The sequence below is a fragment of the Achromobacter sp. NPDC058515 genome, assembly GCF_042721735.1.
Lineage (GTDB): Bacteria > Pseudomonadota > Gammaproteobacteria > Burkholderiales > Burkholderiaceae_B > Achromobacter.
In genome coordinates, this window is record NZ_JBHXNI010000009.1 from 1 (window position 1) to 56039 (window position 56039).

A 56039-nucleotide genomic window follows, 5' to 3' on the forward strand; every position below is an offset into this window, starting at 1 on the left:
AAGGCTTGCTTTTAGATGCGCCCGTAGCTCAGCTGGATAGAGTACCTGGCTACGAACCAGGGGGTCGTAGGTTCGAATCCTGCCGGGCGCACCAAAACCGCAAAGAAAATGAAAAGGCCTTTGATCTCGCATCGAAGGCCTTTTTGTTTTGCGCAAGCGACCCGGGTTACGGGCGGTCCCATGCTCAGGTGTTCGATGGCCTCAAGCAGGCAGACCTGCTGGCGCCATTGGGCAAAACTCACGCGCAGTCTGCGCACGGCATATTCGATGGCCACTACCCGATGAACGAGGCGCCGCTCGCGCTTGCGGGGGCTATCGAGTCTTTTTTCTCGACCTTTTCCTCGCCGTCTTCAAACCCCCAATCGCCCACCATGTACCAATCGTCTCCCAGCGATTCCGCGGGATGCATGGTGCGCCCGGAGCCGTTGCCGCAGGCCATCGAATCGGTGGGGCAATAGCGGTCGCAGCCCCAGCAGATGCGCTCGGGGTGCTTGGGATGCAGGGGAAACTTCTTGGCCATGGCGATGCCCGGTTAGGATGCGATGCGAAGCGTCAAGCCTCTGCATTCAGCGTACTGCGCGGTGTGCGGGCGATCATTGACATGGCGCAAACGCGGGCGGCGGCGGCGCGGGAAATCGCGGCATTTTCCCTGCCTGATTTGCATGGCGCGATTCTTTCGTGTTATAAACACGCCTCTTTCGGGGCGCCCGTAGCTCAGCTGGATAGAGTACCTGGCTACGAACCAGGGGGTCGTAGGTTCGAATCCTGCCGGGCGCACCAACTTATTCGAAATCACGCAACAGCAGCGCGATTTTTCGCAGGAAAAAAGGCGGCTTGATGGTTTTCCATCAAGCCGCTTTTCTTTTGTCTTGCCAACCCCTGTCTTGCCAACCCCGCCCTACCAGACCCGGAACACGCGTCCGGTCTGCGCGCCTTCGACGCTGCGGCGGTAGGCCAGGGCCACGCGGCTGGCGGGCGCCGCCTCGAAGCCCGGGAAATAGGGACCGTAGCTGCCCAGCGATTCCGTCAGCACCGTGGGGCTGACGGCGTTGATGCGGATGCCTTGCAGTTCCACCGACGCGCCGCGCACGAAGCCGTCGATGGCGGCGTTGACCGCGGACGCATTGGCGCCGTAGCGGATGGGCTCGTCGCTGAGGATGCCGCTGGTCAGCGTGATGGAGCCGCCGGCGTTGAGGTAGTGCTGGCCGATCAGCGCCAGGTCCACCTGGCCGAGCAGCTTGTCGTGCAGGCCGATCTTGAATTGCTCGGCCGTCATTTCGTTCAGGGGGCCGAAGTGCAGGCTGCCCGTGGTGGAGACGATGGCGTCGACCTTGCCCACGTGTTCGAACAGCTCGCGGATGCTGTCGCTGCGGGTCACGTCCACCTGATATTGGCCGCGGGTCTTGCCCACGGCGATGACGTCATGGCGCTGGCCCAGTTCTGCGGCGACCGCGCTGCCGACGGTGCCGCTGGCGCCGATGAGGATGATTTTCATAAGGGAACTCCGAGGGGGCGCGCTGGCTGATCGCCAGCGCATGAGTGCATTCTGCCCGTTGGATTTCGGTGGAAAAATCCTAGAATGGTGGGATCACTTCACACTCAGGGTGCGTAATTCGTGGATCGCCTGCTCAGCATGGAAGTCTTCGTGGCGGTCGTGGAGCTGGGCAGCCTGACTGCCGCGGCTGCTCGCCACGACATGTCGCCGGCCATGGCGGCCAAGCACATCAAGGGGCTGGAATCGCGGCTGGGCTTAAGGCTGATGAACCGCACGACGCGCCGGCAGAGCCTGACCGAGGCGGGGCAGGCCTACTTCGCGCGCTGCAAGACCATCCTGGCGGATATCCGCGACGCGGAGCAGGGCGCCGAGGCGCTGCGCTCGGCGCCGCGCGGGCATCTGCGCATCACATCGTCGGTGTCCTTCGGATCGTTCGCGCTGGCGCCGGCGATTGCCGATTACCTGACCATTTATCCCGATGTCAGCGTGGACCTGGCGCTGAGCGACATGGTGGAGGACGTCGTGGCCTCGCGATTCGACCTGGCGCTGCGCATTGGCGAGCCGGCGGATTCGGGGCTGGTGGCGCGCCGGATAGGGCTTTACCAGATGATCATCTGCGCGGCGCCGGCCTATCTGGAACGCTACGGCACGCCGGCGTCGCCAAGCGACCTGGCCGGCCATCAATGCCTGGATTTTTCGCATTGGAGCCGCCGCACCGGCTGGCGCCTCGCCGCGGGCGAGGGCGAGGGCGAAGGCGACGAGACGGGCTACCCCACGGGCCGCTTCGTGTCGAACAATGGCCAGGCGCTCCGACAGGCGGCGCTGGCCGGCTTCGGCATCGTGCTGCAGCCGGAACTGCTGCTGGCCGACGACGTGCGCGCCGGCCGGCTGATCCCGATACTGCAGCCCTACTGGCCCGCGCCAAGGCCGATCACGCTGCTGTACCCGAAGGACAGGCAGGCCTTGCCCAAGCTCACGACCTTCGTGGACTTCGTGGTGGCGCGCTTTACTCGATAGGGGAATGGGGTCAGCCGCGCCGTCGGTCCACCGCCGTCAGCGACGTGCCGCTCTTGAGCAACTGGTAGGTCTGTCCGCCCAGCCAGGCGACCTTCTCGCCTGAACTCGTGCGGCAGACGCAGTGGGCCTTGGGATCGAAGCGGGAGGTCCCCAGCGCGGAGTACGCGTCGGGATCGGAAACGAACCGCTCAATGCGGTACAGCGTGCCATCCGGGGAGGTGGCCAGCACGTCGGTCAATCGTCTTGCGGTGCCGAGCATATTCAGTATCTCCATGCGCGGGCCGTATGTGTCGGCGCCAAAGTCGTGTGAACGTTTTCATAGTGCCTGGCGGAAGCGCGATGCTTCCGCGCGCTGCGCTAGTGAACCGGTCCTCCTAACAGTGATTCATCGAGCTGTTCCGGGGAAACGCCCAAGGCCGCCGATACGCGGTCCAGGATGACCTGCCGGGGCTGCGGGCGTGGCCGTTCCAGTTCAATATAGATGGAGTGGTCCACGCCTAGCCGGGCAGCCATGTCCGCAGTGCTGATATTCAGGTGCTCGCGCCATGCGCGTATCAGGCTCCAGTCGTTGCCGGTTTTCAGATTGACTACAGCCGGCGGCAGCGGGGCGCGCCCCGCGACACGCTTCTTGCGCGAGGCAGGCGCCGCGCCCGAGGCCTTTTCGCGGCTTCGGACGGCGCCGCTCTTGCGGGGCTCGGCGCGAGGCGCCGTGGCCGTGGATTCGGCCAGGAAGATGGCCCCGCCGTTCAACTGGCGGTACTGATTATCGCCTATCCAGCACAGGGTTTCGCCGTTATCCAGCTTGCATTCGCAATCCAGATGGTAGTTGCTGGGCATGCTCTCAAGCTTGGCGATGGTTTCCGTGGTCGTGGCATGACGCACCACACGGTGCAGGATACCGTCTGGCGAACGTACGAAGACATCGGGAAGTCTCCAGGAAAACGGAATGATCATCTCCACGGTCGAAACCTATTTCAACACTGTATCTCTCTGTTGCAGCAATGAGATTTGGGGTTTCCCCTCGCCCGTTGCGCGCGGCCTCATCCGGCGGCGCGCACGCGCTCCACATCTTCACGAATCTTCACTGGCGGGCGGGCGATGGCGCGGCGCCGGGCATGCCGTTTTTGCCGGCCGCGACGATTATGGATCCGGGGTCAAACGGCGAGACCGAAGCCCGCGGCGGCCAGCAGCCTGGGCATCACGTCGGCGGCCGCGCCGCGCAGATTGTGGTGGGCGTGCGCATCCAGCGGTGTGGCAGCGGGGTTGATTTGCACCACGGTGGCGCCCGAGGCCAGCGCGCGCTGAGGCAGTTCCGCGGCGGGGTAGACCAGGGCCGAGGTGCCGATGCTGAACAGCAGGTCGCACGCTTGGACCGCGCGCCAGGCGCTGTTCCAGGCCTCGGCAGGCAGGCTTTCGCCGAACCATACGACGCCTGGCCTTACCGGCGCGCGGCAACGGGCGCAGGCGGGCGGCGCGATGCGCCGGCCGCCGTCGGGCTCGTCGGGGTGTTCGGCGGCAAAGGCCTGCGGCGCTGCACAGGCCGAGCAGCGCGGGGCATGCAGGCTTCCATGCAGATGCGTGACGCGGGCGCTGCCCGCGCGTTCGTGCAGGTCGTCCACATTCTGCGTGACGACGGCGAGTTCGGGCACATGCCGCGCCAGTTCCGCGATGGCCCGGTGCGCGGCGTTGGGCTTGGCGCGCAAGGCCTGCGCGCGCCGCCATTCATACCAGCCCCACACGACATCGGGATGCTCCCGGAACGCTTCGGGCGTCGCCAGCGCCTGCGCGTCGAAGCGGGACCACAGGCCCGTCAGCGCATCGCGGAAGGTGGCGATGCCGCTTTCGGCGGATACGCCGGCCCCCGTGAAGACGACGACGCGCCGCGCCTGATGCAGCGCCTGCAGCAGCGCGGGCGGAATATCGTGATGCGTGTTTTTCATTTCCAACCTTGAGGACAGTCCGATACGCTGCACGCGCGGGCACGGACCTGTCAAGCGGACGGCACGGAGCGTGGCAGGGGCTTGAGTGCGTTTGTGTCCCGAATGGTGGATACTGTTTTTTCGATCTGGGATTTCAATACGCCTTGGAGACACGCAATGCCTGAATCGCACGCCGGACTGGACCGGCTTCGCCGTTTTATCGCCACCGCGACGCGGCTGGCGTCGCCCCAGGCGCTGGAACAGACGCCCGCCCTGGAGGCGGCGTTCAAGGAACTGGTGGCCCATGACGACTGGCTGCCCGAGGCCTGTACCGCGCCGCATCCGCAGTACTACCAGCAGTATCTGCTGCACTGCGACCCGCTGGAGCGGTTCTCGCTGGTGAGCTTTGTCTGGGGGCCCGGCCAGTTCACGCCGGTGCACGATCACGAGGTCTGGGGCTATGTGGGCATGCTGCGCGGCGCCGAGGTCAACCAGCGCTATGTCCGGGACGCGGGCGGCAGCCTGGCGACGGCGGGCGAGGCCACCACCTTGCGGCCCGGCGACGTGGAGCGCCTGTCGCCCGCCGAAGGGGACATCCATCGCGTGTCCAATGCCTACCCGGACCGCGTCTCCATCAGCGTGCATCTCTATGGCGGCAATATCGGCGCCGTCTCGCGCCACGTCTATGACCCCGCCACCGGCCAGGCCAAGCCTTTCGTGTCGGGTTATTCGTCGCCCAGCCTGCCGAATCTCTGGGACCGTTCCGAAGCCGTGCGCGCCGCGATTTCCTAGTTCCGGTCCGACTTCGCCGGCGTATGGAAAGCGCTGTTCCCGCGCCGCGTCTCGTGCTATGTTCCCGTCCTAAATATTGGGAAAAATGAATAATGGACAAGACGCTGCTCAAAGGGCTGATGGTGCTGGAGGCGGTGACCGACGTGGACAATCCGCCGCGCACGATCGACGCGCTGGCCGCCCGCGTCGGGCTGACCCGCAGCAATACGCACCGCACCCTGCAGACGCTGATACACGCCGGCTATGTCATCAAGGACGACGACGGCGGCGGATATCGGGGCGCGGTGCGCCTGTTCGAGCTGGCGGCCCGGCAGCTCGCGCAACTGGACGTGCGCAAGCTGGCCGCGCCCTTCATGCGCACGCTGGCGGACCAGACGGGCGAGACCGTGCATCTTTCCGTGCTGGACGGGTTTGACGTGGTCTATGTGGACAAGATCGACAGCCCGCAGCCCATACGCGCCTATTCCATGGTGGGCGGCCGCGCGCCCGCCTATGCCGTGGCTACGGGCAAGGCCTTGCTGGCGTATCAGGCCGAAGGCTATGTCGAACGCTATGCGGAACAGCTGGTGCGCCACACGCCGTCCACCATCGTGTCCATGCCGCTCCTCAAGGACGAACTGCGCAAGATCGCGCGCGCCGGCTATGCCGTGAACCGCGGCGAATGGCGCGAAGGCGTGGGCGGGCTGGCCGTGACCGTGTTCAACAGCCTGGACCAGCCCGTGGCCGCGGTGGGCATTTCCGGCCCGCTGGACCGCCTGAGCGCCGCCAGGATGAAGCAGCTGGCGCCGGACGTGGCGGCCTGTGCGCAGTCCATCTCGCAAGGGATGGGGTATCGCCGGGGTTTCCTGGATCAGTAGGCGCCTGTCCCGCGGGACAGGCGGCTGGCTCACTTGGCTTGCGACAGGCGCACGACGTCCGCCCAGCGCGAGACTTCCTGCTTGAGCACGCGGCTGGTGTCGGCCGGCGACGTGGCCACGGCGTCCGCGCCCAGCTTCAGCGCCGCCTGCTGCACGGACGCCGTCGCGGCGGCCTTCTGCATGCTGGCCGACAGCTTGTCGACCACCGCGGGCGGCGTGCCGGCCGGCGCCAGCAAAGCGTAGGTGGTGGCGACCGAATAGTCTTTCACGCCCTGTTCCATCAGGGTCGGCAGGTCGGGCAGCGCCGTGGCGCGCGTGGCGGTCGTGACGCCCAGCAGCCGGATCTTGCCGCTGGCCACTTGCGGCAGCAGCGCGGGCAGCGTTTCGATGACCATGTCGATCTGGCCGCCAAGCAGGTCGGTGATGGCCGGGCCGCTGCCGCGATAGGGCACATGCATGAGCTTGGCGCCCGTGACGACCTGGAAGAGTTCGCCCGCCATGTGCTGCGACGTGCCGGGGCCGGCCGACCCGAAGGTGATGGATCCCGGCTTGCTCTTGGCCAGCGCGATCAGTTCCTGCACGTTCTTGGCCGGGATCTTGCTGCTGTTCACGGCCACCGCCATCGGCATGCTGGTGGCCATGGAGACGCCGACAAACGCGGTGCCGAAGTCGTAGCCGGGCTTGTCCGGCATGGCGGCGTGGATCGCATGGCTGCCCACTGCGCCCATCAGCAGCGTATAGCCGTCCGCCGGCGATTTGGCGACGAACTCCGCGCCGATCTCGCCGCCCGCGCCGGCCTTGTTTTCCACCACCACGCTTTGTCCCAGGTAGTCGCCCAGGTGCTGCGCATAGATGCGCGCGGCGGCATCCGTCGCGCCGCCCGGCGGGAACGGCACCACCATGCGCACGGGTTTCGCGGGCCAGGCGTCGGCGGCCGCCGGGTTGGCCGCCAGCGCCAGCACCGCGCTGGCCAGGGCAATGCGCCACAACTGTCTCATGCAAGTCTCCTTGGGGGATAGGCGGGCCTGCATGCGAGGCGCGGCCCGCTTTCGCGGACGGCGGGATACGCTGCGGTCCCTTATATAAATCCTAAAATATAGGATTGATATTTCAATAAATGATTTACGTAGAATTCCACACGGTGATATGCTGGTCAACAATTAAGCAGGTCATCTAGGGAATCCACTAGGATTCATGCTTTTCGTATCCCAAATATTGAATTTTCATAACGAGAGGTCAGACATGACACCCAGTTCGGCGCTAGCCGGCATTACGGTGCTGGAGATTTGCAACGTCGCGGCGGGACCCTTTTGCGGCATGTTGTTGGCGGATATGGGCGCCGACGTGATCAAGGTGGAAAACCCGGAAGGCGGCGACACGCTGCGCAGCTGGCCGCCCATTTCCGACGGCTATAGCGAGAACTTCGCCTCGCTCAACCGCAACAAGCGCTCGGTGACGCTGAACCTGAAAGACCCGGGCGACCTGGCCTTGGCGCGCGAGCTGGCGCTGACCGCCGACGTGCTGATCGAGAACAACCGGCCGGGCGTGATGGACCGCCTGGGCCTGGGCTACGCGCAGTTGCGCGAGGCCAATCCCAAGCTGGTGTATTGCTCGATTTCCGCCTACGGCCAGTCGGGTCCGCGCTCCCAGGAAGGCGGCTTCGACCTGACCATCCAGGCCATGAGCGGCATCATGAGCGTCACGGGCGAGGCCGGCGGCGAACCCGTCAAATGCGGCGTGCCGGTGGCGGACTTCTCGGCGGGCCTGTATGGCGCCTTCGCCATCGCTTCCGCGCTGCGCGCGGCCCAGGCCAGCGGGCAGGGCACGCATATCGACGTGCCGATGCTGGGCGCCACGCTGGGCATCGCGGCCCTGCAGACCTCGGAGTTCTTCGGCAGCGGCAAAGACCCCGTCAAGCTGGGTTCCGCGCATCCGCGCAATGCGCCGTACCAGGCCTTCCGCTGCAAGGGCGGCTACTTCGGCATGGCGGCGGGCAACCAGGCCTTGTGGAAGAGCGTTTGCGAGACCGTGGGGCGCGCGGACCTGCTGGGCGACCCGCGCTTCACGGACACCAGCGCCCGCGCGCGCAACCAGGCCGCGCTGCGCGACATCCTGGAAGCGGTCTTCGCCGACGACGACGCGCAGGCCTGGCTGGCGCGCTTTCGCGCGGCGGGCGTGCCGTGCGCGCCGATCAACACCTATTCCGAGGTGCTGTCCGACCCGCAGGTGGAACACATGGGCTGGGTGCAGCCGGTGGAGCTGCCCAACGGCGTGCAGACGCGCACCTTCGGCCTGCCGGTGCGCTTTGACGGCGCCGCCACCGCGCTGCGCCGCCGGCCTCCCGCGCTGGGCGAGCACAACGACGAAGTGCTGGGCGCGCTGCGCGCGGCCAGGAAGGGAGCAGCGGCATGAGCGCGGTCCTGCATATCGACAAGCAAGGGGCGCGCCATGTGCTGACCCTTGCGCGCCCCGAGAAGATGAATGCGCTGTCGGCCGACCTGGTCGAGGCGCTGCTCGCGGCGCTGGACGACGCCGAGGCGCAAGGCGCCAAGGCGATCGTCCTGAAGGGCGAAGGCAAGAATTTCAGCGCCGGCTTTGATTTTGGAGACTGGCAGGCGCAGAGCGAAGGCGACCTGCTGCTGCGCTTCGTGCGCATCGAGACGCTGCTCCAGCGCCTGGCGGCCTCTCCTTGCCTGACGGTGGCGCTGGCGCATGGCCGCAACTTCGGCGCGGGCGTGGACGTGTTCGGCGCCTGCAAGTGGCGCGTCGCCGCGCCGGACGCCACGTTCCGCATGCCGGGCCTGAAGTTCGGCCTGGTGCTGGGCACGCGCCGCTTTGCCGCGCTGGTGGGCGCGGAGCGCGCGCGCACGGTTCTTGAGCAGGCCGCGACCTTCAACGCCGAGGATGCCTTGCGCGACGGATTCGCCTGCCGGCTGGCCGCGCAGGAGGAATGGCCGCAGATCGGGCAGCAGGCGCTGGACACGGCGTCCGCCCTGACGGACGCCAGCCGGGCGCAGCTGTATGCGGCCTTGTCGCAGGAAGCGCCGGATGCCGACATGGCCCGCCTGGTGCGCTCGGCGGCGCAACCGGGCCTGAAAGACCGCGTGGCCGCTTATCTGCAAGCGCGCTAGCCGCAACGGAACAAGCAGGGAGGAAGACAATGGCTTCGGGATTCAATCAAAAAAACAAGCAATGCACGCTGGCGGAACTGGCGGCGCTGGTGCCCGATGGGGCATCGATCGCGCTGGGCGGCAGTTTTCTGCATCGCGGGCCCTTTGCGTTCGTGCGCGAACTGATCCGCCAGCAAAAGCGCGGCCTGGAACTGGTCAAGCAATCGCCCGGGTATGACGTGGACATCCTGTGCCGGGCCGGCGTGCTGCGCCGCGTGCGAGCGGGCATCGTTGCGATGGAAGGCAACTTCGGCCTGGCGCCCTGGTATCGGCGCGCGGTGGAGCGCCGCGAGATCGAACTGGAAGAACACGCCTGCGCCAGCCTGACCGCGGGACTGCGGGCGGCGGCCTTTGGCGTGCCGTTCCAGCCTTGCGGCGGCCTGCAAGGCAGCGGCCTGCCCGAGCTCAACGGATGGAAGTGCCTGGACGACCCCTACGGCAGCGGCCAGAAGACCTGGGTAGTGCCCGCCATCCGGCCCGACTTCGCCGTGATCCAGGCGTCCGAAGTGGACGCGCTGGGCAATGTGCGCGTGCATGGCACGGCGCACTGGGACCGCATTATGTCGCGCGCCGCGGGCAGCGTGCTGGTGGTGGCCGAGAAAGTCGTGGACAGCGCCGTGTTCGAAGCGCAGCCGGAGTCCACGCTGGTGCCGTACTTCATGGTGCAGGCCTTTGCCGTCGCGCCGCGCGGCGCGTGGCCGGGATCATGCTGGCCGGACTACGCCATCGACTACCCGGCGGTGGAGGCATACATGGACAAGAACAGCGATCTGCAGGCGCACATGGCCGCGGCGCCCGAAGCGCGGGAGGGAAATCATGGCTGAGCAATGGTCTGGCTTTTCGTACATCGTGACCAATCTGGCGCGCTTCATCCGTCCGGACGAAATCACCTTCAGCGGCGTGAACTCCACCATGCCGATGCTGGCCTGCCTGCTGGCCAAGCGCGCCTACGACTGGGACTTCGTCTACATCAACGTGGCCGGCGGCGTGAACCCGCGGCCATCGCATATCCCGATCTCCAGCTCCGATCCGGTGCTGGCAGAGCGCACGGCGTCGATCTTCTCCAACGAAGACTTCTACGACCTGTGCACGCGCGGCCGCATGGACCTGACCTTCCTGGGCGCCGCGCAGATCGACGGCGCGGGCTGCGCGAACAATTCCGTCATCGGCGACTGGCATGAACCCAAGGTGCGCCTGCCGGGCGGCGGCGGCGGGGCGGTGATGCTGCCCACGGCCAGGCGGGCGTGCACCTGGCGCACGGAACACTCGCGCCGCACCCTCGTGCCCAAGCTGGACTTCGTGACGTCCTGGGGCGGCTTTCATGGCGTGGTGACGCCGGTCGCCGTGTTCGTCAAGCGGGACGGGCGTCTGGCCCTGCAGTCCTGGCATCCGGAGTCCAGTCTGTCGGAGGTGCGTGAGCGTACGGGCTTCGAGTTCGACGCCACGGGCGCCGAGCCGACCGAGCCGCCCACGGCAAACGAAGCTCGCGCCCTGCGCGAGCTGGACGCGGACGGGCAGTTCGAACGCGACGCGGCCGTCGCGCTGCGCTAGGGGAAACCGCCATGACGATTGCCGATGCCACCTTGGTGGCGGCGTTTGCGCGCTTGTGGAGCCAGCCCGAATGGGCGGCGCGGCCCGCCATCGCGACCGCGCGGGAAACGCTGAGCTATGCGCAGCTGCACCGCCGCGTCGGCCAGGTGGCGGGCGGCCTGCGCGCCGCCGGCGTCGGGCCGGGCGACTACGTGGCCGTGGCAATGGAGCGTTCGCTGGCGCAGGTTCTTGCCATCCTGGGCGCGATGGCGGCGGGGGCCTGCCCATGCCCGCTGGAGCCGCGCCTGTCGGTCGAGGAAACCGCGCGCCGCGTGGCGGCGGTGGGCCTGACCTGGATGCTGTACGACGAGGCCAACGCCGGCGGCGCCCAGGCCTGCGGGCTGGCGGCGGCCCGCCTGCTGAGGGCGGAGCAGGCGGCGCAAGGGCCGATGGACTGGTCGGGCAGCGGCATCGCGCCCCGGGCGCCGGGCCTGTTGCTGTTCACCTCCGGCAGCACGGGCAATCCCAAGGGCGTGCTGCTGAGCCACCAGGGCCTGGCGAACAACGCGCGCGGCGTGCTGGCGCACACGGGCCTCACGCCCGCCGACCGCCTGCTGCACGTCATGCCCCTGCACCACACCAACGCGCTGAACAACCAGATATTCACGCCGCTGCTGGCCGGCGCCAGCGTGGCGCTGGCGGGCCGCTTCCGCGCCGAGGACATGCCTGGCCTGCTGACGGCGTTCCGGCCCACCATCATCACCGGCGTGCCCACCATGTACGCCCGCATGCTGGAGCTGCCGTTCGATCCGGACAGCCTGGCCCGCTTGCGCTTTGCGCGCTGCGGCTCGGCGCCGATCACCGAAGCGCTGCACCGGCGCATCGAAGCCTTCCTGGGCTGCCCGCTGGTGGTGTCCTACGGATTGTCGGAAGCGACCTGCACGTCCACGATGAACCCGCCCGCCGCCCGGCGCGTGGGATCGGTGGGCACGGTGCTGGCGGGGCAGGACGTCGCCTTGCGCCTGCCGGACGGCGCCGAGGCCGCGCCGGGCGGCGAGGGCGAGATCTGCATCGCGGGCGCGAGCCTGATGCTGGGCTACCTGGGCGTGGAAAGCGCGGATGCCGGCGCGCCGCCGCTGTTGCGCACGGGCGACCTGGGGCGCTTCGACGCGGACGGATACCTGACCATCACCGGCCGCATCAAGGACGTGATCATCCGGGGCGGCGAGAACATCTCGCCCGCGCTGATCGAGGGCGTCGTGACGGGCTTGCCTGGCGTGGCGGCCTGCTGCGTGGTCGGCGCGCCCGACGAGGACCTGGGGGAAGTGCCGGTGATCTTCGTGCAGCGCAACGGCGGGCCGGCGCCGGACGCGCCGCGCATACAGGCCGAGGTGCTGGCGCGGCTGGGCCGGATCTACGTGCCGCGCGAGGTGCGGTGGATAGCGCGCCTGCCGGAGAACGCGGTGGGCAAGGTCGACCGCAAGGCCTTGGCGCGCCAGGCGGCGGCGGTATCGAAGTAACTTTTTATGTCTCTTCCGGGCAGCTGCCGGCCGATTCGTTACAAGCCCTCCCAACTTTCAATAAATAAAACAGTTTCCTGTCCCCATCTGATTTAGTTGTAGTCCTTGCTTACGGCAGTGTCCGGCGGCACGATGTCCCGGGACCCGAAGGCAGAAACAAGAGCAATAAACCGGAGGAGGAGCCAATGCGTACTTTTTATCGCAGGGTCGCCACATTGCTGGCGAGCGGGCTGATCGTGTTGCTGGCCGGCTGCGCCGGGCCGGGCGGCAAGAAGGACACGATAGACATGGCGGGGCTGTCACAGCCCGTGGAGATCGTGAGGGACAAGCACGGCGTATCGCACATTTACGCGCAAAACCAGAATGACCTGTTCTTTGCCCAGGGCTTCAGCGCCGCGCGCGACCGGCTGTGGCAACTGGACCTGTGGCGCCGCCAGGGCGAAGGCAAGATGGCCGAGCAGTTCGGCCCGCGCTTCATCGAGCAGGACCGGGCCGCGCGCCTGTTCCTCTATCGCGGCGACATGCAAGCCGAATTCGCCAGCTATCACCCCGAAGGCAAGGCCATCCTGACCTCCTTCGCGGCCGGCATCAACGCCTACGTGAATTGGGTCAAGGCGAATCCCGACCAATTGCCGCCGGAATTCAAGCTGACGGGCACCGAGCCCGGCTACTGGAGCCCGGAGACCTCGCTCATCCGCATCTACGGGCTGACCCGCAACCTCAACGAGGAAGTCAGGATTGCGCAGCAGGTCGCCGCCCTGGGGCTCAATACCGTGCAGGGACTGGCCACGTTCGAGCCGCCCCTGGCTTTGCAGGTGCCGGCGGGCCTGGACGTGCGCCAGATCGACAAGGCGGTCCTGGACAATTACAAGCTGGCGCGCGACGGCCAGAAATTCGTCGCGGCCGACTTCCCGCGCAGTCCGCTCGCGGCCGATCAGCGCGCGGCGCTTGCCAGTGCGCTGTCCGAGGGCAGGCTGGCGTCGCTGGACCCGGACTTCGACCCCATGGCGACCCGCTATGAAAGCAACAACTGGACGCTGGCCGGGCAGCTCACCTCCACCGGCAAGCCCATCCTGGCGGGCGATCCGCACCGGTCCATCACCATGCCCTCGCTGCGCTACATGGTTCACCTGAATGCGCCGGGCTGGAACGTGATCGGCGCCGGAGAACCCGCGCTGCCCGGCGTCTCCATGGGCCACAACGACCGCATCGCCTTCGGGTTGACGATCTTTGCGTTCGGCGACGAGGAAGACCTCTATGTCTACGACACCAACCCGGCCAACCCCAACGAATACCGCTATCGGGGCGGCTGGGAAAAAATGCGCCAGGCCGACGAATCCATACCCGTGCGCGGCCAGGCGGCAACCGTCCGCCAGCTGAAGTTCACGCGCCACGGCCCGGTGATCCACGAAGATCCGGTGCGGCACAAGGCGTACGCCCTGCGCGCGGCCTACCTGGAGTATCCGGGCACGGCAGCCTATCTGGCCAGCCTGCGCCTGAACCAGGCGCAGAACTGGAACGAGTTCGTCGCCGGCATGGAAAAGCACTACACGCCCAGCGAGAACATGGTGTATGCCGACGTGGACGGCAACATCGGCTGGTTTGGCGGCAGCATCGCGCCGATACGCCCGCGCGGCGACTGGTCGGGCATGCTGCCCGTGCCCGGCAACGGCGACTTCGAATGGCGCGGCGTGCTGCCGGGCAGCTCGCTGCCCCGGGCCTACAACCCGCCCGAAGGCTATATCGCCACCGCCAACGAGTACAACCTGCCCGCCGACTTCCCCTACAAGGACATGTCCGCGCGCACCTGGGCCGAGCCTTTCCGCGTCCAGCGCATACGGGAGGTGGTGGCCGAGGGCAAGGGGCTGACCGTGCAGCAATCCCAGGATCTGCAGTTCGACAACCTGTCGATTCCCGCCCGCGCCCTGGGCGGCTACGCCAAGTCCCTGAACTCGGCGGACGCCGGGCTGGCCGATGCCCTGGGCCTGCTGAAGGACTGGGACTACCGCATGGACACCGAGTCGCGCGCCGCGACGGTCTACGCGTTCTGGCTGCCCGAAGTCGTCAAGCGCGTGTCGGATCTCTATGTGCCCGCAAGCGGGCGCGCGGTATTCGGCGACCTGTCCACCCGCAAGACGCTGGAGAAACTGGCCGCGCCCGACGCCGCCTTCGGCCCAAGGCCGGAGCAGGGCCGCAATACGCTGTTGCTCCAGGCGCTGGCCGATGGCGTGAAGAACCTGCGCGCCAAGCTGGGGCCGGATTCGACCCAGTGGCAATGGGGCAAGCTGCATCACATCCAGTTCGAGCACAGCCTGGCGAGCCTGCTGCCGCCCGATACCGCCAAGGCCTACGGCACGCCGCGCTATCCGGTCGGCGGCGATAACGACACGGTGCATCGCGCCACGTTCCGCAAGAGTGATTTCCGCCAGATCAGCGGCGCGTCGTACCGCCAGGTGATAGACGTGGCGGACTGGGACAATTCGCGCGTCCAGAACGTGCCGGGACAATCCGCCGATCCGCGCAGCCCGCACTACCAGGACCTGCTCAAGGGCTGGGCCACCGGGGAGTACTTCCCCATGGCGTTCAGCCGGGCCAAGGTGGACAGCCAGCGATCGGATACGCTGACGCTGCGTCCGTCCGGGAAGTGAAGAGACGGCGGGCCGGTTCCGGCCCGCCGCCTTGAACCGCTTACTTCGCGGTCGGCATCGCAAACTCCGCGCCGTGGGCCGTATCGTTCGGCCAACGCTGCATGATGCTCTTCTGGCGGGTATAGAAGCGCACGCCTTCCTCGCCGTAGGCGTGCATGTCGCCGAACAGCGAGCGCTTCCAGCCGCCGAAGCCGTGCCACGCCATCGGCACGGGGATGGGCACGTTGATGCCGACCATGCCTACCTCGATGCGGCGGGAAAATTCGCGCGCGATCTGGCCGTCGCGCGTGTAGCAGGCCACGCCGTTGCCGAATTCATGGCCGTTGACCAGCTTCACGGCCTGGGCGAAGTCGTCCACGCGCACGCACGCCAGCACCGGGCCGAAGATCTCTTCCTTGTAGATGCGCATCTCGGGGGTGACGTTGTCGAACAGCGTGCCGCCGGTGAAGAAGCCCCGTTCGTGGCCGGGCACCTTGTAGTTGCGGCCGTCGACCAGCAGCCGGGCGCCTTCCTGCACTCCGAGCGCGATGTAGTTCTCGATGCGTTCGAGCGCCTGGCCGGTGACGACCGGGCCCATTTCCGCGTCGGGTTCCATGCCGTTCTTGATGACCAGTTCCCGGGCGCGGGCTTCGAGCTTGGGCATGATCTTGTCGGCGGCGTCGCCTACCAGCACGGCTACCGAGATCGCCATGCAGCGCTCGCCGGCCGAGCCATAGGCGGCGCCGATCAGGCCATCCACCGCCTGGTCGATGTCGGCGTCCGGCATCACGACCATGTGGTTCTTGGCGCCGCCCAGCGCCTGCACGCGCTTGCCCAGCCTGGCGCCGGTTTCGTAGATGTAGTTCGCGATCGGGGTCGAGCCCACGAAGCTCACCGCCCTCACGTCGTCGTGGTGGAGCAGGGCGTCGACCACGGCCTTGTCGCCCTGGACGACGTTGAACACGCCGTCGGGCAGGCCCGCCTGCTTGAGGAGGCCGGCCATGAACAGCGAGGCCGACGGATCGCGTTCGCTGGGCTTGAGGATGAAGCAGTTGCCGGCCGCAATGGCCACCGGGAACATCCAGCACGGCACCATGCAGGGAAAGTTGAAGGGCGTGATGCCGGCCACGACGCCTAGCGGCTGGCGCAGGGTCCAGTTGTCCATGCCCGTGGACACCTGATCGGTGTAGTCGCCCTTGAGCAGTTGGGGAATGCCGCAGGCGAACTCGATGATGTCGATGCCGCGGCTCACTTCGCCGGCCGCATCGCTGAGCACCTTGCCGTGTTCGGCGGTAATGATGGCGGCCAGTTCGTCCTTGTGCTGGTTCATCAGCTCCAGGAACTTCAGCATGATGCGGGCGCGGCGGATGGGAGGCGTGTCCGCCCACTTCGGGAAGGCCGCCTGCGCGCTGGCCACCGCCGCGTCCACGTCTTCAGGCGCGCCCAGGCGGACCTGGCGCGCCACGGCGCCCGTGGCCGGGTTGAAAACGGACTGGGAGCGGGTTCCGGCGCCGGCGTAGGGGGCGCCGGACACATAGTGGATGACGTCTGCGGAATCGGTGTAGGCCTGGACTTGGGCTGCGGTCATGCGTGTCTCCTGGTGGCATTGCGTGACCTCAGTGTAGGAAGCGGCCCGTCTGCCGGGTAGCCGCCAGTTGCTGAATTGATTGTTCAGGATTCTGCACTACCATCCATGCCATAAACTCGAAATATCGAATCGCCAGGGCGATAGAGGGCAAGCCATGAAACCGGGAAATGTCGAACATCTCTGGAAGCATCTGCACTGGCTGACCGTGCTGCACCAGCAGGGCAGCTTCAGCAAGGCGGCGGCGCGGCTGGGTGTGAGCAAGGCGTCGATGAGCCAGCACATTGCCGACCTGGAGAAGTCCGTGGGCATCATGCTGGTGCAGCGCACCACGCGCAGCGCCACCCTCACCGACGCGGGGCGGCAGCTGGTGGACTCGCTGGACGGCGCATTCGAGCAGATCGCCAGCGGGTTTTCCAACGTGCGCGACCTGGCCGGCGCGCCGCGCGGGTTTTTGCGGGTGACGGCCCCGGTGGCGTTTTCCAGGCAGCAACTGGTTCCCCGGCTGCCCGGCTTCCTGCGGCAGTACCCGCAGATCCAGATCGAACTCGACATGTCGGACCGCATCCGACCCTTGGCGCAGGAGGGCTTCGACATTGCCGTGCGGCATACGTCCGCCCCGCCCGACACTCATGTGGCGTGGACCCTGGCGGATACGCGCACCGTGCTGGTCGCCAGCCGGTCATATCTGCGCAAGCGCGGCAGTCCGGCGTCGCCGCAGGAGTTGGCCGGCCATGCGTGCCTGCCCTACCCGCGCGTGCAAGGGCAGTCCACCTGGACGTTCGTTCCGGCAGGCGTGAACAAAGCGCCCGGACATCCCGATCCGATCACGGTGCCTGTCGCCGGCCCCCTGGCGGTCAACAACAGCGAGGCCCTGCGAGACGCCGCGATGGAGGGGCTGGGCATTGCGCTGCTGCCGGACTTCAGCGCGCAATCGGCGCTCGAAGCCGGACGGCTGGTCGAAGTGCTGCCCGGCTGGCGGTCCGCCGGCGCGTTCGGCGAATGGCTCTATGCGATCCGCCCTTATTCGGCGCATGCGTCGCGGGTATCGACGGTCTTCGTCGAATACCTCCGGGAGGCCTTCTCGCAAGGCTTTGCGTCCGCGCCGTCCCGGCGCTAGCCGCGCTGGCTCAGGGCGCGGCTGATGCGGTTGCGCGCCACCGTGGTGCGCGGCACCTTGAAGGGAAACCAGCTGCGCACGTCCTCGTCCAGGCCGATGCCGTGCATGTAGTTGTAGATGGCCTTCTTCAGGCCCTTGCCCAGCGCGTCGTGATCCACGCCCGTGGGGTCGTGGAAGCCGATGTCGTTCTTGGCAAACGTGACCTCGGGCAGCGGCCGCAGCGTCACGCCATATTCCTCGGGGTTCTTGCCCACGGGAGAATGGACCGTACAGGCGAAGCGATGGAAGAAGCCGCTCTGGATGCAGTCATTCTCAAACAGCTGCCGCACGTACTCCAGCGCATCCACGGTGTCCTGCACCGTCTGCGTGGGAAAGCCGTACATCAGGTACGCATGCACCAGGACGCCCGCATCGGTGAAGGCGCGCGTCACCCGCGCCACCTGGTCGACCGACACGCCTTTCTTCATCAGGTTCAGCAGCCGGTCCGACGCGACTTCCAGTCCGCCCGACACGGCGATGCAGCCGCTATCGGCCAGAAGCTCGCACAACTCGGGCGTAAAGGTCTTTTCGAAGCGGATGTTTCCCCACCACGAGATCCCGGTGTTGCGGTCGATCAGTTCGGTCGCCAGCGCCTTGAGCGACTTGGGCGGCGCGGCCTCGTCGACGAAATGAAAGCCGGTCTGCCCGGTTTCGCGCACGATGGCGTCGATGCGATCGGCCAGCACCGTGGCCGACGCGCCCTCGTAGCGGCCGATGTAGTCCAGGCTGACATCGCAGAAACTGCATTTCTTCCAATAGCAACCATGCGCCACGGTCAGCTTGTTCCAGCGCCCGTCGCTCCACAGCCGGTGCATCGGGTTCAGCATGTCCAGCAGCGACAGGTAGCGGTCCAGGGGCAGGCCGTCCCAGGTGGGCGTGCCCACTTCCGCGAACGCCACATCCGGCTCGACCATGTTCACATAGCGCACCGCGCCGGTGTCGCTCTCGCGCAGGAAGGTCCGCACCAGGCGCTGGCGCGAACGCTTGCCTTGCACATGCTCCATCAGGGCCTGCAGGGGGCGCTCGCCGGCATCCAGCGTGACGTAGTCGAAGTAGTCGAACACGCGCGGGTCTTTCAGTTCGCGCAGTTCCGTGTTGACGAAGCCGCCGCCCAGCACCGTGACGATGCCCGGGTCCTGCGCCTTGATGGCCTGGGCGATCCGGAAGGCCGCATAAACGGCGCCGGGAAACGGCACCGACACCAGCACCATCGTCGGCGCATGGCGCGCCAGCGCTTCCGTTGTCAGGTCGCGCAGCGTGTCGTCCACCAGGTTCAGGGGGGCGGCGAGCGCCTGGGCCAGCGGGTCGAAGGTAGGCTGGCTGCCCGCCAGCGATTCGGCGTAGCGCACGAACTCGAAGCGCGAGTCGACGGCGTCCCGCAGCACGTCGGCCAGGTCGTTCAGATACAGGGTGGCCAAGTGCTTGGCGCGGTCGTGCAGGCCCAGCGCGCCGAATGCCCAACCCAGGGGATCGCCGCCGTCTTCGTCCATGTACACGTCCAGCGTGCTGAAACGCGGTCCCTCGGGCAGGAAATTGCGGCCCACGATGCGGTGCGCCAGGGTGGGGTCGCGGCCTTGCAGGAACGCGATTGCCGGCTCGATCGTGGCCAGGTAGCGCGGCTGCAGCGCCACGAAGGCCTGGATCGCGGGCGTGTGCTTCTCAAGCGGCAGCGCGTCGACCCGCTCGGCCACGGCGCGCAGGCCGCCGGCCGACAGCAGCCGCAGCACCAGCGCAAGCGCAAGGTCTTCCTGGAACGACGCCACCCCGCGCGACCGTAAAAAGCCGGTCAGGTAGGCGGTGGACGGATAAGGGGTATTGAGCTGCGTCATCGGCGGAATGACGGACAGCACGCGTAAAGGCAAGGTGGACATGGGGCGCGGCAAGGCTGCCGCCGAAAGCAGGGATCGAGGCAATTATAGGCAGCCCGCCGGCGGCGCCCGGTTTTTTGGGTGCCGGATCAACAATCCGATCCGGCGTCCGGGCTCCGTGGAACGCCGCCGGGCGTATGATTCCACGTAGGGGTTCAAGCCCAGCCTGGCTCTGGCCGGCATGCCATTGCCAACCTCATCATATGGTTGCTTAACATCGGTCGTCCCAGCCAATCCGCGGGTGGCCGTGAAGGCGTTGCGCCATGGATCACTTTCTGTTTGCCGTCCGCATGGATGGCCGGGACGTTCGGGGGACTTGGATCAAAGTCCGTTCACCGGCGGGCGACCACGACCTCCAGATACTCGCTGGGCACCACCATCGCCGCATCCCCCGATCGATTGAACCGCTCGATCTGCGCCATGAGATCGCCGGTCAGCGCCGTTTGCGCCGCAGGCTCCAGGGCGCCAAACGCCTTGAGCAGCGGGCCGTAGTAGGTCTTGAAGGTCTGCAGCCAGTGCTCCGGCGAGCGATAGCGGAACACGAAGTTGCGCGATTCGGTCTTGATCGACGACGCCTGCCCCCCGAACATTTCTTCGATGCGCGCGCGGGTGCCCCACAGCGCGGGCGACTTGACGCCGGCAGGCGGCGGCAGATGCTTGCCGATGGTCTTGAACACCTGGCCGATGAAGCCGTCCGGCGTCCAGTTGGCCATGCCGATCTTGCCCCCGGGCCGGCACACGCGCATCAGTTCGGCAGCCGCCTTGTCCTGGTCGGGCGTGAACATCACCCCGAAGGTCGAGACGACGGCGTCGAAGCTGGCGTCCGGGAACGGCAGGGCTTCGGCGTCGGCCTCCTGGAACTCGATCTTCAGCCGTTCGGCCGCAGCGCGCTCGCGGGCGCGCCCGAGCAGGGCCGGCACGTAGTCGGTCGAGACGACGTCGCACCAGCGGCGCGCGGCCGCCAACGAGGCATTGCCGTTGCCGGCGGCGACATCGAGCACCTTTTGTCCGGCGCGGATATCGAGGGATTCGCACAGCTGTTCTCCTACGATCTGCAGCGTCGTGCCGACAACGGCATAGTCCCCGGAAGACCAGGTGCCTTGCTGGCGGGTCTTCAAGGCGGCCAGGTCGGGCTGTGCGGTATCACGCACTGGACTGGTGGCGAGGGTGGAAGTGGACATGGTGTGTCTCCATTAAGGCGGTGGGGGTGCGACAGCGCTTGTCGCCGGCGCAAGAGGGAATCGCAATCGGCGTCGCGTAGGCCTACGCGCGCCGTGCTTCCCGAGGTCCAAGTTAAGAGCCGACCGTGGAGGCGAGCGTGGTAGCGCGCGTGGAATCTGCGGTGGAATCCGGTGGCTCGGGTTATCCCGAACGCGCGGCCGCCGTCGATGTGCGCATGCTCGGACCTCTGTCGATCAGCCGGGCGGGGGCGGCATTGGCGCTGCCGCCATCGCGCAAGCTGCGCGCGCTCATCGCCTACCTGGCGCTGGCCCCGCATGCCGTCATGCGCGCGCATCTCTGCGAACTGCTGTGGGACATCCCGAACGACCCGCGCGGCGAGCTACGTTGGTGCCTCAGCAAGGCAAGAACCTTGCTCGACGAGCCCGGCCGCCGCAGGATCGAGACCGCGCAAGACACGGTGAGGCTCGACCTGGGCGACTGCTATGTCGATGTCGTCGATATCGGCCAGGCGATGCAGCAGGGCATCGACAAGCAGGCCACCGAGCGGCTGCGCGCACTCTCGGCGCTGTTTGCCGGCGACTTTCTCGAAGGGCTGGAGATCGGCCGCAGCCCGTTCTTCAATAACTGGCTGATAGCGCAGCGGCGGCGCCTGAGAGCCTGCCATGCCGCAGTCCTGGAGCACCTGGTCGGCCGGCTCCCGGCCGGCTCCGCAGAGAGCTTCGCCTGCCTGGACAAATGGCTCCAGCTCGCCCCGTTTGACCGCCATGCGCACGAGCTGGTGCTGGACGCCCTGGGATCCCGCGGCCGTTGGCGCGAAGGCGAAGAGCACCTTGCCGCGGCCGTCCGGGCCTTCGAGGCCGAAGGGCTGGACTGGCGGCCCCTGCGCGACGCGTGGCGGGAGGCGAGGGCGCGCCGGGCGGCGCACCCGCCGGGCCCGCAAGCGCCGGCTGCAGGGCGGGCGCTGCTGGTCGGCGCGCCCGAGGGCGCCGCGCCGGGCAATGGCGAGGACAGGGCTTGCCGCGCCTCGATCGCGGTCATGCCGTTTGCCGACCGGTCAGCCCAGAGCGGTGTCCGGGGAGGACTGGCGGACGGCCTCGCCCACGACATCATCACCCGGCTGGCGAAGCTGCGCAGCCTGTTCGTCATCGCGCAAGGCACCGTTTTTGCGCTGGATCAGCGCAGCGTGGGGCCCGAGGAGGCGGGCCGGACGCTCAACGTGGACTATGTCGTCAGCGGATCGCTGCGCCGCCAGGAAAAGCGCATCGTCGTGCAAGTTGAACTCGTCGAGTCCAGGACGGCCCGCATCGTGTGGGCGGACGTCTTCGATCACACGTTGGACGATGCCTTTCTTGCGCTCGACGAGATCGGCAACCGGATCGTCGCGTCGATTGAGATCGAGGTCGAGTCCGCCGAACGCAACCGGGCCATCCTGCGGCCGCCGAACTCGCTGGATGCGTGGGAGGCCCATCACCGCGGCCTCTGGCACATGTACCGGTTCAACCGCGCCGACAATGAGCAGGCGCGGCGCTTCTTCGAAATGGCGGTGCGGCTCGACCCGACATTTTCACGGGCCTATGCAGGCCTGTCCTTCACGCATTGGCAGACCGCGTTTCAATGCTGGGGCGACCAGGAGCAGGCGATCGGCCTTGCGTTCGAGACAGCCGGGCAGGGCCTGATCGTCGACGACCGCGACCCGGCCGCGCATTGGGCAATGGGTCGGGCGCTGTGGCTGCGCGGCGACCCGGACCAGTCGCTGACCGAATTGCAGAGCGCCGTGGACCTGAGTCCGAACTTCGCCCTTGGGCACTACACGCTCGGGTTCGTCAACTGCCAGACGGGCGATGCCGAAGCGGCTATCGGGTCGTCCGATTATTCGCGCCATCTGAGTCCATTCGACCCGCTGCTGTTCGGCATGCTGGCCGTCCGCGCGATTGCGCTGGTTCGCCTGGGCCGGCCCGAGGAAGCCGCTGACTGGGCCGTCAAGGCGGCGGCGCGCCCCAACGCCCACGTGCACATCCTGGCCATCGCGGCCCACTGTCTTGCGATGGCCGGCAGGATCGACGAGGCGCGCGGCTTCCTGGCCGCGCTCCACAAGGTGCTCCCCTCCTATCGCGTCGACGATCTGCTGGCGACGTTCCGGTTCACCGCGGACGCGCAAGCCTTGTTCCGGGAGGGGGCCAGGCGCATAGGGACCGGCTGACGCAAGGCGATCCGCCCGCAGGACGATTGTTGTCATTGAGGCAACATCGTGATCCCCTGGCCGGGTCTACTGCCGCGTTCCGCCGGGACCTACGATTTGGGTGTCGTTCAAGCATGCGCCGCGCCCGGTCCAGCCGGGCAGCGCCAACCTATCTAGGAGTCACCCCATGAGTCAACGTCTCAACGCTTTCGGTCAATCGCCCGAGCTGTTCAAGAAATTCGTCGAATTCGGCATGCTCCTGAAGTCGGGCGCCATCGAGCAGCCGATCCTGGACCTGATCGAGATCCGCGCTTCGCAATTGAACGGCTGCGGCTTCTGCCTGGACATGCACGTCAAAGAGGCCAAGATCCACGGCGAACGCGAACTGCGCCTGCACCACGTGGCGATCTGGCGCGAGTCCACCCTGTTCTCGCCGCGCGAGCGCGCCGCCCTGGCCTGGACCGAGGCGCTTACCAATCTGCCGGCCACCGGCGTGCCCGATGAAATCTACGAGCGCGTGCGCACCCAGCTGTCCGAAAAGGAAATCTCGGACCTCAGCTTCGCGGTCATGGCGATCAATGGCTGGAACCGCCTGAATGTGGGGTTCCAGACCGTGCCCGGCTCGGCCGACAAGGCCTACGGCCTGGACAAGGCTCAACTGAACTAAGGAGTTCATCATGAAAATCCTGGTTATCGGCGGCACCGGCCTGATCGGTTCCAAGCTCGTCAAAATCCTCAGCGACCGCGGCCATGAAGCCATCGCCGCATCGCCCGCCACCGGCGTGAACACGATCACCGGCGAAGGCCTGGACGACGCGCTGGCCGGCGTCGACATTGTGGTCGACGTGGCGAACTCGCCCTCGTTCGAAGACAAGGCCGTGCTGGAGTTCTTCCAGACCTCGGGGCGCAACCTGCTGGCGGCCGAAACCCGGGCCGGCGTGCGCCACCACGTTGCGCTGTCGGTGGTGGGCACGCGCCGCCTGGCCGAAAGCGGCTACTTCCGCGGCAAGATCGCCCAGGAAGAACTGATCGAGGCGGCCGGCATTCCCTACACCATCGTCCACAGCACGCAGTTCTTCGAGTTCCTGGGCGGCATCGTGCAATCGGGCGCCCAGGGCGACGAGGTGCGCCTGTCGCCCGCCTTTGTCCAGCCCATCGCTTCGGACGACGTGGCCCTGGCGATGGCCGACGCCACGCTGGGCGAGCCGGTCAACGGCATTGTCGAGATCGCGGGGCCCGAGCGCGTGAGCCTGGCGGCGCTGGCGCAGCGGTACATGGGTAAAATCGGCGATACTCGCTCCGTGCAGGCGGACCGAGGCGCGCGCTATTTCGGCGCATTGCTCGACGACGATACGCTGGTGCCGGGAGCCGCCCCGCGTCTGGGCAAGGTCGACTTCGAAACCTGGTTCAGCCGTTCCGGCGCAAGAAAATAAACGGCAGGAACGAGAACCTTCATGAGCAAACTTCGGCCTCCTCCCCAGACCTTGCTGGACAAATACCGGGGTGGGGATTTTCACCCCCTGTATACGACCAGCGTCACGGTGCGCGGCGGGGAGGCCGCGCACGGCCGCGCATCCGGCATCGCCATTTCCGATGACGGCGAACTGCTGGTGGAACTGCGATTGCCGGTCGAACTGGGCGGCTCGGGCGGCGGAACAAATCCCGAACAGCTGTTTGCCGCCGGCTACGCGGCCTGCTTTCACGGCGCGCTGAGCATGCTGGCCGAGCGCGCGGGCGTGGCCATCCCGGAGGCCTCCGTGACGGCCACCGTCTCGTTCGGACGCGACCCGGTCGATGGCCTGTATGCCCTGACCGCGGAGATCAACATCCACCTGCCGGGCGTGGACAAGGCAGTGGCCGAGGAGCTGGTGCGCAATACCGAGCGCCTCTGCCCGTATTCCAAGATGGCCCAGGACGGAATCGAAAGCGTCGTGGCGCTGACTCAGTAGCGATTCACGGCTGCTTGACCAGCAGGCTTTCCAGAATCTGCAGGTCCAGCGCGCGGATGCGTTCGGTCATGTAGTCGATGAACACGCGCATGCGCGCGGGCAGGTGCTGGCGGCTGAGGAAGCACAGGTAATGGCCGCGGTCGTCCGGCGCATGCTGCGGCAGGCAGGCCACCAGCGTGCCGGCGCGCAGGTGTTCGCAGACCTGGTAGCCGGCCATTTGCGCGATGCCATGGCCGTCCAGCACCGACTGCAGGACGAGGTCGGCGTCGTTGAAGGTCAGCATGGCGGGCGGCGCGACCTTGCGCAGGTGGCCGCCCACCTTGAACTCCCATTCGTACACGCGCCCCGACGCCAGCCGGAAATTCACGCAGCCATGGTCGGCGAGCTCGTCGATGCCGGCCGGCAGGCCGTGCCTGGCGGCATAGCCGGGCGAGGCGCACAGCAGCATCTGCATGGGTATCACTTTCTTGGCAATCACCTGGCTGTCTTCCATGCGGCCATTGCGGAACGACACGTCGATGCGGTCCGTGGTGAAGTCCGTGGGGCCGTCATCGAGCAGCAGCTCCACCGAGATCCCCGGGTTGGCCTCGCGAAAGCCCTGGAGCAGCGGCGCGACGACCTTGCGGCCAAAGCCCACGGTGGAGCACACGCGCAATTGCCCGGAAGGCGGGCCCTGGCGCAGTTCGCGCATCTCGTCCAGGGCCTGGACGATGCGCTCCACGCCCGGATGGCAGTTTTCATAGAAGCGTTCGCCCTCGGTGGTCAGCGTGGTGCTGCGCGTGGTGCGCACGAATAGCCGGGTGCCCAGTTGGTCTTCCAGCTTTTGCACGCTGCGGCTGACCGCCGAGCGGCCGATGCCCAGCCGGTCGCCGGCCTTGGCGAAGTTGCCTTCCGCGGCGACGGCGATGAACGCCACGACGCCCGCATAGCTGGTGGCGAAGCTGTCGGCCAGGGAATCCGCTTCGGTGGAGGGCGTGGTGACCGGGGGAGCTGATAAGGGTGTCGACATGGGGAGGCAGCGCCGCGAATTGGTTGATCCTACCGCTAAGACGTCGCGCCGGGCCATTTTGTGACATGGGCCGCCAAAAAAAACGCTGGCTTTCCCCAAACGGGGAAGGCCAGCGGCGGACAGGCGCCCGCCCCGGCATGGCGTGCCGGGGCCGGGCTTGTGGTGTCCCTTATTTAATGGGAATCAGGGCGGGCGCGCCCTGCTTCTTGATCAGCACGACCAGAAACTTGGCCGGCTCGGTCTGGCTGGCGTTGCGGCCGACGGTGTGGATATCGTCCGGGCCTTCGTAGAACGTCTGGCCGGGAGTCAGCAGCGTTTCCTTGCCGCCTTTTACCTGCATGATGATGCTGCCTTCCAGCACGTAGACGAAGCTGTAGGCGTCGTGGCGATGGATGGGGTCGGCCGCGCCGGGCGGATAGTCGACGATGATCATCAGTGCGTCCTTGCCGGGGATGTCCGGCAGGTCCTTGTTCATCAGCGCCGTCACGATGGGGTCGGCCGGCGTGGCGGCATGCGCGGCGTGCTGCGGCGCGGCGTGGGCAAGCTGGCCCAGCAGCGCGCCGGCGGCGATGAAGGGCAATCCGATTTTCGCGATCTTGGACATGGCAGTTCCTTGGCGGTAGTGACAGCCCCATCGTAGAAGCCCCGGCGGCGCGGCGGTAGATCCGCGCAGGGGACCACAATGTTGCCCGCCACGCACCAAAGCGGGGGCGCGATGCCGGGCGTCAGCCTTGCGCCAGCGCGGCGGCGATGCGCGCCAGCTTGTCCGGATTGCGCTGCACCAGGACCCTGGTCAGGCGCTGGCCATCCGTTTCGTAGGATTGCACGGACTCGAGGTTGCCGTCGATGAAGCGCAGCAGCGTCCATTGACCGTTCACCTGGATCACCTCGGTGTGAAGCGCATCGCGGAAACGCCGCTTGCCCGCGTAGAACAGCTGCGCCAGCCGCTTGCCGCCCACCAGGCTGGCAAAGCTGCTTGCCTTGCCGCCGCCGTCGCCGATGAGCTCCGCGTCGTCGCTCAGCAAGGCGTGCAGGCCGTGGAAGTCGCTGCGCTGCATCGCGTCGGCAAAGGCCAGCAGCAGGCGCTGCAGCGTGGCGCGCGGCACCGTCTCGCGGGGGGCGCCCTGGCGCAACTGCTGCTTGGCCCGCCGCACGAGCTGGCGGCACGCGGCCTCGGTCTTGCCCAGGGTGAGCGCAACGTCTTCATAGTCGGCGTCGAACACCTCGCGCATCAGGAAAGCCGCGCGGGCGTCGGGCGACAGCCGTTCCAGCATGAACAGGAACGCCACCGAGACATCGTCGGCGAACTCGCGGATCTGCTCCGGCGTGGGCGGCGCGGCCATCAGCATCGGTTCCGGCAGCCAGACGCCTACGTAGCTGGCCCGCTCGGCCTTGGCCGCGCGCAGGCGGTCGATGGACAGGCGGGTGGCGACGGTGACGAGCCAGGCCTCGGCGTTCTCGATGACGGAGCGGTCGGCGTCGTGCCAGCGCAGCCACGCGTCCTGCACCACATCTTCGGCCTCGGCGACCGCGCCCAGCATGCGGTAGGCGATCGCGTACAGGCGAGGCCGGTGACAATCGAACAAGAGGACCGAGTCGGTCATGGGAAAGGCTGACGCCAAGGGAAGGGGGGCGGGAGGCGGAGGCTATTTTGCCGTACCCGTCCGAGGACGGCAAGCGCGGGCGCGGCCGGCTCCGCGGCCTACAGCACGATGTCCTCGCCGCAGAGCGCCGGCAGGTCGCCGCGGCCATGCATCTGTTTCAGGCCGCGTTCCATCATCGTGCTCAGCAGGCTGATCGGCACATCGCTGGCGCTGCCCTCGAACGGGTTTTCCGTGCTTTCGCCCACCTGCGTGCGCGTGTAGGTCTGCACATTCTTGAAGCCGACCACGAAGGTGGTCGCCGTGCCCAGCAGTGAAACCACCGACAGGGGCAGGGTCAGCCATTTCATGCCGGCCACCTGGTACAGCAGCACGGGCGCCAGGCTCAGCGCCAGCAAGCCGCCGCGATGACGCGCCGCCCGTAGCGGTACGCGAGATAAAGGCCCATGGCGACCGCCAGCCCGATCAACGCCTGTTCTCCCAGCGCGGACAGGGTCGACAGAACGTCCTGGATCCGGGCCGCGAACGCCGCGCCCACGATCAGCCCCGCCGAGGCCCAAAGCGCCACCCCCGCGCAGTCGTGCCAGATGAAAGACCGCAGCCGGACGCCCATGGCGCCGCAAAGCGGCACGGCAACCAGCGACAGGCCCGGCATGAAGCGCGCAACGATCAGCAGGCGCACGCCCCAGCGCTCGAAAACGCGCTCGGTCCTGCTGACGCAGGCCTCGCGCGAGAGCGACAGGGTGCAGACCGTGCGCAGCGTGCGCGCTCCATAGCGCATGCCGCCCCTGAACCACAGCAGGTCGGCCAGCACGCCGGCCAGCACGGCCGCGGCCAGCATGAGGGAAAGCGGCAAGGCGATGGCCCATGAGCCGGGCGAGCCGATGGCATGGCTGGCCCCCACGGCGATCAGCGTCGGCATGACGGGCAGCGGCAGCCCTAGCGATGCGCCCAGCACATTCAGGAACACCACCAGCGCGCCATACTGCGCGATCCATTCATGCGGCAACATGGGCTGCTCCTGTTGAGGTTTTACGTCCGGGGTCCGCCGGCATGCCATGCCGCCGTCAGGACAAATGCTAGAGGCGGGGCTGGGGCGGCGGTAGGCCCGCGCAAGGATGCATGGTGTTGTCGGGGCGGCAACAATCGGTACCTGATTGACGGTGCTCCTGGGCGGGAGCAACAGCGTCACGCAAGCCCCTGGCGCGCCCGGGGAAGATTCGGCAGCGGCGACATGGTGCGCCAGCTGCTCGCGGCGGGCCTGGTGGACGAGCTTCGGCTGGTGGTCTACCCCGTCATGCTCGGGCGCGGCAAGCGCCTGTTCGGCGACGACGCGCAGGCGTCCGCCTACACGCTGGCGCACTCGATCAGCACGCCGGGCGGCGTGCTGATCAACCGTTACCTGCGCGACGGCGAGGTGCGCACGGGGACGTTCGGCGAGGCCGATTGACGGGGGGCTATTCGACCTTCCCTATCTTTTCCACCGCCACCGCCAGGGAAGCGGAGTCCTTTTTCCAGTAGGCGTCAAACGCCGGCGCGTCCAGGTATTGCAGGGGGCTGCCGGTAGCGGCGATGCGGGATTGGACGCCGGGATCGTCGGCGACCGACTTGACGGCCTGGCGCAGCTTTTCAATGACGGCGGGCGGCGTGCCGGCCAGCGCAAAAACGCCTGACCATTGCACGAAGCTGATGGCGTAGCCCTGCGATTTGAATGACGGCACTTGCGGCAGGCTGTCGAGCTTTTCGTCGCCCCAATGCGCCAGCGCCTTGACGCGCCCCGCCTGGATCAGCTGCATCACGCTGGAGGGGCCGGTGGCCAAGGCATCGACCTGGCCGCCCACCAGCGCCTGCACCGCCGGCCCGGCGCCGGTGAAAGGCACATGCATCATCTTGATCCCGGCCGCGCTCTGCAGCATTTCCATCGGCACATGCATCGTGCCGTAGATGCCGGAGCTGCCGTAGCTGAGCTTGCTCCCTTGGGATTTGGCCGCGTCGATGAACTCCTGCAGCGTCTTGTAAGGAGCGTCCGCGCGCACCACCAGCACCGTGGGATCGGCCGTGATCCGCGCGATCGGCACGAACTGCTCCAGCTGATAGGCCGGCTTGCGTTCCAGCAGGCGATCCGCGGCGGGCAGGATGGAAATGGACGACAGGCTCATCAAGAGCGTGTAGCCATCCGGCTTGGCGCGTCCCGCCTGGCCAATGCCGATGGCGCCGCCGGCGCCGCCCTTGTTCTCGATGACGACAGGCTGGCCCAGCTTGTCGCCCATGGCCTGGGCCAGCGGCCGCGCGATGGTGTCGGCGACCCCTCCGGGCGGAAAGGGCACCAGCATGGTCACGGGACGGTCGGGATAGCCGGCAGCCATCGACTTGGCCGCCCCGAGCAATAGCAAAGCAGCGGCAGTTCCCCGCTTGCAGCGCAGATTCATGTCTCACTCCTTTATGTTTTATGTGCCGCGTCGCGCCGTGTTCACGTCCGGCGCCGCCCTTCAGACGAACCGGTTTTCAATCCTCCCGATGCCGTCGATCTCGATCCGCACCGTGTCCCCGCTCTTGAGGAACCGCGGCGGATTGAGGCCCTGGCCCACGCCGGCGGGCGTGCCGGTGGCGATGACGTCGCCCGGATACAGCGTGATGCCGCGCGAGCAGGTTTCGATCAGGGTGGGAATGTCGAAGATCAGGTCTTCGGTGTCGCCATCCTGGCGCAGCTCGCCGTTCACCCAGCAGCGCACCCGGGTCTTCTGCCCGTTCAGTTCGTCGGCCGTCACCAGCCAGGGGCCCATGGGGCAGAAGGTGTCGAAGGATTTGCCGAGGTCCCATTGCTGATGGCGCATCTGCACATCGCGCGCGGTGACGTCATTGACCACGGTGTAGCCAAACACATGGTTCATGGCGTCGGCGCGGGCAATGTTGCTGCCGCCTTTGCCGATCACCACCGCCAGCTCGGCTTCGTAGTCGATCTTTTCGGAGATGCCCTGCGGCAGCCGCACGTCGGCCCACGGACCCACCACCGTTTGCGGCACCTTGGTGAACACGATGGGCCAGGATTCCGGGTTGGCGTCGTTGTCCTTGAACACGGAGTCGCGCAACTCCTTGGCATGGGCGTGATAGTTGCGCCCCACGCAGAACAGATTGCGACGCTGCGCAGGCAAAGGCGCCTCATGCTCCACCTGGTCCCAGCGGTATGACGGACCGGTCTTGCCCGGCAAGGCCCGGCCCTCGGCCAGCCATTCCACCGCCGTCAGCGCGCCGGCCGCCGCGAGTTCCCGAGGAAAGTCCAGGGCCGTCACCGCGCTGCCGTCTCCCGAGACCACGCCTACCCGGCGCTCGCCATCGATTCGAAATACTGCGATCTTCATTCTTGCTCCTTGGGCGGCCCAGGCCGTCCCTTGATTTAGTACCAATAAATACCAATCAGGCGCTTTTTCCGGCCCAATTTGGGGAAAAGAATATACCAATAGAGGAAGGCCGCCTATATGGGTTTAGCCGATCCTTCGCCTTTTATTGGACTGATTTGGTATCATCACGCCGCTAGCCATTCCGAGAGAGTCCATGGACAAAGCCTCCGCCATGCGCGCGGTCATCATCGAGAACCTGCAATCCGGCGCCTGGCCCGCCGGCCATCGCCTGCCCACCGAACGCGCCCTGAGCGAGCAATTCGCCATCAGCCGTTCCACGGTGCGCCGCACCCTGTCCGCCTTGAAGGACGAAGGCCTGATCTCGCAGCGCGTGGGCAGCGGCACTTACGCCAACCCGCCCTCCACGCTGGCGCAGGCGGAAGTCCTGCTGCGCAGCGAAGTGCTGTCCACCAGCCCGGCCGAGCTCATGGCCGCAAGGCTGGTTCTGGAGCCGGCCATCGCGGCGCTGGTGGTGCAACATGGCACGCCCGCCGACTTCGCGGCCATGCAGGACGCCTGCGCGCAGGCCGAGGCCGCGGCCAGCTTTGAAGCGTTCGAAGTGTGGGACGCCAGGCTGCACGAACTGATGGCCACGGCCACCCACAATCTCTTCATCGAGAAAGTGTTTGCGCTGATGACGGCGGCGCGCTCGCAAGCCACATGGGGTGCTCTCAAACGAAAAAGCCTGACGCCGGAACGGCGCGAGGCGTATCAGGCCGAGCATCGCGAGATCGTCGCCGCGCTGCATGACCGCGACGCCGCGCGAGCCATGGAGGCCGTGCGGCGGCACTTGCTGCATGTGAGGGATAACTTGCTGGGCTAAGAAGGGCGCTGCCCGGATCGCCCCGTCCCTTGGGGCTGCCTCATTCCATCCAGCCATCCGCCGCGCCACGCCGGCCGGGCTGAATTTCCATACGCAAATCCGTGATGCGCTGCGCGCCGCCAAGGGCGGCGCGCACGACAGCGCACGCCTGCGCATTGGTGCGCGCGGCACAACATTGTGCTTCCCGCTGCGGGCCTACCGCGCGCCAGGGGCCAGACCTACGATGGCCTCCATCATCTCCCCCGACGCAAGGATCCTCATGAACGAGACCCACAACCCCGCCCGCCGCAGTCTTCTTGCCGGTAGCGCCGTCCTGGCGGCCGGCGCCTTCTCCCTGCGCGCCGAAGCATCCGCGCAACGCAGTCCCCAACCCAACCGGAGCACACCCATGGCCAACAACACCATCATTACCAAGGACGGCACGCAGATCTACTACAAGGACTGGGGCGACGGCCCGGTTGTCACGTTTTCGCACGGCTGGCCGCTTAACGCGGACGCCTGGGACGGGCAGATGCACTTCCTGGCGCGCAAGGGCTTTCGCGTCATCGCGCACGACCGCCGCGGACACGGCCGCTCGTCGCAGCCCTCGTCGGGCAATGACATGAATGGCTACGCCGATGACCTGGCGCAACTGATCGAGGCGCTGGACCTGAAGCGCATCACGATGGTCGGCCACTCCACCGGCGGCGGCGAAGTGGCGCGCTACATCGGCCGCCACGGCAACAGGCGCGTGGCCAGGGCGGTGCTCATCGGGGCGGTGCCGCCGGTGATGCTGAAGTCGGCCGCGAATCCCGAAGGCCTGCCGATCGAAGTCTTCGACGGCATCCGCGAAGGCGTGGCCGGCGACCGCTCGCAGTTCTACAAGGAACTGGCCATTCCCTTCTATGGCGCCAACCGCGAGGGCGCCAAGGTCTCGCAGGGCATGCTGGACCAGTTCTGGCTGTGGAGCATGCAAAGCGGCCAGAAGAATGCCTACGAATGCGTCAAGGCCTTCTCCGAGACGGACTTCACCGAAGACCTGAAGAAGATCGACGTGCCGACATTGTTCATGCACGGCGAGGACGACCAGATCGTGCCCGTGCACGATTCGGCGAAGAAGGCCGCGCGGCTGGTGAAGAACGCCAAGGAGATCTACTACCCCGGCGCACCGCACGGCCTCACCGCCACCATGCAGGACCGCATCAACGCCGACCTGCTCGCCTTCATCCGCGCCTCGGCCTGACGCGCTCTACTTTCCACGGCGGCGCCAGGCGCCGCCCTTCAGGAGATATCGCCATGCTTTCCGTAGACAACACCTTGCATGCCGCCAGCCAGACGCCCATCGATCTGGTTCCGTCCCGCTACGCGCTGCGGGTCGGCGAGATAGACGCGCTGGTCATCAGCGATGGCGTGCTGCCGCTGCCGACCGCGACGATGGCCACCAATGCCGACCCGGCCGATCTGGCGGATTGGCTGGACCACATGTTCATGCCGGCGGACGCGTTCGACTGGCCGCTGAACGTGATGGTGGCGCGCAGCGCAGACCAGACCATCCTTATCGATGCGGGTCTGGGCGGGCAGTTCTCGGGCTTCCCGCGCGCCGGGCAATTCCCTCAGCGGCTGGAGGCCGCCGGCATCCCGCTGGAGTCCGTGACGGATGTGATCATTACCCATATGCACATGGACCACGTGGGCGGGCTGCTGGTCGAAGGGGTGAAGGAGCGCCTGCGTCCGGACGTGCGCATCCACGTGTGCGCCACCGAGGTCGAGTTCTGGACCTCGCCCGATTTCACGCACACCGTGATGCCGAAGCCGGTGCCCGGCGTGCTCCGGTCGACCGCCACAAGCTTCTACAACGAATACCGCGACCGGCTGCGGATCTTCAAGGACACGCACGAGGTTGCGCCGGGCGTGGTCGTTCGTCTCACGGGCGGCCATACCCCAGGGCACAGCGTGGTCGACCTGGTGTCGGGCGGCGAACGGCTGACCTTTGCCGGCGACGCCGTGTTCCCGGTCGGCTTCGACCACCCCGAGTGGCACAACGGCTTCGAGCACGATCCCGAGGAGTCGGCCCGCGTTCGCATCAGCCTGTTCCGGGAATTGGCGGAGAACCGCGGGCTGCTGGTGGCCGCTCATCTGCCGTTCCCGTCCATCGGCCGGGTAGCGGTCGACGGCGACGCCTTTCGCTGGGTGCCGATCCTCTGGGATTACTGATCGCCGCGCCACCCGCGCGGCGGCCGGGCGAGAAAGAACGTCTGCAACGCCGGGGACGCGCAGTCCCCGGCGCCCGCAATGGCCCATGCCGATGAAGGAACACACATGAAAAAACTCTCAGGAAAGACCGCGGTCATCACCGGCGGCAACAGCGGTATCGGCCTGGCCGCGGCCCAGGCATTCGTGGCCGAAGGCGCGCGGGTCGCGATCCTCGGGCGGCGGCGCAAGGCCGTCGACGATGCGGTGGCGCAGCTCGGCGCATCGGCTTTCGGCGTGGTGGGCGACGTCGGCGAGCTGTCGACGCACGATCGCCTGATGGCCGAAGTCCGTGAACGCTACGGCGCCATCGACATCTACATGGCCAACGCGGGCATGAACAACATCGAGCCCTCGTCCGCGGTAAGCGTCGACAGCTACGACACCCAGTTCGACACCAACACACGCGCCGTGTTCTTCGGCGTCGCCAAGGCCTTGCCGCTGATGCGCGACGGCGCCTCCATCATCCTTACCGGCTCCATCGCGAGCGCGAAGGTGCTGGAAAACCATGCCGTCTACGCGGGCTCAAAGGCGGCCATCGGCGCTTTCGCGCGCGCCTGGGCGCTGGAATTCAAGGCCAGGAAGATCCGCGTCAACGTCTTGAGCCCGGGCCCCACCGACACCCCCATCCTCGAAAAGCTGGGCGTGTCCGAATCGGACCGGCCCGCGTTCGAGCAAGGCATGGCCTCGGCCATTCCTCTGGGACGGCTCGCGCAATCTGAGGAACTGGCCCGCGCCGCGTTGTTCCTGGCGTCGGACGACAGCAGTTTCATTACGGGCGTCGACCTGCGCGTCGACGGCGGCATCGCGCTGACCTGATTGGACGGGTTAGCCGTTAGGGAAGAGGAGCGGGTCCGGCCGGCAATGAGGCCGGCTGGGGGCATTCACTTGCTTCGTCTGACCATGCCCAGGATGGTCTGAAAGAGTTCGTCCCGCGCCTGGGCTTCGGTGATTTCGCCGGCCACGGCCGCATTCGAAAGAGCGTCGGCCGCCCCGAGCATCGCCCACAGGCTGGCCTGAGAAACGCCCTGAGGCCCGGCGAACGGCGCAAGGATCTTCTGGCACTTTTCGAGGAAGGCCTGTTGATACTGGCTTTTTACCGCGGAGAGTTCCGGGGATCCGTTAAGCGCCGCAAGAACGCCGGGGATCTCGCGTCCTTGCGTCGACACGCATTCGATATACCTTGATGCAATCGCGCCGGCCTTGTCCTTCAAGGTCGGTTTGCTGGCGGCGATGGCGGCGTCGATGATCGCGGTCTGGCGCAGGTCGAAGTCCTGGTAGAGCACCGCAAGCAGTCCGTTGCGTGTACCGAAATGATCGTAGACGACGGGCTTGGAGACGCCGGCTTCTTCGGCAAGCCGGCCCAAGGTCAAGGCATCGGCGCCTTCGTCGTTGATCAGTTTCCAGGAAACATCCAGAAGCTGGCGCAGCCGCTCTTCTTTCGACAGGCGACGGCGCGGCGGGGAGGGCGCGGGGGCAGGCATCGTTCTCTTTCTCTCTGGTTTCAGATCACGGTTGCGGGGTAAAGACCCTGCTGCCTATGGCGTGCGCCGCATCGAGAAGAGAAGCCGGGAATCCGGCGTCCGAGGCGAGCAGCAATTCCGATGTCGCAACGCGTGCGCCGCAGTAGCCGAAGATCCCGTGGTCGATCTGCGTTTTCATCGCGCCGAAGTAGCCATGCCGGGCGTAGGTTCGCATATCGGCGCCGCCGCTGGCAATCAAATGCACGTCAAGCCGCTGCAGCTTCTTGACCAGCTTTCCGTCCGGGCTTGCGTCGTAGGCCCAGCCATTGGTGAACACCCGGTCGATCCACCCCTTCAACAAGGCCGGAAACGACCACCAGTGAACGGGATAGACCAGCACCAGGGCGTCCGCCCGGTCGATGCGGGCATGCTCGGCGGCAACGTCGGGCGAGGGCGCGGCTTGTTTCAGGTGCAGGGCCACATCGGCCTGGGTGAATCTTGGATCGAAGGCCTCCGAGGCCAGGTCGGCGACCTCGAAAGAATGCTGTGGGCCGGCAGCGGCGATCCCTTGGGTCACCTGGGCGGCGATCGCGTGGGTGAGGGACGCCTGATCGGGATGGGCGACAACGATGAGTGCATGCATGTCGGTGTGACCTGAAGTTGCTATGTACTTATCGTAGCCTACTTTTAGTAGGTTGTGTGCGAAACGCTCTCGCTCCGGGCAAGCGCGCGTCCATGACCCTTCCACAGAACGCCTCGGTCGAGGATGTCTTTGCATGCATCGACCAGGAAACCAATGCAGCACTCCCAACGTGGCCGGGTTTCGCCTGAGAGCCGAGGCTTCAGAGCCGCCTCTCGCCCGGACCTTCCCACTGATTGCCACAAAGCGGCCCCTGCCGCCGCTAAACTGAGCGCAGCATCCATTTCAATCGGAGGGCAGACTGATGGAACCAGCCGTAAGAAAGCTATTCGAACGATACGAGCGATTTTTCAACCAGTCCCTGCACGGGGTCGTGAACATGGACGAGATGGCATCGCTGTATGCCTCGGCGTTCGTCGCGGCGTCTCCCGCCGGGGTAATGGCTGGGAAGAACGACGATCAGCTAAAGCAGGCCATGGCGCAGGGGTATGCGCGCTATCGCGCGATGGGGACCAAGGAGATGCGGATCCGGGATGTCCGGATCTCGCCGGTCGATGAGCTGCATTGCATGGCGCATGTTGCCTGGACGGCGGTCTATGCGCGCAAGGATCAGCCGGACACGATCATCGATTTCGATGTTCACTATCTTGTCCAGACGCGGGACGGCGCAGCCAAGGTCTTCGGCTGGATGTCAGGCGATGAGCAAGCGCTTTTGAAGAAGCATGGGATCGTCTGACGGCAGCGTGGGGTGATCTTCCAGCGTCCGGCTCGAAGCGCGTGCGCGCCTTCAGGACTGTCCGCGCAGCCTGGCCAGTTCGGCGGAAAGCTCGGCCACCAGGGCCTGGGCGCGCGCCAGCGGATCGTGTTCGCCGGATGCGGATTCCGGCTGGACCGCGGCGTCCTGCAGCCGGGGCTGCACGCTTTCGTGGCCTATGCTGACGTCCACGTCGAACACCAGCTGTTCGGCCCGATGCCAGGTCGTGAACCATTCCAGCGGCTGGCCGTGCTGGTCCATGCCCTGGCCTTGCAGCATCAGGAGCGGAATGCCAGCCTGGGTGTCCAGCAGTTCAGCCAGTTTCGCGTCGGCGGCCACCGCCCGGATCTGATTGCGCCCCGCGCCGGGGCGCAGGCCGAATTGCCGGGTCAGCACGCCATGCAGGGACGCGTCGACCAGGTGTTCGGCGCGCAGGCCCGGCACGGCGTCGGCGGGCAGCCAGGTGCGCACATAGGCCAGGGGGGCGCCGGCCACGTGGCGCAGGCGTTCCAGCATCAAGAGGCGGGTCGTGCCGAAGAATTCGGCCACATCGGCGGGCGGTTCGGCGCGGCCGAAGGCCAGCACCCGGGTCTGCAAGGCCACGCCCGATTGGGCGAATTGCTCGTAGAGCCCGGTGGACCGCTGCACCAGCCGCCGGTGTTCCTGCGGCGCCGCCACGGTGGCGGGACGCCCGGTCTCGCGCTGGATCAGGCCTTCGGCGGCCAGGGCCGCCAGCGCCTGGCGCACGACGCTGCGCGCCACGCCGAAGCGTTCGCACAGCGCGGCCTCGCTGGGCAGCACGGCGCCCGCCGCGAGTTTGTTCGTGCGGATGTAGCCGCGCAGCAAGGTCGCCACCTGGGCGTGCAGCGGGACATCGCCAGCGCGGTCAAGAACGGGTAATGCGTCGTGGGTGGCGGGCGCCATGGGAATCAACCTCCGGTTTGTGCCCGCGCAGTTTCCCATACATGCGTCCAGCCCGGGGCCAGGTGCGCGGCGCGCTCGGCGGCCAGGATCAGGCTGTCTTCGCGGGCGATGCCCTTGCCCGCGATGTCGAAGGCGGTGCCGTGGTCCACGGACACGCGCACGACGGGCAGGCCCACCGTGATGTTCACCCCGTCGTCGCCGTAGACCGCCTTGAAGGGCGCGTGGCCCTGGTCGTGGTAACAGGCGATCACGAACTTCCACTTGCCGCGCACGGCTTGCGGGAACAGCGCGTCGGCCGGGATGGGGCCGGCGGCGAGAATGCCCGCGGCGTTGGCTTCGGCCACGGCGGGGGCCAGGATGTCGGCGTCTTCGCTGCCGAAGATGCCGTTCTCGCCGGCATGCGGGTTCAGGCCCGACACGGCGACCGGCTCGTCGCCGCGGCCCAGCGCCTTGGCAAACGATCCGGCCAGGCGCAGCACCGCGCGCATGCGCGCTGGGGTCAGGTCTTCAATGGCCTGGCGCAGCGACACGTGGGTGGTGGCGTGGAAGATGTAGAGTTCGCCGGCCGACAGCACCAGCGAGAAGGTCTTGACGCCGAACTCGTGGGCCAGCAGTTCGGTGTGGCCGGGCCACTTGTGGCCGGCGGCGTGCATGGCGGCCTTGTTCAGCGGCGCGGTGACGATGCCGTCGACTTCGCCGGCACGCGCCAGGGCGCAGGCCGTGGTGACAAAGCGCACCGAGCCGTCGCCGGCGTCCGCGCTGATTTCGCCCAGCTTCACGTGGGCCAGCGACGGACCGGCCTGCAGCACCTCGATCGTGCCCGGCGTGTTGCTCGCGTCGGCCGCGCGGTCCAGCTTGCGCACGATGGCGGGATCGCCGCCCAGGTTGCGCACGGCGTTGACCATGACGTCCACGTCGCCGACCACCAGCAGGCGGGCCTTCTGGCGCAGTTCGTCGTGGCCCATCAGCATCTTGGCCGTGATTTCCGGCCCGATGCCCGCTACATCGCCCAATGTCACGGCCAGCAGGGGCAGCTTCGCGGATAGGGTTTGTGTCATCGCTTGAATCTCCTGTCGCGGATCGCGCGCACCGCGCGAACCAATACGTCTTCGGCGCCAAAGCCGCCGGCCTTGGTCACCACGGGCAGGCCAGCGGCCGTGCCCCCGGTCAGCGTGCCCAAGGGCACGCCGCCCATGACTTCGTCCACCAGGGCAATGCCGCTGGCGCCAAGGGCCACCAGCACGCTGCGCGCGCCGTCGCCGCCCGTGGCGACGACGCCGGCCGCGTTTGAGGCGGCAATCAACTGCGCGGCCAGGCTGCCCAGGCGGTCGGCGACCGTCTCGGAATCCAGGCCGTCCTGCTGTCCTTCGGGAGCCAGCAGCAGCACGGTGCCGGCGTCGGCCGGGGCTTGCGCATGCGCTTGCAGCAGGGGCCGGGTCCAGGCCTGCCACGCGGCGTCGTCGGCCAGCTGCGCAAGCGTGGGCGTCCAGGTGTCGGCGCCCGAGGCTTGCAGCGCGGCGGCTTGCGCGCGCGCGGCGCTGTGTTGCGAGGTTACGACCACCACGACGGGCGCGGTCTGGTCGGCGCCTGCCCACACGCGGGCCAGCGGCACGGCCAGGCCGCCCGCGCCCACGGGCAGGGCGCGTTCGCCCAGGAGCCCGATGGCGCGCGCGAGCCGGTCCAGGTCGGCATCGGTGGCGGCGTCGACCACCACCGTGTTGCCGGCCTGCGCGATGCGCGCCGCCAGCGAGTCCGGCGTGTCGCCGTCGTCTGGCGCGACGTGGGCGCAGCCCAGCAGGGTGGGGATGTGGCTTTCGGTGACCGGCGTGACGGGGTCGGTGGCCGCCGAGGTCTCGGTGACGGGCTTGCCGTTCACGAACAGGATGCCCTGTTCGACGGTGCGGCCGGTGGCCGGGAAGGCGGGGCAGATCACCGCCACGGTGTCCGGGCCCCAGGCTTCGCGCGCCGCGTCGATCTCTGCCTTGAACGCGCCGCGCAAGGTGGAGTCCACCTTCTTGTAAAGACGCGATACGCCGGCCGCGCGCAGTTGCCGCACGTTCAGGCGGATGAGCTCGGCGGCGTCGGCGGCGCCCAGGGCGCGGCTGTTGGTCGTCACGGCCAGCACCTCGACGCCGGCGGTGGCCGGCCCCGACAGGGCCTCTTCGGCGCCGCCGATCGACAGATGCGTGCTCCAGCCGGCGCGCACGAACTGCACGGCGGTGTCGCCGGACCCGGTCAGGTCATCCGCGACGATGGCGATGGCGGGTTTCAAAGGGCTTCTCCGCGCGCTTCGGCAAGAGGGGGCGCGATGCCGGTGTCGGCGTCTTCGGACTTGAGCTCACCGGCCCGCTTGAGGAAGTATGAGGCCAGGATCGGCGCCAGGATGGAACTGATCAGCACGCAGGCCGCGACCTGCGCGGTGGCGGTCGACACGTATTGCTGGAAGTTGGGATCGGCCGCCGCGACCACGGCGGGCGTGGCGATGGCGTTGCCGGCCGTGGTTCCCGCCGCAAAGCCCAGGCCGCTCTTGCCGCCGCGGCGCAGGATCATGCGATAGCCCAGGTAGACCAGGCCGCCGGTGATGGGGCTGATGATCAGGCCCAGGATCAGGCCGCTGACGCCGCCGCTGACCACCGCGCCCAGGTCGATGCCGGTGCCCAGCGCGAAGGCGAAGAACGGGATGACGATGTTGGGCACGGGCTTGAGCACGTCGCGCCACTTGGGGTCCAGGTTGCCCACGACCACGCCCAGCAGGAACGGCACCAGGGCCGCCACCAGGGCGATCATCGGAATGTCGGCCAGGCCCGAGGCGCCCAGGAACAGCAGGCTGAAGAAGGGACCGTCGTTGACCGCGCTGGCCACATAGGCGCCGCGGTCGCGCGCATCGCCGTACTGGCCGGTGTAGGCCAGCCACAGACCGCCGTTGCTGTTGTCGAACGCGGCCAGCATCGCCAGGATGGAGATGCCGAACACGCCGTCCAGGCCCACATAGCTGCCCAGGATGATGATCAGGGTGGCGGGCACCAGGGTCTTCATCAGCAGGATGGTGCCGGCGGTGGCCAGGATGGGGCCGCCCGTGCGGGTGTTGACCTGCGTGCCGGTCGCGAAGATCAGCAGCGCGATCAGCGGCATGGCGCTGTTTTTGAACAAGGCGGTGGTGAAGCCGCCGATGGCCAGCGCATCGGGGGCGAAGGTGCCGATCAGGGAACCCAGGATCAGCGGCACCAGCATCAATCCACCAGGGATTTTCTGCATCGTGCCAAAAAAGGGCGAGCGGGAAGTTGCGGTTGACACTAGCGGGGTCTCCAAGACGATTTTTCTGGGTTGCAGACGTTCATGCGTGCGTCTGTCGTACGGTGGAAAAATCGTAGTGTACACCTGTACGTACAGCATGTACGTACAGGTGTGGTTCCCGCTGGGGGCCGTCCCTATCCAGGGACGGATAGTCCGGTCAGAAGCGGTAGGCGCCGCTGAGCATCACCGTGCGGCGCGCGCCGTAGAAGCAGTCGCCGCGGTCCAGGCAGACCACTTCATAGGTGCGGTCCGCGATGTTGTTGACGTTCAGCGCATAGCGCCACGGCCCGTTGTCGTAGCTGACCATGGCGTCGAACAGCGTGACCGAAGGCGTCTCCGGCGCGCCGCCGTCGCGGAACGACGACAGGTAGCGCACCCCCGCGCCCACGGCGAAGCCCGGCTGGTTGGCGATGGCGAAGCGGTACTTGCCCCACAGCGACGCCATGTGCTTGGGCATGCCTTCAAGCTGCGGATCGATATCGGTGTAGATGTAGTTGGCGATCACGTCCACTTCCTTCGTGACGCGGCCGCGCATCTCCAGTTCCACGCCGCGCGTGCGCGTCTTGCCCGCCTGGATCTGGTTGTTGGGATTTTCCGGATCGTTGGTCTGGCGGTTGCTTTCGCGCAGATCGTAGGCGGCCGCGGTGAATTCCATGTCGGCGCCCGCGGGCATGTACTTGACGCCGGCCTCCCATTGCTTGCCGCGCATGGGCTTCCAGCGCTGGTTGAAGAAGTCGGCGCCCGCGATCGGGGTGAACGATTCGCTGTAGCTCACGTAGGGCGACCAGCCGTTGTCGGCCGCGTACATCAGGCCGAAGCGCTTGGTGGTGGCAAGGTCGGTTTCCTTGTCCTGGCCGTCCGTCGTGCTTTCCGCGCGGTCGCGGCGGATGCCGGCGAGGAAGATCCAGTTCTTGTCGAACTTGATCTGGTCCTGCGCATAGAAGCCCAGCTGCTGCTGCCTTTGCTTGGGCTTGTCGGACAGCTCGTAGTCCGGCGCGTTGCCGTAGACCGGGTGGTACAGGTTCAGCGGCGCGCCCAGGCCGCTGGCCGTCTGGCCGGTTTCGCGGTAGCGCGAATAGTCCATGCCCACGATGACGGTGTGTTCGGTGCGGCCCCAGTTCAGCTTGCCTTCCAGGTTCTGGTCGGCCAGCAGGGTGCGCATGCGCGGCTTGTTGATGTAGTAGAAGCGGTCGGTGGTGGTCTGCTCGGGGTCGATGTAGGAATCGCCGCGCCGGTCGCCGTACACATTGGGATAGAGCGACTTGTAGTCCACGCGGCTGACGGTGTTGCGGAAGTTCTGGCGGAACTTCCAGGTGTCGTTGAACTTGTGCTCGAACAGCCAGCCCACGTTGAACTGCTCGGTGTCGTAGGCGTCGAAGCCGGGCTCGCTGACGAAGCGGCGCGTCGGGATACGGCCGTTCGGATTGTGCGATACGGTCCCGCTCCAGGGCAGGAACGACTGCGTCGTCCCGGACCTGTCCTTCTGCCAGGAGGCCTGCAGCGTGAGCGAGGTGGCCGCGCTGGGCTGCCACGTGAGCGAGGGCGCCAGGAACAGGCGGTCGTCCTGGGCATACTGCATCTGGGTATCGCTGTCGCGCCCGACCGCGACCACGCGGTACAGCCACTGGCCGTCCTCGGTCAGGGGGCCGGTCAGGTCGGCCTGGATCTCGCGGCGGTTGTAGTTGCCCAGCAATACGCCGATCTCGCCCTGCTGTTCGGCCTGCGGGCGCTTGCTGACCAGGTTGACGATGCCGCCGGTGCTGCCCTGGCCATAAAGCATGGACGAGGGCCCGCGCAGCACTTCCACGCGCTCCATCCCGTACACCTCGGTGCGCGGGTTGTTGAAGTTGAAGAACTGGCGCAGGCCGTCCAGGTACTGCACCGGCTCCACGCCGCGGATCCGCACATAGTCGCCGCGGTTGTCGACGCCATACGCGTTGGGCCGGACGCCGGCCGCGTAGTTCATGGTGTCCTGCACATTCTGCGCGCCCTGGTCGATGATCTGCTGGCGCGGAATGATGGTGATGGCCTGCGGTGTTTCGGACAGCGGCGTATCGGTCTTGGTGCCGGTCGCGCTGCGCCTGGCCACATAGCCTTCCACCGGGCCGGTCGCGGTCTCGCCGGTGCCCGTGACCTGCACGGCAGGCAGCGTGGTGGTCTGCTCGGCGGGTTGCGCGTGCGCGGCGGCGGCGCCCAGGCAGGCTGCCAGCGCGGCGACGGCGGGCAAACGGGGGTGGAGCCGCGCGCGGAGCGCGGGCTGGGAATGGTGGCGTTTCAAGAGAGCTCCCCACTGGCCTCGGAGAGGTAGGGCCAGTTACGTATAGAAATGACAACGATAATTATTATTGATTGTGATGCCATCGGAGCCAATAGCCGCGGCGGGCCCAAGATGTAAAAAAGGCCCCTTATCCGGGGCGGATGCCGGGGCGAAGTTGGGAAAACCGAATGTTTTCAGCGGCTTGGGGGCGATTCTCGCGCGCGGGGCAAAATGGGGCGGTTGTTGGTGCGGCGCGACACTGGCGGGCCGCCGTCTTTCAAGCCTTGATCGAGGGCTGGGCTTCGGGCGGGACGGGAGCCGCCTGTTGAGCGGCCGGTTTGAGTTCGCGGCGCAGGATCTTGCCCACGTTGGTGCGCGGCAGATCGTCGCGGAACTCGACATGGCGCGGCACCTTGTAGCCCGTCAGTTGGCTGCGGCAGTGCGCGATCAGCGTTTCGGCGTCCAGCGCGGGATCCTTGCGGATCACGTACAGCTTGACCGCCTCGCCCGAGCGTTCGTCCGGCACGCCCACGGCCGCCACCTCGCGCACGCCGGGATGCAGCGCGGCGACGTCCTCGACCTCGTTCGGGTACACGTTGAACCCGGACACCAGGATCATGTCCTTCTTGCGGTCGATCAGGAACACGTAGCCGGTCTCGTCGACGTAGCCGATGTCGCCGGTGCGCAGGAAGCCGTCCGGATACATGACCAGCGCCGTTTCGTCGGGGCGGTTCCAGTAGCCCTGCGTGACCTGGGGCCCCCGCACGCAGATCTCGCCGCTTTCGCCGATGTCCAGCTCGCGGCCCTCGTCGTCGCGGATGGAGAGGTCGGTGGACGGCACGGGCAGGCCGATAGACCCCGTGAAGACCTTTACGTCCAGCGGATTGATGGTGACGGCAGGCGAGGTCTCGGTCAGCCCGTAGGCCTGCGCGATCGACCTGCCCGTCACGGCGCGCCAGCGGTCGGCGACCGAGCGCTGCACCGCCATGCCCCCGCCCATGGTCAGGCGCAGCCGGGAGAAGTCCAGGCGGGCGAAGTCCGGGTGGTTGAGCAGGGCGTTGAACAGCGTGTTCACGCCGGTGAAGGCCGAAAACGGCACCTTGCCCATTTCCTTGATCAGGCCGGCGATGTCGCGCGGATTGATGATGAGAAGGTTGCTGGCGCCCATCTTCATGAAGGTCAGGCAGTTCGCCGTGAGCGCGAAGATGTGATAAAGCGGCAAGGCCGTCACGATGCATTCTTCGCCGTCTTTCACCAGCGGCCTTACCCAGGCGTAGGCCTGGCTCACGTTGGCCACCAGGTTGCCGTGCGACAGCATCGCGGCCTTGGCTACGCCTGTCGTGCCGCCCGTGTATTGCAGGCAGGCCAGGTCGTCTGGCGTCAGCGCGACCTCGGCGAACGGGGCCTGGCGTCCCGCGCGCAGCGCGTCGCCCAGGCGAACAGCGCCCGGCAGGGACCAGGCCGGCACCATGCGCTTGACGCGGCGAACCACGAAGTCCACCAGGCGGCCCTTCACCGGCCCCAGCATCTCGCCGATGGAGGTGACCAGCACGCGTTCTATCGCCGTCTTGGGCAAAGCCTTTTGCAAGGTGGCCGCGAAGTTGTCCGCCACGACGATGGCGCGGGCGCCCGAGTCGGCCAGCTGGTGTTCAAGCTCGTGCGCCGTGTAGAGCGGGTTGCAGTTGACCACGATGCAGCCGGCGCGCAGCGCGCCGAACAGGCAGACCGGGTACTGCAGCAGATTGGGCATCATCAGCGCGATGCGGTCGCCGTGGCCCAGGCCGTTGGCGTGCAGCCATGCCGCGAAGCTGCGCGTCAGCGCGTCGAGTTCCGCGTAGCTGATCGACTTGCCCATGCTGATGTACGCGGTCTTGCCGGGAAAGCGGCGGCAGCTTTCCTGGACGATCGAGACCAGGGTCGTGGCGCCGTCGGTGTCGATCTCCGCGGGAACGCCGGAGGGATAGCTCTTGTGCCAGATTCGTTCCATCGTTGTGGGATTCCGCCTAGTTGCCCAACAGGGCTTTCTTCAGGGAGGCCTGCGCGGGGTTGTCGCCCAGCCAGACGCGCAGCAGGGCGCGCGCGAATTCGGGGCTGTCGATGCGGCCGCGCGGCTTGCCGTTGCTGGCGACCGCGACGCCCCGGGCATCGAAGTCCAGGTCGACCACATCGCCTTCGCGGGCGGTGCCGATCTCGGCCATGAGGCCGGACAAGCGCTGCGCGGGCTCCTTCAGCGCGGCAAGCTCCTGTTTGGACGTATTGTCGCGCAAACCCTCCTGCAGCGCCTCGTCCAGGCTCTTGCTGTCCACATCGCGCAGCAGCTGCAGGCGGATGCGGCGCGGCTCCGCGCTGTTGATCAGCGCGGCCGCGTCGCCGGTTTTCTTCGTGGCATACAGCGCGGCTACGTAGACCTTCACGACAAACTTGGTGCGCAGGCCGGCGCCGTTGAGCACCAGCGCATGGCCGCCTTCGGACAGCTGTTGGGGCACGCGCACGCCGGCGACTTCCATGTCGGCGGAAAACGCGGGCGCGCCTGCCAGGCTGGCCGCAAGGATGAGGCTCAGGGCGGCGGTTCGCCCTCCGGGGATGCTATGCATTTGTCTCCTCCTGTGTTCTTCTGCTTGTAGAACTTCTTGTCGGCGATGTAGATCGTGCGTTCCACGACGGCGTACACGATGCCGTCCTTGTCCTTCAATTCCACTGTGTAGCTGCGGGTGGTCTCGTGGTCCCGCGCGAGGATTTCGCGGATGTCCGCGATTTCCCCGGGCGGCAGGCGGAAGTCCGCGTACAGGGTGGTGTAGGCGGGCTTGCGAAAGCGGATCGACGCCGCCTTGTCCCACACGATGTGATCCGCGCCCAGCGCGGACATCAGCATGGTGGGATGGGCGCCGTCGGTGACCGCGAACAGCGAGCCGCCATACATCGACCCCACGATGTTGCGGGTGCGGCGAAGCAAAGGCAGCTTGATGCGGATGTGCTGGAAGTCCGGCGACACGTGCACCACCCGGCCGCCGGTGGCGCGAAATGCCGGATGCAGATTGAATCCCACCCGCATCAGGCGCGCGCGCCATTCCGGCGACAGGTTCTTGAACCAATAGGGCTTCACGCGCGCACCGTCCCGGCTACATGGCCTCGAACAGGCCGGCCGCGCCCATGCCGGTGCCGATGCACATCGTGACCAGCCCGTACTTGCCGCCCGTGCGCCGCAGGCCGTGCGTGATGGTGGCGGTGCGGATCGCGCCGGTGGCGCCCAACGGGTGGCCCAGCGCAATCGCGCCGCCTAGCGGGTTGACCTTGGCGGGATCGAGCTTGAGTTCGCGGATGACGGCCAGCGATTGGGCTGCAAAGGCCTCGTTCAGCTCGATCCAGTCCAGCGCGTCCTGCGTGATGCCGGCGCGTTCGAGCACCTTGGGAATGGCGGCCACGGGCCCGATGCCCATGATCTCGGGCGGCACGCCCGCGACGGCGAAGCTGACAAAGCGCGCCAGCGGGCTCAGGTTGAATTCGCGCAGGATGCGGTCGGACACCAGGATCACGGCGGCGGCGCCGTCGGACATCTGCGAGCTGTTGCCGGCGGTGACGCTGCCGCGCGCCGAGAACACCGGCTTCAGGCGCGCCAGGGCCTGGGCGCTGCTGTCCGGGCGCGGTCCTTCGTCGACCTCGACCAGCCTGCGCACGACCCGGACCGCGCCGCTGGCGCCGTCGGGCAGGTGCGACACCACTTCGTAGGGCGTGGTCTCGGCGCGGAAATGGCCGGCGGCGATGGCGGCGCAGGCCTTCTGGTGCGAGGCCAGCGCAAAGGCGTCCTGATCCTCGCGCGACACCTTCCAGCGCTCGGCGACCTTTTCGCCCGTCAGGCCCATGCCGAAGGCCATGCCGATGTTCTCTTCATGGGCGAAGATGGCGGGGTTCATCGATACCTTGTTGCCCATGATCTGCGGCATGGCGCTCATGGACTCGGTGCCCGCGCCGATCATGATGTCGGCTTCGCCCGTGCGGATGCGGGCGGCGGCATCCGCCACCGCCTGCAGCCCGGACGCGCAGAAGCGGTTCACGGTGACCCCGGCCACGCTTTGCGGCAGGCCCGCCAGCAAGAGGCCGATGCGCGCGACGTTCATGCCTTGTTCGGCTTCGGGCATGGCGCAGCCGGCAATCACGTCGTCGATGCGCGCGGGGTCCAGGCCGGGCGCTTGCGCCAGCGCGCCGTTCAGCGCGGCGGCCAGCATGTCGTCGGGACGGGTGGTGATGTAGGCGCCGTTGCGCTTGCCCACCGGCAGGCGCGTGGCGGCGACGATGTAGGCGTCTTGAATCTGCTTCGTCATGATGGTTCCTTAGTTGCGCAGCGGCTTGCCGGTGTCCAGGGTGTGGCGGATGCGGGCCTGGGTCTCCGGCGTGCGCAGCAGCGCGACGAATTCCTTGCGTTCCACCGCCAGCAGCCATTCCTCGTCGACCTTGGCTCCGGTCTCGACCTCGCCGCCGCACAGCGCGACGGCCGCGCTGCGCGCCACGCGGTAATCGTGGGCGCTGATCATGCCGCCTTCGCGCATGTTGACCAGCACCATCTCGAAGTTGGCGATGCCGTTGCGGCCCGCCACGGGGATGTCCTTCAAGCGGGCAGGCGGCGTGTAGCCCGCCTGGGCGGCGGCGCGCGCCTGGCCGATGGCGACGAACAGCAGCTCGTCGGGATGGAACAGCACGATGTCGTGTTCACGGGCAAAGCCCGCATCGATGGCTTCCAGCGCGCTCTTGGCCACCTGCGCCATGGCGATGGTCTGGAAGACGGGTTGCAGGTAGGGGAAGACCTCGCCGGGCGTGGCGGTCTTGGCCGCCAGCGCCGCGGCGCGGCCGGCGAACTCCTTGCTGCCGCCGCCCGCGGGAATCAGGCCCACGCCGGCCTCGACCAGCCCGATATAGCTTTCCAGCGCCAGCACGCGATGCGAGGCGTGCATCAGGAATTCGCAGCCGCCGCCCAGCGCCATGCCTTGCACGGCCGCGACGGTGGGGATCTGCGCGTACTTGAAGGACTGCGAGGCGCGCTGGAATTTTTCCACCGTGGCTTCCAGCATGTCCCACTGGCCGGCGGCGCAGGCTTCGACCACCTGCTGCAGGTTGGCGCCCACGGCGAAGGGCGGCTCGTGCCAGATGACCAGGCCATCGAACTCGCGTTCGGCCTTCGCCACGGCGGCGAGCACGCCTTCCAGCACTTCGGCGCCCAGCGTGTGGTTCCTGGACGTGACCGACAGGATGGCGATGCCGGGATCCACGCGGGGCAGATTCCACAGGCGCACGCCTTCGTTTTCCCAGACCGTGACGCCGCGGTCGTCGCGGGCTTCGCCGAACACGCGTTCGGGGAAGAGCTGGCGGGCATACACCGGCAGCGCCGATCGCGGATGCAGCTTGCCGGTTCTTGCGGAATACGAGCCCTCCGGCGCGTGCACGCCCTGGCGGGCGGGCTCCAGCGCCCAGGCGGGCAGGGGAGCGTCGCTCATGGCGCGGCCGGCGGCGATGTCCTCGGCCACTGCCGCGGCGATGGCCTGCCAGCCGGCGGCCTGCCAGGTTTCGAAGGGGCCTTGCGACCAGCCGAACCCCCAGCGCATGGCCAGGTCCAGGTCGCGCGCATTGTCGGCGACGCGCTCAAGCTGCACGGCGCTGTAGTGGAAGATGTCGCGGAACAGGCTCCACAGGAATTGGGCCTGCGGATGTTCGCTGGCGCGAAGCAGGGCGAAGCGCTTGGCCGGATCGCGTTCCTTGAGCAGCGCGGCGACCTCGTCGGCCAGTTTGCCCGCGCTGGGCACATAGTCCTGCGCCTTCAGGTCCAGCACCAGGATGTCGCGGCCCTGCTTGCGGTAGACGCCGGCGCCCGTCTTCTGGCCCAGCGCGCCCTTGCCGATCAGCGCGGACAGCCAGGCGGGCAGCGCGAAGTAGCGGTGCCACGGATCGTCCGGGAGGTTCTTTTCCATGGTGCCCACCACGTGGGCCAGCGTGTCCAGGCCGACGACGTCGGCAGTGCGGTAGGTGGCGCTCTTGGGACGGCCGATCTTGGGGCCGGTCAGCGCGTCGACCTCGTCAAAGCCCAGTCCCAGGCGCTCAGTGTGGTGCATGGCGGCCAGGATGGAGAACACGCCGATGCGGTTGGCCACGAAGTTGGGGGTGTCCAGCGCGCGGATCACGCCCTTGCCCAGCGTCGAGGTCAGCCACGTTTCCAGCTGGTCCGGCACGGACGCTTGCGTGTGGGAGGTGGCGATGATTTCCACCAGCCGCATGTAGCGGGGCGGATTGAAGAAATGGATGCCGCAGAAGCGGCCGCGCAGGGCGGCGGGCAGCGCGTTGGCCAGCGCGTCGATGGACAGGCCGGACGTGTTGGAGGCAATGATGGCGTCTGGCGAGACATGCGGCGCGATGCGCTCGTAGAGCGCCGTCTTCCAGTCCATGCGCTCGGCGATGGCTTCGATGACCAGGTCGCAGCCGCGCAGGCGCTCCAGGTGATCGTCGTAGTTCGCCGGCGTGATCAGCGCCATGCGGGCGGCGCCCGCCAGCGGGGCCGGCTCCAGTTTCTTCAGGCCGGCCAGCGCTTTCTTGACGGTGCCGTTGCGGTCGCCTTCGGGTGCGGCCAGATCGAACAGCGTGACGGGCACGCCGGCATTGGCCAGGTGGGCGGCGATCTGCGCGCCCATGACGCCGGCACCCAGGACGGCGACGTGTTTGACGACGAACTTGCTCAAGGAAGTCTCCTGAAAAGGCGGGCGGGCGGCGCGGCGGCCGTCCGCCCGTTCAAGGCTAGAAGCGGGACGACAGCTGCAGGCCGAAGATGTGGCCGCTGCTGTCATAGGTGCCCGCCACGCGGCCCTTGGTCATCTGGTTGCCGGACGTCGTGTCGATGTCCGTCTTGCGCAGGTACAGATAGGTATAGCCCACGTCCAGCGTGGTGCTCTTGGTGGCCGCCCATTGCACGCCCGTCGAGAACCAGTAGCGGTTGTTGTCGGGCAGGGACGTCGGGCGGTCGGCGGCGTCGTGCACCGGCGACTGGTCGTACGCCAGGCCGAACTTCCACTTCCAGTCGGGCGCGAACTTGTAGTTGGCGCCCAGGGCGACACGCCAGGTATCGCGGAAGTTCAGCGGCAGGTCGTCGTCGCGCGCGCCGGGTCCCGAATTGCGGATCTTCAGGTCGGGGATGCTGCTCCAGCCCGTCCACGAGACGTCGCCCAGCAGCTCCCACTTTTCGTTGAGCTGGTGCGTGGCGCTCAGGATCAGCGTGTCGGGCAGGTCCACCGACGCCTTGGCGTCGAACGACACCGATTGCCGGGTGGGGCCGATGTTGTCGATGTCGGTGTCGCCCTTGGCCGTGTGCTTGATCTTCGAGCGGTACGACAGGCCGATGCGGGTGTCTTCCGTCGGCTGCAGCATGAAGCCCACGTTCCAGCCCCAGGCGTCGCCCTTGAGGTTCAGGTCCGCGTCGCCGTTGGTGGCCAGAGGCAGGCCGGCGATGGGCACCACGGTCTTTTTCTTGTAGTTGGCGTCGATGTGCTGCCAGTTCACGCCAAAGCCCATCGAGAACTTCTCGTTGACCTTGTAGGCGATCGAGGGGTTGACGTTGATGGTCTTGATCTCGAATTTGTTCGAGTGATACTGGCCCACCCAGCCGTCGTCGTATTCGGTCATCAGGCCGAAGGGAGCGCCCACGCCCAGGCCGATGTACCACTGTTCGTTCAACTGCCAGGAGGCATAGAGGTTGGGGACGACGCCCAGGTGGCCCGCGTCTCCGCCGTTGCCGCCGGTGGGGACCGAGCCATTCAGGCCGGAGCCGGGGATGCCGGGAACGCTGGGATTGCGGCTGTTGCCGTTGTCCGAGAATTTGAACGAAGGCTTGATCAGATTGACCCCGCCGGAAACGTTGATGCCCGGCAGGTACGTCATGCCTGCAGGATTGAAATAAATGATGCTGGCGTTTTCCGGATTTGCCGCCGAGCCCGCGTACGCGTTGCCCAGGCCGCTGGCGTTCTGCTCTAAAAGCTGAAAGCCGGCGGCATGTGACGTTGCGGATGCGCCCAAGCCGACCACGATGGCCGACAAGGTGCTCAGGGACAATGAACGTCTGCTCATGGTATTGCCTCCTCGAGTTGGATGTGTGTCTCTCTTCCACTGCCGGGCTTGGCGCCCCGGTCTATTCGGCCTGAGCCGGTTTGCTGCTGTGCTGCGTGTTGCTGTCTTGGTAATGCAGGGGCCCGCCCGTGAATGGCGCAAAGCCCGTTCCGAAAATGACGCCGGCGTCGGCCAAGTCGGCATCGGCCACGATGCCGGCGTTCACGCGCTGCCGCGTGGCGTCGACCAGCGGCTGGATCAGGCGCTGCGCCAGGCCGGCGGGGGCGCGGGCGGCATCCGCGCCGCCCGGTTTGACCGGCTTGCCGTCGCGCCACGTATAAAAGCCCTTGCCGCTTTTCTTGCCCAATTCGTTGCGCGCCAGCCGCTCGGCCAGGCACCGGGGCGGCTCGGCGCCGCCGGCCAGTTCCTCGCCCGCTGCGCGCGCAATGTCCAGGCCCACGGTATCGGCCAGCTCCAGCGGCCCCATCGGCATGCCGAAGGCCACCATGGCGGCGTCCACGGCTTGCGGCGCGACGCCCTCGTCCACGCTGCGCATGGCCTGCAGCATGTAGGGCGCCAGCACGGCGTTGACCAGGAACCCGGGCGCGCTCTTGACGGGCAGCGCCAGCTTGTCGATCTGGCCGACAAAGGCGCATGCACGGGCCTGGGCGGCGGGGGCGTCGCCGTCCGCGTGCACCACCTCGACCAGGGGCATCTTGGCCACCGGATTGAAGAAGTGGATGCCCACCAGGCGGTCCGGGCGCGCAAGGCCCGAGCGCAGGGTCTCCAGCGACAGGCTGGAGGTGTTGGTGGCGAGCAGGGCGTCCGCCTTCATGCGGGGCTCAAGCGACAGGTACAGGGCGCGCTTGGCCTCGGGCTGCTCGCTGATGGCTTCGATGACGATGTCGGCCAGCGGCACGCCGTGGGCGGCCGGGTCGGGGACCAGCCGGTCGAACGCGGCGCGCGCCAGCCGGGGATCCTTCAGGCGGCGCGTAAAGAGCTCGGCGGCGCGCTTGACCGCGGGCGCGATGCGAGCCATGTCCTGGTCCTGCAGCGTGACCGTCATGCCCTTGAGCGCGCACCAGGCCGCGATGTCGCCGCCCATCACGCCGGCTCCCACCACGTGCACGTGGCGCGCGGGCGCAACGCCGGTCTGCTTGCCGTTGGCCTTCAGGCGCTCCTGCAGGCGGAACACGCGCAGCAGGTTGCGGGCCGTGCCGGAGGAGATGATGCCGTCGATCAGCTCGGGCGCCTTCAAGGCGTTGCCGCCGTGCTTTTCCCAGATCGTCACGATGGCGGGCGCGGCGGGATAGTGGCCCAGCGGGTCCTTGGCAGCGATCTGCTTGCGGGCGCGATTGGCCACGATGGACTTCAGCGGCCAGCGGTTTGCCCAGCCGCCCGGGCCGCGCGCGCGCCGGGGCGGCTTGCGCGACAGCACGGTCTGGCGCGCCGCCGCCAGCAGCAGGCGGGGCGGCACGCGTGCATCGGCCAGGCCCAGCGCGGCGGCGCGGCGGGCGTCGGCCCCGCGGCCGGTCAGCATCATGTCCAGCGCGGCGGGCGCGCCGATCACCTGCGGCAAGCGCAGCATGCCGCCCCAGCCGGGGAAGATGCCCAGCATGACTTCGGGCAGCGCGAGCGACGTGCCGGGCTGATCGGCCACCAGCCGGTAGCGGCAGGCCAGCGCCAGTTCCAGGCCGCCGCCCAGGCAATGGCCCTGGATCAGCGCCAGGGTGGGATAGCGCACCGCGGCCAGGCGGTTCATGAGATTCCAGCCGCGCGCCACCAGCGCGCGGCCCTGTTCGGGCGTGTCCAGGCTGGCAAACTCGTTGACGTCGGCGCCCACGATGAAGCCCGTGGCCTTGCCGGATTGAATGATCAGCCCCTTGGGCGGATCGGCGTCCAGCGCGTCCAGCACCACGCCAAGCTCGGCCATGGTGTCGGCCGACAGGGCGTTGACGGCGCTGCCCGCGCGGTCGAACGTCAGCCAAGCCAGCCCGTCGGGCTCGCGGTCCAGGCGCCAGTGGGAAAGCGTGTCCAGTGCCGTCATGGCCGGTCCTCGTCCAGGGTTTCAACCAGCATCGCGCCGCCTTGGCCGCCGCCGATGCAGATGGCCGCCATGCCGCGCCGGGCGCCGCGGCGCTTCAGCGCTTCGAGCAGATGCAGCACGATGCGGGCGCCGGACGCGCCCACGGGATGGCCGATCGCGATCGCGCCGCCGTCCACGTTGAGCCTGGCGGGGTCCAGTTCTCCCCACGCCGGCGTGCCGAAGTTCTCCTGGCAATAGGCCTCGTCGCGCCACGCGGCCAGGCAGCCTAGCACCTGCGCGGCGAAGGCCTCGTTGATTTCCCACAAATCCAGGTCATTCAGGCCGAGTCCATGGCGCTGCAGGATGGGGGTGGCGGCATGCACGGGGCCCAGGCCCATTTGCGCGGGGTCCAGGCCGGCCCACTGGCTGTCGAGGATGCGGCCCAGCGGGCGCAGGTTCCATTTGCTGACGGCCTCTTCGGAGGCCAGCACCAGCATCGCCGCGCCGTCGGTCACCTGCGAGCTGTTGCCCGCGGTGATATTGCCCCAGGGCTTGTCGAAGACGGGCTTGAGCTTGGCCAGCTTTTCAGGCGTGGAGTCGTCGCGCACGCCGTCGTCGTCGGCGTAGAGCTTGCCCTGCGTGTCGATCAGCGGCGTGATCTCGGGCATGCCCGCCGCGCGGGCCGCCAGCGCGCGCCGGTGGCTGCCGGCGGCATAGGCGTCCATCGCGGCGCGGTCGATGCCGAAGAGGGTGGCGACGTTCTCGGCGGTCTGCCCCATCGACAGGCCCACGACCGGGTCCGTCAGCCCCTTGAGCAGGCCGATGACGGGCGCCAGGTTCTTCAGCCTGAAGCCGCCCAGCGCCGCGAGTTTTGCGCCCAGGCCGCGCGCCGCATACCAGCGCGCCAGCCAGCGCACCATGTCGTCGGAGAACAACACCGGCGCGCGCGAGAGCGCGTCCGTGCCGCCGGCCAGCACCAGTTGCGAGCGGCCGGACTGGATGTTGGCGATGCCCGAATCCAGGGCCTGCATGCCGGACGCGCAGTTGCGCATCACGGTCCAGCCGGGCACGCGGTTGCCGCAGCCCAGGCGCAGGGAGATCACGCGGCCGATGTTCACTTCGTCGGGCGATGGCGCGGCGCAGCCCACGATGACCTCGTCCAGGTCCGTGGGCGCGTAGGGCTGGCGCAACAGCAGGCCGCGGCCGGCCTGCACGGCGAGGTCGCCGGCGGAGAAGGGGCCCGGGCCGGTGCGCGCCTTCAGGAAGGGCGTACGCGAGCCATCGACGACGTAAACCGGTTTGAATGCCATCCGTTCCCTCGCTCAGGCGACCTTGCGTTCGGCGGCGGGCTGGGCCGCGCCGGTGGCGCCAAGGTCAAAGGGGAAATCATCCACTTTCACCACCGTATCGCGCAAGCGGTTGCGGCGCTTCACGACCGCATATTCTTCTGCCGTGATGCCGCCGATCGCGACCGCGGCGTCGGCGATGTCGCGCACATTGGCCTGCGGATTGCCGTCCAGCGCGCCGCGCTTTTCAAGCTCGCGGATCTTGGCTTCGATGGGCTCGGCCTCCAGCGTCGCGGCCAGCGCCTGCTCGATGGCGCCCACGGGCTCGTCGGCGCTGTCGGGCAGGTGGCAGCCGGCCGTCAGCCGGTCGCGCGTCGCGCTGGGGCTGATCAGCAGGCGCGCCACTTCCTGGCCAAGCTGGTCCGACGGCTGAGTCTGGCTGTGGCCCCAGGGGAAGATGATGCGGCGCAGGCTCCAGGCGACGAAGCGGTTGGGATAGTTTTCCAGCACGCCGTCGAAGGCTTCCTGCGCCTTGAACAGCGCGTCCTGGATGGACCAGTGCGCCAGCGGCGCGTCGGCGGCCTGGCGGCCTTCATCCTCGAAGCGCTTGAGCGTGGCGCTGATCAGGTACATCTGCGAGAGCACGTCGCCCAGGCGCGCCGACAGGCGCTCGCGGCGCTTCAGGCTGCCGCCCAGCACCAGCATCGAGGTGTCGGCCAGCAGGGCGAAGGCGGCAGAATAGCGGCTGAGCAGCTGGTAGTAGCGCTTCATGCCCGGCGCCACGTCGGCGTTCACGCCGACAAAGCGCGCACCGGTCAGCGCAGTGCCCAGCGCGCGCAGCTTGTTCTTCGCCACAAAGCCCACATGGCTCCAGAAGGCGCGGTCGAAGTCGGTCAGCCCCTGCTGGCGGTCGGGCGACTGCGCGGCCTGCATCTCGGCCAGCACATAGGGGTGACAGCGGATCGCGCCCTGGCCGAAGATGATCAGGCTGCGGGTAAGGATGTTGGCGCCTTCCACGGTGATGCCGATGGGAATCTGCTGGTAGGCGCGGCCCAGGAAGTTGGACGGTCCCAGGCAGATGCCCTTGCCGCCGATCACGTCCATGCCGTCGTTGACGACCTGGCGCGCGCGTTCCGTCACGTGGTATTTGACGATGGCCGACACCACCGAGGGCTTTTCGCCCAGGTCCACGGCGCCCGCCGTCATGCTGCGCGCGGCGTCCATCATGTAGGTGTGGCCGCCGATGCGGGCCAGCGCCTCTTCCACGCCTTCGAACTTGCCGACGGGCGTGCGGAACTGGCTGCGCACCCGCGCATAGCCGCCCACGGCGCGCGCCGTCAGCTTGGACATGCCGGTGTTGGAGGAGGGCAGCGAGATCGAGCGGCCCGCGGCCAGGCATTCCATCAGCAT

The 56039-nt window shown here is 67.5% G+C and carries 50 protein-coding genes, 2 tRNA genes and 2 pseudogenes (1 of these 54 running past the window's edge); 22 read left to right on the plus strand and 32 right to left on the minus strand.

Annotated elements, in window-relative coordinates:
- Window positions 1-17 precede the first annotated feature (17 nt).
- Window positions 18-94: transfer RNA gene (locus ACFWP0_RS16460), tRNA-Arg, on the plus strand.
- 180 nt (window positions 95-274) lie between these two features.
- Here the strand turns inward: ACFWP0_RS16460 and ACFWP0_RS16465 are convergent.
- On the minus strand, window positions 275-520 hold the full coding sequence (locus ACFWP0_RS16465; RefSeq protein ID WP_377843769.1) for a DUF3079 domain-containing protein: 246 nt from the start codon (window positions 518-520) through the stop codon (window positions 275-277).
- 183 nt (window positions 521-703) lie between these two features.
- Here ACFWP0_RS16465 and ACFWP0_RS16470 point away from each other — a divergent pair.
- Window positions 704-780 (plus strand) — tRNA-Arg (locus ACFWP0_RS16470).
- 118 nt (window positions 781-898) lie between these two features.
- Here the strand turns inward: ACFWP0_RS16470 and ACFWP0_RS16475 are convergent.
- Entirely contained in the window at window positions 899-1495 is a 597-nt protein-coding gene (locus tag ACFWP0_RS16475; protein WP_377843770.1) for a short chain dehydrogenase, read from the minus strand.
- A gap of 120 nt (window positions 1496-1615) precedes the next feature.
- On the opposite strand from ACFWP0_RS16475, the gene ACFWP0_RS16480 reads away from it, so the two are divergent.
- Entirely contained in the window at window positions 1616-2512 is an 897-nt protein-coding gene (locus tag ACFWP0_RS16480; protein WP_377843771.1) for a LysR family transcriptional regulator, read from the plus strand.
- A 10-nt stretch (window positions 2513-2522) separates the two neighbouring features.
- Here ACFWP0_RS16480 and ACFWP0_RS16485 read toward each other — a convergent pair whose 3' ends face one another.
- From ACFWP0_RS16485 to ACFWP0_RS16495, 3 genes are all read right to left on the minus strand, one after another.
- Window positions 2523-2771, minus strand: a complete 249-nt coding sequence (locus ACFWP0_RS16485; protein WP_377844130.1) for a hypothetical protein — start codon at window positions 2769-2771, stop codon at window positions 2523-2525.
- A 98-nt stretch (window positions 2772-2869) separates the two neighbouring features.
- Window positions 2870-3472, minus strand: a complete 603-nt coding sequence (locus ACFWP0_RS16490; protein ID WP_377843772.1) for a helix-turn-helix transcriptional regulator — start codon at window positions 3470-3472, stop codon at window positions 2870-2872.
- Between the two features lie 194 nt (window positions 3473-3666).
- On the minus strand, window positions 3667-4452 hold the full coding sequence (locus ACFWP0_RS16495; protein WP_377843774.1) for an NAD-dependent deacylase: 786 nt from the start codon (window positions 4450-4452) through the stop codon (window positions 3667-3669).
- Between the two features lie 156 nt (window positions 4453-4608).
- Between ACFWP0_RS16495 and ACFWP0_RS16500 the strand changes: the two genes are divergently transcribed.
- Together ACFWP0_RS16500 and ACFWP0_RS16505 are read left to right on the plus strand one after the other, a co-directional pair.
- Complete coding sequence (locus tag ACFWP0_RS16500; RefSeq protein ID WP_377843775.1) at window positions 4609-5223, plus strand: cysteine dioxygenase; 615 nt, start codon at window positions 4609-4611, stop codon at window positions 5221-5223.
- Between the two features lie 92 nt (window positions 5224-5315).
- Window positions 5316-6080, plus strand: coding sequence for an IclR family transcriptional regulator (locus tag ACFWP0_RS16505; protein WP_377843777.1), 765 nt, complete (start codon window positions 5316-5318; stop codon window positions 6078-6080).
- Between the two features lie 29 nt (window positions 6081-6109).
- Here ACFWP0_RS16505 and ACFWP0_RS16510 read toward each other — a convergent pair whose 3' ends face one another.
- On the minus strand, window positions 6110-7078 hold the full coding sequence (locus ACFWP0_RS16510; RefSeq protein WP_377843778.1) for a tripartite tricarboxylate transporter substrate binding protein: 969 nt from the start codon (window positions 7076-7078) through the stop codon (window positions 6110-6112).
- Window positions 7079-7322: 244 nt separating this feature from the next.
- Here ACFWP0_RS16510 and ACFWP0_RS16515 point away from each other — a divergent pair, with 244 nt between their 5' ends.
- From ACFWP0_RS16515 to ACFWP0_RS16540, 6 genes are all read left to right on the plus strand, one after another.
- Window positions 7323-8492, plus strand: a complete 1170-nt coding sequence (locus ACFWP0_RS16515) for a CaiB/BaiF CoA transferase family protein (RefSeq protein WP_377843779.1) — start codon at window positions 7323-7325, stop codon at window positions 8490-8492.
- Complete coding sequence (locus ACFWP0_RS16520) at window positions 8489-9211, plus strand: enoyl-CoA hydratase/isomerase family protein (RefSeq protein WP_377843780.1); 723 nt, start codon at window positions 8489-8491, stop codon at window positions 9209-9211. The genes ACFWP0_RS16515 and ACFWP0_RS16520 overlap by 4 nt, the downstream gene beginning before the upstream one ends.
- A 29-nt stretch (window positions 9212-9240) precedes the next feature.
- A complete protein-coding gene (locus ACFWP0_RS16525) occupies window positions 9241-10074 on the plus strand; it encodes a CoA transferase subunit A (RefSeq protein WP_377843782.1) in 834 nt (277 codons plus the stop codon).
- Window positions 10067-10801, plus strand: a complete 735-nt coding sequence (locus ACFWP0_RS16530) for a CoA-transferase subunit beta (protein ID WP_377843783.1) — start codon at window positions 10067-10069, stop codon at window positions 10799-10801. Before ACFWP0_RS16525 ends, ACFWP0_RS16530 begins: the two co-directional genes overlap by 8 nt.
- A gap of 11 nt (window positions 10802-10812) precedes the next feature.
- A complete protein-coding gene (locus ACFWP0_RS16535; RefSeq protein ID WP_377843785.1) occupies window positions 10813-12300 on the plus strand; it encodes a class I adenylate-forming enzyme family protein in 1488 nt (495 codons plus the stop codon).
- A gap of 185 nt (window positions 12301-12485) precedes the next feature.
- A complete protein-coding gene (locus ACFWP0_RS16540; protein WP_377843786.1) occupies window positions 12486-14948 on the plus strand; it encodes a penicillin acylase family protein in 2463 nt (820 codons plus the stop codon).
- A gap of 40 nt (window positions 14949-14988) precedes the next feature.
- Here the strand turns inward: ACFWP0_RS16540 and ACFWP0_RS16545 are convergent, their stop codons facing one another.
- Window positions 14989-16515 carry a CoA-acylating methylmalonate-semialdehyde dehydrogenase gene (locus tag ACFWP0_RS16545; RefSeq protein ID WP_377843788.1) on the minus strand — a complete coding sequence of 509 codons (1527 nt, stop codon included), beginning with the start codon at window positions 16513-16515 and terminating at the stop codon, window positions 14989-14991.
- Window positions 16516-16669: 154 nt separating this feature from the next.
- On the opposite strand from ACFWP0_RS16545, the gene ACFWP0_RS16550 reads away from it, so the two are divergent.
- Window positions 16670-17632 carry a LysR family transcriptional regulator gene (locus ACFWP0_RS16550; protein ID WP_377843789.1) on the plus strand — a complete coding sequence of 321 codons (963 nt, stop codon included), beginning with the start codon at window positions 16670-16672 and terminating at the stop codon, window positions 17630-17632.
- Here the strand turns inward: ACFWP0_RS16550 and ACFWP0_RS16555 are convergent.
- Window positions 17629-19542, minus strand: coding sequence for a B12-binding domain-containing radical SAM protein (locus ACFWP0_RS16555; RefSeq protein WP_377843791.1), 1914 nt, complete (start codon window positions 19540-19542; stop codon window positions 17629-17631). The two genes, ACFWP0_RS16550 and ACFWP0_RS16555, sit on opposite strands and share 4 nt — an antisense overlap.
- A gap of 329 nt (window positions 19543-19871) precedes the next feature.
- Entirely contained in the window at window positions 19872-20720 is an 849-nt protein-coding gene (locus tag ACFWP0_RS16560) for a methyltransferase domain-containing protein (RefSeq protein ID WP_377843792.1), read from the minus strand.
- Window positions 20721-20857: 137 nt separating this feature from the next.
- Between ACFWP0_RS16560 and ACFWP0_RS16565 the strand changes: the two genes are divergently transcribed.
- The 4 genes from ACFWP0_RS16565 to ACFWP0_RS16580 all read left to right on the plus strand — a co-directional run bounded on the left by ACFWP0_RS16565 (window position 20858) and on the right by ACFWP0_RS16580 (window position 24849).
- A complete protein-coding gene (locus ACFWP0_RS16565; RefSeq protein WP_377843794.1) occupies window positions 20858-22921 on the plus strand; it encodes a transcriptional regulator in 2064 nt (687 codons plus the stop codon).
- 166 nt (window positions 22922-23087) lie between these two features.
- Entirely contained in the window at window positions 23088-23567 is a 480-nt protein-coding gene (locus ACFWP0_RS16570) for a carboxymuconolactone decarboxylase family protein (protein ID WP_377843795.1), read from the plus strand.
- A gap of 10 nt (window positions 23568-23577) precedes the next feature.
- Window positions 23578-24333 carry an SDR family oxidoreductase gene (locus tag ACFWP0_RS16575; protein ID WP_377843797.1) on the plus strand — a complete coding sequence of 252 codons (756 nt, stop codon included), beginning with the start codon at window positions 23578-23580 and terminating at the stop codon, window positions 24331-24333.
- A 21-nt stretch (window positions 24334-24354) separates the two neighbouring features.
- Window positions 24355-24849 (plus strand): Ohr family peroxiredoxin, encoded by a 495-nt coding sequence (locus ACFWP0_RS16580; RefSeq protein WP_377843798.1) that lies wholly within the window; start codon window positions 24355-24357, stop codon window positions 24847-24849.
- Window positions 24850-24853: 4 nt separating this feature from the next.
- Here the strand turns inward: ACFWP0_RS16580 and ACFWP0_RS16585 are convergent, their stop codons facing one another.
- The 5 genes and pseudogenes from ACFWP0_RS16585 to ACFWP0_RS16605 form a co-directional block, all read right to left on the minus strand.
- A complete protein-coding gene (locus ACFWP0_RS16585; RefSeq protein WP_377843800.1) occupies window positions 24854-25858 on the minus strand; it encodes a LysR family transcriptional regulator in 1005 nt (334 codons plus the stop codon).
- A gap of 169 nt (window positions 25859-26027) precedes the next feature.
- Entirely contained in the window at window positions 26028-26462 is a 435-nt protein-coding gene (locus ACFWP0_RS16590; RefSeq protein ID WP_377843801.1) for a cupin domain-containing protein, read from the minus strand.
- A gap of 121 nt (window positions 26463-26583) precedes the next feature.
- The gene (locus tag ACFWP0_RS16595; protein WP_377843803.1) at window positions 26584-27462 is read right to left on the minus strand and encodes an RNA polymerase sigma-70 factor; all 879 of its coding nucleotides are present in this window, start codon (window positions 27460-27462) and stop codon (window positions 26584-26586) included.
- A gap of 251 nt (window positions 27463-27713) precedes the next feature.
- Window positions 27714-27836, minus strand: a pseudogene (locus ACFWP0_RS16600) (multidrug transporter); the annotation flags it as partial.
- Between the two features lie 8 nt (window positions 27837-27844).
- On the minus strand, window positions 27845-28471 hold the full coding sequence (locus ACFWP0_RS16605) for a DedA family protein (RefSeq protein WP_377843804.1): 627 nt from the start codon (window positions 28469-28471) through the stop codon (window positions 27845-27847).
- Between the two features lie 207 nt (window positions 28472-28678).
- On the opposite strand from ACFWP0_RS16605, the pseudogene ACFWP0_RS16610 reads away from it, so the two are divergent.
- Window positions 28679-28909: pseudogene (locus tag ACFWP0_RS16610) on the plus strand (dihydrofolate reductase family protein); the annotation flags it as partial.
- Window positions 28910-28916: 7 nt separating this feature from the next.
- Here ACFWP0_RS16610 and ACFWP0_RS16615 read toward each other — a convergent pair.
- Window positions 28917-29888 (minus strand): tripartite tricarboxylate transporter substrate binding protein, encoded by a 972-nt coding sequence (locus ACFWP0_RS16615; RefSeq protein WP_377843806.1) that lies wholly within the window; start codon window positions 29886-29888, stop codon window positions 28917-28919.
- 60 nt (window positions 29889-29948) lie between these two features.
- Window positions 29949-30818 (minus strand): fumarylacetoacetate hydrolase family protein, encoded by an 870-nt coding sequence (locus tag ACFWP0_RS16620; RefSeq protein WP_377843808.1) that lies wholly within the window; start codon window positions 30816-30818, stop codon window positions 29949-29951.
- A 193-nt stretch (window positions 30819-31011) separates the two neighbouring features.
- Between ACFWP0_RS16620 and ACFWP0_RS16625 the strand changes: the two genes are divergently transcribed.
- The 4 genes from ACFWP0_RS16625 (at window position 31012) to ACFWP0_RS16640 (ending at window position 34728) form a co-directional block, all read left to right on the plus strand.
- Complete coding sequence (locus ACFWP0_RS16625) at window positions 31012-31680, plus strand: FadR/GntR family transcriptional regulator (RefSeq protein WP_377843810.1); 669 nt, start codon at window positions 31012-31014, stop codon at window positions 31678-31680.
- A gap of 259 nt (window positions 31681-31939) precedes the next feature.
- Complete coding sequence (locus ACFWP0_RS16630) at window positions 31940-32902, plus strand: alpha/beta fold hydrolase (protein WP_377843812.1); 963 nt, start codon at window positions 31940-31942, stop codon at window positions 32900-32902.
- Between the two features lie 53 nt (window positions 32903-32955).
- Window positions 32956-33873: an MBL fold metallo-hydrolase gene (locus ACFWP0_RS16635; RefSeq protein WP_377843814.1), complete on the plus strand. Its 918-nt coding sequence runs from the start codon at window positions 32956-32958 to the stop codon at window positions 33871-33873.
- 105 nt (window positions 33874-33978) lie between these two features.
- A complete protein-coding gene (locus ACFWP0_RS16640) occupies window positions 33979-34728 on the plus strand; it encodes an SDR family NAD(P)-dependent oxidoreductase (RefSeq protein ID WP_377843816.1) in 750 nt (249 codons plus the stop codon).
- Window positions 34729-34793: 65 nt separating this feature from the next.
- On the opposite strand, the gene ACFWP0_RS16645 is transcribed toward ACFWP0_RS16640, so the two are convergent.
- Both ACFWP0_RS16645 and ACFWP0_RS16650 read right to left on the minus strand, forming a co-directional pair.
- Entirely contained in the window at window positions 34794-35393 is a 600-nt protein-coding gene (locus ACFWP0_RS16645) for a TetR/AcrR family transcriptional regulator (RefSeq protein ID WP_377843818.1), read from the minus strand.
- Between the two features lie 25 nt (window positions 35394-35418).
- Window positions 35419-36015 carry an NAD(P)H-dependent oxidoreductase gene (locus tag ACFWP0_RS16650; RefSeq protein WP_377843820.1) on the minus strand — a complete coding sequence of 199 codons (597 nt, stop codon included), beginning with the start codon at window positions 36013-36015 and terminating at the stop codon, window positions 35419-35421.
- A 301-nt stretch (window positions 36016-36316) separates the two neighbouring features.
- Between ACFWP0_RS16650 and ACFWP0_RS16655 the strand changes: the two genes are divergently transcribed.
- Entirely contained in the window at window positions 36317-36748 is a 432-nt protein-coding gene (locus ACFWP0_RS16655; protein ID WP_377843822.1) for a nuclear transport factor 2 family protein, read from the plus strand.
- Window positions 36749-36799: 51 nt separating this feature from the next.
- On the opposite strand, the gene ACFWP0_RS16660 is transcribed toward ACFWP0_RS16655, so the two are convergent.
- From ACFWP0_RS16660 to ACFWP0_RS16725, 14 genes are all read right to left on the minus strand, one after another.
- A complete protein-coding gene (locus tag ACFWP0_RS16660; protein WP_377843824.1) occupies window positions 36800-37690 on the minus strand; it encodes a GntR family transcriptional regulator in 891 nt (296 codons plus the stop codon).
- Window positions 37691-37695: 5 nt separating this feature from the next.
- A complete protein-coding gene (pdxA, locus tag ACFWP0_RS16665; protein WP_377843826.1) occupies window positions 37696-38748 on the minus strand; it encodes a 4-hydroxythreonine-4-phosphate dehydrogenase PdxA in 1053 nt (350 codons plus the stop codon).
- Complete coding sequence (gene dtnK / locus ACFWP0_RS16670; protein WP_377843828.1) at window positions 38745-39962, minus strand: D-threonate kinase; 1218 nt, start codon at window positions 39960-39962, stop codon at window positions 38745-38747. The genes pdxA and dtnK overlap by 4 nt, the downstream gene beginning before the upstream one ends.
- A complete protein-coding gene (locus ACFWP0_RS16675; RefSeq protein WP_377843830.1) occupies window positions 39959-40984 on the minus strand; it encodes a 2-keto-3-deoxygluconate permease in 1026 nt (341 codons plus the stop codon). The genes dtnK and ACFWP0_RS16675 overlap by 4 nt, the downstream gene beginning before the upstream one ends.
- Before the next feature lie 157 nt (window positions 40985-41141).
- On the minus strand, window positions 41142-43211 hold the full coding sequence (locus ACFWP0_RS16680; protein ID WP_377844132.1) for a TonB-dependent siderophore receptor: 2070 nt from the start codon (window positions 43209-43211) through the stop codon (window positions 41142-41144).
- A 307-nt stretch (window positions 43212-43518) separates the two neighbouring features.
- Window positions 43519-45228, minus strand: coding sequence for an AMP-binding protein (locus ACFWP0_RS16685; protein ID WP_377843832.1), 1710 nt, complete (start codon window positions 45226-45228; stop codon window positions 43519-43521).
- A gap of 16 nt (window positions 45229-45244) precedes the next feature.
- Window positions 45245-45835: a chalcone isomerase family protein gene (locus ACFWP0_RS16690; RefSeq protein WP_377843834.1), complete on the minus strand. Its 591-nt coding sequence runs from the start codon at window positions 45833-45835 to the stop codon at window positions 45245-45247.
- Window positions 45799-46344 (minus strand): DUF4442 domain-containing protein, encoded by a 546-nt coding sequence (locus ACFWP0_RS16695; RefSeq protein WP_377843835.1) that lies wholly within the window; start codon window positions 46342-46344, stop codon window positions 45799-45801. Before ACFWP0_RS16695 ends, ACFWP0_RS16690 begins: the two co-directional genes overlap by 37 nt.
- Before the next feature lie 16 nt (window positions 46345-46360).
- Window positions 46361-47560 carry an acetyl-CoA C-acyltransferase gene (locus tag ACFWP0_RS16700; protein WP_377843836.1) on the minus strand — a complete coding sequence of 400 codons (1200 nt, stop codon included), beginning with the start codon at window positions 47558-47560 and terminating at the stop codon, window positions 46361-46363.
- A gap of 9 nt (window positions 47561-47569) precedes the next feature.
- A complete protein-coding gene (locus ACFWP0_RS16705; RefSeq protein WP_377843838.1) occupies window positions 47570-49960 on the minus strand; it encodes a 3-hydroxyacyl-CoA dehydrogenase/enoyl-CoA hydratase family protein in 2391 nt (796 codons plus the stop codon).
- Between the two features lie 55 nt (window positions 49961-50015).
- Window positions 50016-51338: an OmpP1/FadL family transporter gene (locus ACFWP0_RS16710; RefSeq protein WP_377843839.1), complete on the minus strand. Its 1323-nt coding sequence runs from the start codon at window positions 51336-51338 to the stop codon at window positions 50016-50018.
- Between the two features lie 61 nt (window positions 51339-51399).
- Complete coding sequence (locus tag ACFWP0_RS16715; RefSeq protein WP_377843840.1) at window positions 51400-53364, minus strand: 3-hydroxyacyl-CoA dehydrogenase NAD-binding domain-containing protein; 1965 nt, start codon at window positions 53362-53364, stop codon at window positions 51400-51402.
- On the minus strand, window positions 53361-54653 hold the full coding sequence (locus tag ACFWP0_RS16720) for an acetyl-CoA C-acetyltransferase (RefSeq protein ID WP_377843841.1): 1293 nt from the start codon (window positions 54651-54653) through the stop codon (window positions 53361-53363). The genes ACFWP0_RS16715 and ACFWP0_RS16720 overlap by 4 nt, the downstream gene beginning before the upstream one ends.
- A gap of 12 nt (window positions 54654-54665) precedes the next feature.
- Window positions 54666-56039 carry the 3' portion of an acyl-CoA dehydrogenase gene (locus ACFWP0_RS16725; RefSeq protein ID WP_377843843.1) on the minus strand. 975 nt of this gene lie beyond the right edge of the window, so 1374 of the gene's 2349 nt are visible here — the last part of the coding sequence; its start codon lies beyond the right edge, outside the window — the gene reads right to left on this strand; its stop codon occupies window positions 54666-54668.

Bases quoted from the DNA above. Each gene is read 5' to 3' on its own strand.
- ACFWP0_RS16500 (WP_377843775.1), top strand. From the start codon at position 4,609: ATGCCTGAATCGCACGCCGGACTGGACCGGCTTCGCCGTTTTATCGCC.
- ACFWP0_RS16640 (WP_377843816.1), top strand. From the start codon at position 33,979: ATGAAAAAACTCTCAGGAAAGACCGCGGTCATCACCGGCGGCAACAGC.
- ACFWP0_RS16655 (WP_377843822.1), top strand. From the start codon at position 36,317: ATGGAACCAGCCGTAAGAAAGCTATTCGAACGATACGAGCGATTTTTC.
- ACFWP0_RS16720 (WP_377843841.1), bottom strand. From the start codon at position 54,653: ATGGCATTCAAACCGGTTTACGTCGTCGATGGCTCGCGTACGCCCTTC.
- ACFWP0_RS16700 (WP_377843836.1), bottom strand. From the start codon at position 47,560: ATGACGAAGCAGATTCAAGACGCCTACATCGTCGCCGCCACGCGCCTG.
- ACFWP0_RS16555 (WP_377843791.1), bottom strand. From the start codon at position 19,542: ATGTCCACCTTGCCTTTACGCGTGCTGTCCGTCATTCCGCCGATGACG.
- ACFWP0_RS16635 (WP_377843814.1), top strand. From the start codon at position 32,956: ATGCTTTCCGTAGACAACACCTTGCATGCCGCCAGCCAGACGCCCATC.
- ACFWP0_RS16510 (WP_377843778.1), bottom strand. From the start codon at position 7,078: ATGAGACAGTTGTGGCGCATTGCCCTGGCCAGCGCGGTGCTGGCGCTG.
- ACFWP0_RS16605 (WP_377843804.1), bottom strand. From the start codon at position 28,471: ATGTTGCCGCATGAATGGATCGCGCAGTATGGCGCGCTGGTGGTGTTC.
- ACFWP0_RS16495 (WP_377843774.1), bottom strand. From the start codon at position 4,452: ATGAAAAACACGCATCACGATATTCCGCCCGCGCTGCTGCAGGCGCTG.
- ACFWP0_RS16625 (WP_377843810.1), top strand. From the start codon at position 31,012: ATGGACAAAGCCTCCGCCATGCGCGCGGTCATCATCGAGAACCTGCAA.
- ACFWP0_RS16685 (WP_377843832.1), bottom strand. From the start codon at position 45,228: ATGGAACGAATCTGGCACAAGAGCTATCCCTCCGGCGTTCCCGCGGAG.
- ACFWP0_RS16465 (WP_377843769.1), bottom strand. From the start codon at position 520: ATGGCCAAGAAGTTTCCCCTGCATCCCAAGCACCCCGAGCGCATCTGC.
- ACFWP0_RS16710 (WP_377843839.1), bottom strand. From the start codon at position 51,338: ATGAGCAGACGTTCATTGTCCCTGAGCACCTTGTCGGCCATCGTGGTC.
- ACFWP0_RS16545 (WP_377843788.1), bottom strand. From the start codon at position 16,515: ATGACCGCAGCCCAAGTCCAGGCCTACACCGATTCCGCAGACGTCATC.
- ACFWP0_RS16575 (WP_377843797.1), top strand. From the start codon at position 23,578: ATGAAAATCCTGGTTATCGGCGGCACCGGCCTGATCGGTTCCAAGCTC.
- ACFWP0_RS16560 (WP_377843792.1), bottom strand. From the start codon at position 20,720: ATGTCCACTTCCACCCTCGCCACCAGTCCAGTGCGTGATACCGCACAG.
- ACFWP0_RS16535 (WP_377843785.1), top strand. From the start codon at position 10,813: ATGACGATTGCCGATGCCACCTTGGTGGCGGCGTTTGCGCGCTTGTGG.
- pdxA (WP_377843826.1), bottom strand. From the start codon at position 38,748: ATGACACAAACCCTATCCGCGAAGCTGCCCCTGCTGGCCGTGACATTG.
- ACFWP0_RS16660 (WP_377843824.1), bottom strand. From the start codon at position 37,690: ATGGCGCCCGCCACCCACGACGCATTACCCGTTCTTGACCGCGCTGGC.
- ACFWP0_RS16630 (WP_377843812.1), top strand. From the start codon at position 31,940: ATGAACGAGACCCACAACCCCGCCCGCCGCAGTCTTCTTGCCGGTAGC.
- ACFWP0_RS16645 (WP_377843818.1), bottom strand. From the start codon at position 35,393: ATGCCTGCCCCCGCGCCCTCCCCGCCGCGCCGTCGCCTGTCGAAAGAA.
- ACFWP0_RS16650 (WP_377843820.1), bottom strand. From the start codon at position 36,015: ATGCATGCACTCATCGTTGTCGCCCATCCCGATCAGGCGTCCCTCACC.
- ACFWP0_RS16595 (WP_377843803.1), bottom strand. From the start codon at position 27,462: ATGACCGACTCGGTCCTCTTGTTCGATTGTCACCGGCCTCGCCTGTAC.
- ACFWP0_RS16515 (WP_377843779.1), top strand. From the start codon at position 7,323: ATGACACCCAGTTCGGCGCTAGCCGGCATTACGGTGCTGGAGATTTGC.
- ACFWP0_RS16690 (WP_377843834.1), bottom strand. From the start codon at position 45,835: ATGCATAGCATCCCCGGAGGGCGAACCGCCGCCCTGAGCCTCATCCTT.
- ACFWP0_RS16585 (WP_377843800.1), bottom strand. From the start codon at position 25,858: ATGTCGACACCCTTATCAGCTCCCCCGGTCACCACGCCCTCCACCGAA.
- ACFWP0_RS16590 (WP_377843801.1), bottom strand. From the start codon at position 26,462: ATGTCCAAGATCGCGAAAATCGGATTGCCCTTCATCGCCGCCGGCGCG.
- ACFWP0_RS16615 (WP_377843806.1), bottom strand. From the start codon at position 29,888: ATGAATCTGCGCTGCAAGCGGGGAACTGCCGCTGCTTTGCTATTGCTC.
- ACFWP0_RS16550 (WP_377843789.1), top strand. From the start codon at position 16,670: ATGAAACCGGGAAATGTCGAACATCTCTGGAAGCATCTGCACTGGCTG.
- ACFWP0_RS16520 (WP_377843780.1), top strand. From the start codon at position 8,489: ATGAGCGCGGTCCTGCATATCGACAAGCAAGGGGCGCGCCATGTGCTG.
- ACFWP0_RS16525 (WP_377843782.1), top strand. From the start codon at position 9,241: ATGGCTTCGGGATTCAATCAAAAAAACAAGCAATGCACGCTGGCGGAA.
- ACFWP0_RS16540 (WP_377843786.1), top strand. From the start codon at position 12,486: ATGCGTACTTTTTATCGCAGGGTCGCCACATTGCTGGCGAGCGGGCTG.
- ACFWP0_RS16530 (WP_377843783.1), top strand. From the start codon at position 10,067: ATGGCTGAGCAATGGTCTGGCTTTTCGTACATCGTGACCAATCTGGCG.
- ACFWP0_RS16505 (WP_377843777.1), top strand. From the start codon at position 5,316: ATGGACAAGACGCTGCTCAAAGGGCTGATGGTGCTGGAGGCGGTGACC.
- ACFWP0_RS16715 (WP_377843840.1), bottom strand. From the start codon at position 53,364: ATGACGGCACTGGACACGCTTTCCCACTGGCGCCTGGACCGCGAGCCC.
- ACFWP0_RS16485 (WP_377844130.1), bottom strand. From the start codon at position 2,771: ATGCTCGGCACCGCAAGACGATTGACCGACGTGCTGGCCACCTCCCCG.
- ACFWP0_RS16620 (WP_377843808.1), bottom strand. From the start codon at position 30,818: ATGAAGATCGCAGTATTTCGAATCGATGGCGAGCGCCGGGTAGGCGTG.
- ACFWP0_RS16570 (WP_377843795.1), top strand. From the start codon at position 23,088: ATGAGTCAACGTCTCAACGCTTTCGGTCAATCGCCCGAGCTGTTCAAG.
- ACFWP0_RS16580 (WP_377843798.1), top strand. From the start codon at position 24,355: ATGAGCAAACTTCGGCCTCCTCCCCAGACCTTGCTGGACAAATACCGG.
- ACFWP0_RS16475 (WP_377843770.1), bottom strand. From the start codon at position 1,495: ATGAAAATCATCCTCATCGGCGCCAGCGGCACCGTCGGCAGCGCGGTC.